The 56,535-nt window shown below is 54.1% G+C and carries 60 protein-coding genes (1 of these 60 only partly in view); 12 read left to right on the top strand and 48 right to left on the bottom strand.

Going from position 1 to position 56,535, the window contains the following annotated elements:
• The first annotated feature begins 224 nt into the window (after positions 1-224).
• The 5 genes from ACR3ZL_RS07925 to ACR3ZL_RS07905 all read left to right on the top strand — a co-directional run bounded on the left by ACR3ZL_RS07925 (position 225) and on the right by ACR3ZL_RS07905 (position 4,939).
• Positions 225-1,157 carry a tetratricopeptide repeat protein gene (locus tag ACR3ZL_RS07925; RefSeq protein ID WP_473648420.1) on the top strand — a complete coding sequence of 311 codons (933 nt, stop codon included), beginning with the start codon at positions 225-227 and terminating at the stop codon, positions 1,155-1,157.
• A gap of 314 nt (positions 1,158-1,471) precedes the next feature.
• Positions 1,472-2,236 (top strand): tetratricopeptide repeat protein, encoded by a 765-nt coding sequence (locus ACR3ZL_RS07920; protein ID WP_473648421.1) that lies wholly within the window; start codon positions 1,472-1,474, stop codon positions 2,234-2,236.
• 263 nt (positions 2,237-2,499) lie between these two features.
• A complete protein-coding gene (modA, locus tag ACR3ZL_RS07915; protein WP_473648422.1) occupies positions 2,500-3,405 on the top strand; it encodes a molybdate ABC transporter substrate-binding protein in 906 nt (301 codons plus the stop codon).
• Complete coding sequence (locus ACR3ZL_RS07910) at positions 3,402-4,304, top strand: ABC transporter permease (protein ID WP_473648423.1); 903 nt, start codon at positions 3,402-3,404, stop codon at positions 4,302-4,304. Before modA ends, ACR3ZL_RS07910 begins: the two co-directional genes overlap by 4 nt.
• On the top strand, positions 4,301-4,939 hold the full coding sequence (locus ACR3ZL_RS07905) for an ATP-binding cassette domain-containing protein (protein WP_473648424.1): 639 nt from the start codon (positions 4,301-4,303) through the stop codon (positions 4,937-4,939). The genes ACR3ZL_RS07910 and ACR3ZL_RS07905 overlap by 4 nt, the downstream gene beginning before the upstream one ends.
• 116 nt (positions 4,940-5,055) lie before the next feature.
• Here ACR3ZL_RS07905 and clpB read toward each other — a convergent pair whose 3' ends face one another.
• Both clpB and dnaK read right to left on the bottom strand, forming a co-directional pair.
• The gene (gene clpB / locus ACR3ZL_RS07900; protein WP_473648425.1) at positions 5,056-7,710 is read right to left on the bottom strand and encodes an ATP-dependent chaperone ClpB; all 2,655 of its coding nucleotides are present in this window, start codon (positions 7,708-7,710) and stop codon (positions 5,056-5,058) included.
• A 114-nt stretch (positions 7,711-7,824) separates the two neighbouring features.
• Positions 7,825-9,756 carry a molecular chaperone DnaK gene (gene dnaK, locus ACR3ZL_RS07895; protein WP_473648426.1) on the bottom strand — a complete coding sequence of 644 codons (1,932 nt, stop codon included), beginning with the start codon at positions 9,754-9,756 and terminating at the stop codon, positions 7,825-7,827.
• Positions 9,757-10,477: 721 nt separating this feature from the next.
• Here dnaK and ACR3ZL_RS07890 point away from each other — a divergent pair.
• Positions 10,478-11,791, top strand: coding sequence for a PQQ-binding-like beta-propeller repeat protein (locus tag ACR3ZL_RS07890; RefSeq protein WP_473648427.1), 1,314 nt, complete (start codon positions 10,478-10,480; stop codon positions 11,789-11,791).
• Between the two features lie 94 nt (positions 11,792-11,885).
• On the opposite strand, the gene ACR3ZL_RS07885 is transcribed toward ACR3ZL_RS07890, so the two are convergent.
• The 11 genes from ACR3ZL_RS07885 to ACR3ZL_RS07835 form a co-directional block, all read right to left on the bottom strand.
• On the bottom strand, positions 11,886-12,653 hold the full coding sequence (locus tag ACR3ZL_RS07885; protein WP_473648428.1) for a class I SAM-dependent methyltransferase: 768 nt from the start codon (positions 12,651-12,653) through the stop codon (positions 11,886-11,888).
• Between the two features lie 445 nt (positions 12,654-13,098).
• Complete coding sequence (locus ACR3ZL_RS07880) at positions 13,099-13,452, bottom strand: hypothetical protein (protein ID WP_473648429.1); 354 nt, start codon at positions 13,450-13,452, stop codon at positions 13,099-13,101.
• Between the two features lie 146 nt (positions 13,453-13,598).
• Positions 13,599-14,096 (bottom strand): hypothetical protein, encoded by a 498-nt coding sequence (locus ACR3ZL_RS07875; RefSeq protein WP_486173350.1) that lies wholly within the window; start codon positions 14,094-14,096, stop codon positions 13,599-13,601.
• 155 nt (positions 14,097-14,251) lie between these two features.
• Positions 14,252-14,494 carry a hypothetical protein gene (locus ACR3ZL_RS07870; RefSeq protein WP_473648431.1) on the bottom strand — a complete coding sequence of 81 codons (243 nt, stop codon included), beginning with the start codon at positions 14,492-14,494 and terminating at the stop codon, positions 14,252-14,254.
• Between the two features lie 130 nt (positions 14,495-14,624).
• A complete protein-coding gene (locus tag ACR3ZL_RS07865) occupies positions 14,625-15,035 on the bottom strand; it encodes a hypothetical protein (RefSeq protein ID WP_473648432.1) in 411 nt (136 codons plus the stop codon).
• A gap of 1,155 nt (positions 15,036-16,190) precedes the next feature.
• Positions 16,191-16,568, bottom strand: coding sequence for a hypothetical protein (locus tag ACR3ZL_RS07860; protein WP_486173349.1), 378 nt, complete (start codon positions 16,566-16,568; stop codon positions 16,191-16,193).
• A gap of 434 nt (positions 16,569-17,002) precedes the next feature.
• Entirely contained in the window at positions 17,003-17,392 is a 390-nt protein-coding gene (locus ACR3ZL_RS07855) for a hypothetical protein (RefSeq protein WP_473648434.1), read from the bottom strand.
• Positions 17,393-18,409: 1,017 nt separating this feature from the next.
• Positions 18,410-18,868 carry an ankyrin repeat domain-containing protein gene (locus ACR3ZL_RS07850; RefSeq protein ID WP_473648435.1) on the bottom strand — a complete coding sequence of 153 codons (459 nt, stop codon included), beginning with the start codon at positions 18,866-18,868 and terminating at the stop codon, positions 18,410-18,412.
• A 127-nt stretch (positions 18,869-18,995) separates the two neighbouring features.
• Positions 18,996-19,628: a rhodanese-like domain-containing protein gene (locus ACR3ZL_RS07845; RefSeq protein WP_473648436.1), complete on the bottom strand. Its 633-nt coding sequence runs from the start codon at positions 19,626-19,628 to the stop codon at positions 18,996-18,998.
• A gap of 482 nt (positions 19,629-20,110) precedes the next feature.
• A complete protein-coding gene (locus ACR3ZL_RS07840; protein ID WP_473648437.1) occupies positions 20,111-20,239 on the bottom strand; it encodes a hypothetical protein in 129 nt (42 codons plus the stop codon).
• Between the two features lie 136 nt (positions 20,240-20,375).
• Positions 20,376-20,741 (bottom strand): hypothetical protein, encoded by a 366-nt coding sequence (locus ACR3ZL_RS07835; protein WP_486173348.1) that lies wholly within the window; start codon positions 20,739-20,741, stop codon positions 20,376-20,378.
• 190 nt (positions 20,742-20,931) lie between these two features.
• On the opposite strand from ACR3ZL_RS07835, the gene ACR3ZL_RS07830 reads away from it, so the two are divergent.
• On the top strand, positions 20,932-22,194 hold the full coding sequence (locus tag ACR3ZL_RS07830; protein ID WP_486173347.1) for an IS110 family RNA-guided transposase: 1,263 nt from the start codon (positions 20,932-20,934) through the stop codon (positions 22,192-22,194).
• 727 nt (positions 22,195-22,921) lie between these two features.
• Here ACR3ZL_RS07830 and ACR3ZL_RS07825 read toward each other — a convergent pair.
• The gene (locus tag ACR3ZL_RS07825) at positions 22,922-23,299 is read right to left on the bottom strand and encodes a hypothetical protein (protein WP_473648440.1); all 378 of its coding nucleotides are present in this window, start codon (positions 23,297-23,299) and stop codon (positions 22,922-22,924) included.
• Between the two features lie 288 nt (positions 23,300-23,587).
• Here ACR3ZL_RS07825 and ACR3ZL_RS07820 point away from each other — a divergent pair, with 288 nt between their 5' ends.
• On the top strand, positions 23,588-24,787 hold the full coding sequence (locus tag ACR3ZL_RS07820; RefSeq protein ID WP_473648441.1) for an IS110 family RNA-guided transposase: 1,200 nt from the start codon (positions 23,588-23,590) through the stop codon (positions 24,785-24,787).
• A gap of 999 nt (positions 24,788-25,786) precedes the next feature.
• On the opposite strand, the gene ACR3ZL_RS07815 is transcribed toward ACR3ZL_RS07820, so the two are convergent.
• Positions 25,787-26,197, bottom strand: a complete 411-nt coding sequence (locus ACR3ZL_RS07815) for a hypothetical protein (RefSeq protein ID WP_473648442.1) — start codon at positions 26,195-26,197, stop codon at positions 25,787-25,789.
• Positions 26,198-26,331: 134 nt separating this feature from the next.
• A complete protein-coding gene (locus ACR3ZL_RS07810) occupies positions 26,332-26,829 on the bottom strand; it encodes a hypothetical protein (protein WP_473648443.1) in 498 nt (165 codons plus the stop codon).
• Between the two features lie 415 nt (positions 26,830-27,244).
• On the opposite strand from ACR3ZL_RS07810, the gene ACR3ZL_RS07805 reads away from it, so the two are divergent.
• Positions 27,245-28,714: an IS110 family RNA-guided transposase gene (locus ACR3ZL_RS07805; RefSeq protein ID WP_486173346.1), complete on the top strand. Its 1,470-nt coding sequence runs from the start codon at positions 27,245-27,247 to the stop codon at positions 28,712-28,714.
• Between the two features lie 139 nt (positions 28,715-28,853).
• On the opposite strand, the gene ACR3ZL_RS07800 is transcribed toward ACR3ZL_RS07805, so the two are convergent.
• The gene (locus ACR3ZL_RS07800) at positions 28,854-29,333 is read right to left on the bottom strand and encodes a hypothetical protein (RefSeq protein ID WP_473648445.1); all 480 of its coding nucleotides are present in this window, start codon (positions 29,331-29,333) and stop codon (positions 28,854-28,856) included.
• Between the two features lie 492 nt (positions 29,334-29,825).
• On the opposite strand from ACR3ZL_RS07800, the gene ACR3ZL_RS07795 reads away from it, so the two are divergent.
• Positions 29,826-29,957, top strand: a complete 132-nt coding sequence (locus ACR3ZL_RS07795) for a hypothetical protein (RefSeq protein ID WP_473648446.1) — start codon at positions 29,826-29,828, stop codon at positions 29,955-29,957.
• Complete coding sequence (locus ACR3ZL_RS07790) at positions 29,958-31,073, top strand: IS110 family transposase (RefSeq protein ID WP_473653372.1); 1,116 nt, start codon at positions 29,958-29,960, stop codon at positions 31,071-31,073.
• 154 nt (positions 31,074-31,227) lie between these two features.
• Here the strand turns inward: ACR3ZL_RS07790 and ACR3ZL_RS07785 are convergent, their stop codons facing one another.
• The 18 genes from ACR3ZL_RS07785 to ACR3ZL_RS07700 form a co-directional block, all read right to left on the bottom strand.
• Complete coding sequence (locus tag ACR3ZL_RS07785) at positions 31,228-31,590, bottom strand: hypothetical protein (protein ID WP_473648447.1); 363 nt, start codon at positions 31,588-31,590, stop codon at positions 31,228-31,230.
• A gap of 149 nt (positions 31,591-31,739) precedes the next feature.
• Positions 31,740-32,141 carry a hypothetical protein gene (locus ACR3ZL_RS07780; RefSeq protein ID WP_473648448.1) on the bottom strand — a complete coding sequence of 134 codons (402 nt, stop codon included), beginning with the start codon at positions 32,139-32,141 and terminating at the stop codon, positions 31,740-31,742.
• A gap of 695 nt (positions 32,142-32,836) precedes the next feature.
• A complete protein-coding gene (locus tag ACR3ZL_RS07775; protein ID WP_473648449.1) occupies positions 32,837-33,583 on the bottom strand; it encodes a DUF1559 family PulG-like putative transporter in 747 nt (248 codons plus the stop codon).
• Positions 33,584-33,806: 223 nt separating this feature from the next.
• On the bottom strand, positions 33,807-34,133 hold the full coding sequence (locus ACR3ZL_RS07770) for a hypothetical protein (protein ID WP_473648450.1): 327 nt from the start codon (positions 34,131-34,133) through the stop codon (positions 33,807-33,809).
• A 651-nt stretch (positions 34,134-34,784) separates the two neighbouring features.
• Positions 34,785-35,132: a hypothetical protein gene (locus tag ACR3ZL_RS07765; protein ID WP_473648451.1), complete on the bottom strand. Its 348-nt coding sequence runs from the start codon at positions 35,130-35,132 to the stop codon at positions 34,785-34,787.
• A gap of 31 nt (positions 35,133-35,163) precedes the next feature.
• Positions 35,164-35,322 carry a hypothetical protein gene (locus ACR3ZL_RS07760; RefSeq protein WP_473648452.1) on the bottom strand — a complete coding sequence of 53 codons (159 nt, stop codon included), beginning with the start codon at positions 35,320-35,322 and terminating at the stop codon, positions 35,164-35,166.
• Positions 35,322-35,642, bottom strand: a complete 321-nt coding sequence (locus ACR3ZL_RS07755; RefSeq protein ID WP_473648453.1) for a hypothetical protein — start codon at positions 35,640-35,642, stop codon at positions 35,322-35,324. The genes ACR3ZL_RS07760 and ACR3ZL_RS07755 overlap by 1 nt, the downstream gene beginning before the upstream one ends.
• A 126-nt stretch (positions 35,643-35,768) precedes the next feature.
• On the bottom strand, positions 35,769-36,269 hold the full coding sequence (locus ACR3ZL_RS07750; protein WP_473648454.1) for an SMI1/KNR4 family protein: 501 nt from the start codon (positions 36,267-36,269) through the stop codon (positions 35,769-35,771).
• A 109-nt stretch (positions 36,270-36,378) separates the two neighbouring features.
• A complete protein-coding gene (locus ACR3ZL_RS07745; protein WP_473648455.1) occupies positions 36,379-36,939 on the bottom strand; it encodes a hypothetical protein in 561 nt (186 codons plus the stop codon).
• Between the two features lie 551 nt (positions 36,940-37,490).
• The gene (locus tag ACR3ZL_RS07740; protein ID WP_473648456.1) at positions 37,491-37,634 is read right to left on the bottom strand and encodes a hypothetical protein; all 144 of its coding nucleotides are present in this window, start codon (positions 37,632-37,634) and stop codon (positions 37,491-37,493) included.
• A gap of 461 nt (positions 37,635-38,095) precedes the next feature.
• Positions 38,096-38,686, bottom strand: coding sequence for a hypothetical protein (locus tag ACR3ZL_RS07735; protein WP_473648457.1), 591 nt, complete (start codon positions 38,684-38,686; stop codon positions 38,096-38,098).
• A 139-nt stretch (positions 38,687-38,825) separates the two neighbouring features.
• On the bottom strand, positions 38,826-39,257 hold the full coding sequence (locus tag ACR3ZL_RS07730) for a hypothetical protein (protein ID WP_486173345.1): 432 nt from the start codon (positions 39,255-39,257) through the stop codon (positions 38,826-38,828).
• Between the two features lie 181 nt (positions 39,258-39,438).
• Complete coding sequence (locus ACR3ZL_RS07725) at positions 39,439-40,845, bottom strand: hypothetical protein (protein ID WP_473648459.1); 1,407 nt, start codon at positions 40,843-40,845, stop codon at positions 39,439-39,441.
• Positions 40,846-40,899: 54 nt separating this feature from the next.
• Positions 40,900-41,385, bottom strand: a complete 486-nt coding sequence (locus ACR3ZL_RS07720) for a hypothetical protein (RefSeq protein WP_473648460.1) — start codon at positions 41,383-41,385, stop codon at positions 40,900-40,902.
• Positions 41,386-41,445: 60 nt separating this feature from the next.
• Complete coding sequence (locus ACR3ZL_RS07715) at positions 41,446-42,015, bottom strand: carboxypeptidase-like regulatory domain-containing protein (RefSeq protein WP_473648461.1); 570 nt, start codon at positions 42,013-42,015, stop codon at positions 41,446-41,448.
• Between the two features lie 59 nt (positions 42,016-42,074).
• Complete coding sequence (locus ACR3ZL_RS07710; RefSeq protein ID WP_473648462.1) at positions 42,075-42,551, bottom strand: hypothetical protein; 477 nt, start codon at positions 42,549-42,551, stop codon at positions 42,075-42,077.
• A gap of 1,010 nt (positions 42,552-43,561) precedes the next feature.
• A complete protein-coding gene (locus ACR3ZL_RS07705) occupies positions 43,562-44,080 on the bottom strand; it encodes a hypothetical protein (protein WP_473648463.1) in 519 nt (172 codons plus the stop codon).
• Positions 44,081-44,188: 108 nt separating this feature from the next.
• Positions 44,189-45,187 carry a formylglycine-generating enzyme family protein gene (locus ACR3ZL_RS07700; RefSeq protein ID WP_473648464.1) on the bottom strand — a complete coding sequence of 333 codons (999 nt, stop codon included), beginning with the start codon at positions 45,185-45,187 and terminating at the stop codon, positions 44,189-44,191.
• 228 nt (positions 45,188-45,415) lie between these two features.
• Here ACR3ZL_RS07700 and ACR3ZL_RS07695 point away from each other — a divergent pair, with 228 nt between their 5' ends.
• A complete protein-coding gene (locus ACR3ZL_RS07695; protein ID WP_473648465.1) occupies positions 45,416-45,712 on the top strand; it encodes a hypothetical protein in 297 nt (98 codons plus the stop codon).
• 724 nt (positions 45,713-46,436) lie between these two features.
• Here ACR3ZL_RS07695 and ACR3ZL_RS07690 read toward each other — a convergent pair.
• The 13 genes from ACR3ZL_RS07690 to ACR3ZL_RS07630 all read right to left on the bottom strand — a co-directional run.
• On the bottom strand, positions 46,437-46,946 hold the full coding sequence (locus ACR3ZL_RS07690) for a hypothetical protein (protein ID WP_473648466.1): 510 nt from the start codon (positions 46,944-46,946) through the stop codon (positions 46,437-46,439).
• Between the two features lie 115 nt (positions 46,947-47,061).
• Positions 47,062-47,709, bottom strand: coding sequence for a hypothetical protein (locus tag ACR3ZL_RS07685; RefSeq protein WP_473648467.1), 648 nt, complete (start codon positions 47,707-47,709; stop codon positions 47,062-47,064).
• A gap of 108 nt (positions 47,710-47,817) precedes the next feature.
• Positions 47,818-48,390 (bottom strand): hypothetical protein, encoded by a 573-nt coding sequence (locus ACR3ZL_RS07680; RefSeq protein WP_473648468.1) that lies wholly within the window; start codon positions 48,388-48,390, stop codon positions 47,818-47,820.
• A 119-nt stretch (positions 48,391-48,509) separates the two neighbouring features.
• Positions 48,510-49,259 (bottom strand): DUF1559 family PulG-like putative transporter, encoded by a 750-nt coding sequence (locus tag ACR3ZL_RS07675; protein WP_473648469.1) that lies wholly within the window; start codon positions 49,257-49,259, stop codon positions 48,510-48,512.
• Between the two features lie 108 nt (positions 49,260-49,367).
• A complete protein-coding gene (locus ACR3ZL_RS07670) occupies positions 49,368-50,180 on the bottom strand; it encodes a tetratricopeptide repeat protein (protein WP_473648470.1) in 813 nt (270 codons plus the stop codon).
• Positions 50,181-50,295: 115 nt separating this feature from the next.
• Positions 50,296-50,925, bottom strand: a complete 630-nt coding sequence (locus ACR3ZL_RS07665) for a DUF6985 domain-containing protein (RefSeq protein ID WP_486173344.1) — start codon at positions 50,923-50,925, stop codon at positions 50,296-50,298.
• Between the two features lie 617 nt (positions 50,926-51,542).
• Positions 51,543-52,070 carry a DUF5662 family protein gene (locus ACR3ZL_RS07660; RefSeq protein ID WP_486173343.1) on the bottom strand — a complete coding sequence of 176 codons (528 nt, stop codon included), beginning with the start codon at positions 52,068-52,070 and terminating at the stop codon, positions 51,543-51,545.
• Positions 52,071-52,175: 105 nt separating this feature from the next.
• Positions 52,176-52,700 carry a hypothetical protein gene (locus ACR3ZL_RS07655; protein WP_473648473.1) on the bottom strand — a complete coding sequence of 175 codons (525 nt, stop codon included), beginning with the start codon at positions 52,698-52,700 and terminating at the stop codon, positions 52,176-52,178.
• A 125-nt stretch (positions 52,701-52,825) separates the two neighbouring features.
• Positions 52,826-53,170, bottom strand: a complete 345-nt coding sequence (locus tag ACR3ZL_RS07650) for a hypothetical protein (protein ID WP_473648474.1) — start codon at positions 53,168-53,170, stop codon at positions 52,826-52,828.
• A 267-nt stretch (positions 53,171-53,437) separates the two neighbouring features.
• Complete coding sequence (locus ACR3ZL_RS07645) at positions 53,438-53,884, bottom strand: UPF0158 family protein (RefSeq protein ID WP_473648475.1); 447 nt, start codon at positions 53,882-53,884, stop codon at positions 53,438-53,440.
• A 91-nt stretch (positions 53,885-53,975) separates the two neighbouring features.
• A complete protein-coding gene (locus tag ACR3ZL_RS07640) occupies positions 53,976-54,479 on the bottom strand; it encodes a hypothetical protein (protein ID WP_486173342.1) in 504 nt (167 codons plus the stop codon).
• Positions 54,480-54,582: 103 nt separating this feature from the next.
• Complete coding sequence (locus ACR3ZL_RS07635; protein WP_473648476.1) at positions 54,583-55,386, bottom strand: hypothetical protein; 804 nt, start codon at positions 55,384-55,386, stop codon at positions 54,583-54,585.
• A 760-nt stretch (positions 55,387-56,146) separates the two neighbouring features.
• Positions 56,147-56,535 carry the 3' portion of a DUF3592 domain-containing protein gene (locus ACR3ZL_RS07630; protein WP_473648477.1) on the bottom strand. 28 nt of this gene lie beyond the right edge of the window, so only the last 389 of its 417 coding nucleotides appear in the window; its start codon lies off the right edge, out of view; its stop codon occupies positions 56,147-56,149.

Here is a 56,535-nt window from a genome sequence, read left to right as displayed (position 1 = left end):
ACAACGTCGCTCTTCAGCCGCTATGCTAATGCGACTGATTCTCAACAGCAACTGCTTTCGACGCAGCTAGCCAGCGCCGGCCAACGATTTCTTCGGAGCGTTTGCCACGGATGCCAGCCCGCCACGCACAGGTTGCATCGCTTTCGCTGATTCCCAGCTAAAGCGGTCCCTAGCAATCCTGACGCCTGCGGTCGGATTCGCGTAACGCTATACGAGGCATCCAGATGGAGTTTTCTCCCAAACGACAACCTTCCGCCCAGCCGGTTCGGAAATCGAACCCCGGCAAGCCCGGCGTCCAATCTTCCAGCGACGGCCACTCCGAGCGGCCCCTGGCAAAAACCCAGCCCGAAGCTTGGGGGATGTATCAAGACGGGCAGCTAGCCGACGTGGTGAAGTTCCTCGACGGCATCGATTCCGCTGACGCTCTGCAGTTACTTGGACTGGCACTGCATGATCTCGGTCGTCCGCTCGAAGCAGCCGATGCGTTTGAACAAGCCAGCTTGCAGCGGCCCGTCGAAGACGAAGTTCGGATCGCGTTGGCATCATGCTACGCCCAACTTCGACGGATCGCCCTCGCTCGTGAGTTGTATTTGCAACTCGCGTTAAGCCGCCGACTTTCGCCCACGTTAATGTTGCAGGTCGCCGCCGGACTCGAAGCGATTGATGCACCACAACTGGCGATGCAGGTTTGCGAATGGATCACGGAACAAGACGAAAACGTCGCGCAAGCCTATTACGACATGGGCTACTACTCTGCTCGCTCGGGTCAACCGCTCTACATGACCGAAGCGTTGACTCACCGAGCATTACAACTCGATCCGGCCAATGTCCATTACCGGATCGGGTTAGTATCGCTGCTAATTCAGCTTGACCGTGAAGACGAAGCCGTCCGAGCAATTCAAAGCCTGTCAGTTCCAGACATCGGCCGCGTCAGTTGCGTTTCCTGCTTAACTCGCATCGCTGAAACGCTCGCCCGAAAAGACATGAGCGCAATGGCCGAAGCGTGTGTCGCACAAGTCGACCGCTTACGGCAACTCAAGGCATCCGATTCACGCCACGAATCGATGCCGACCAACGGGATAACACTCAACCGTCAAGTTAACCCGAACGGTCAGCGAACGCCGAACGAGCGAATGGATACGGAGGACAAATCGTGAACGCGACTGACCTGCTGCTTTTCCACATGACCCTCGTAGGCGGCTTCGTTGTCATGAGCCTCTTTGCTGCAACGATGGTGACATGGTTACGCAACCGCCCCAAGCTCACCCCGGTTAGTTCAACTCCGCAAATAAACGTTGCGGCCCTAGAACGTCCCACCGCGGCAAGATCCCAGCTACCGGATTTACCGGGACGCACCCAGTTGCATTCCATTGACTGGAATTGCGCACCTCTATTCACCACATAAACCCGAACGACACCCTTTCATTCGAATTCTCCAATCCACTTTCCGCTTAGGTAACAACCAAACGCTATGACGAGATTTACCCAAAGCTCGCAAGTCGAGTACGAGGCCGGACGCTTTCATACCGCGATTCAGTTTGCACAATACGCGGTCTCTCAAAACGACGAAGACGCCCAGGGCTGGCTTGTCCTGGGAATGTCACTAATCCAAATCAGCGACTGGCACGACGCGATCGATGCGCTGGAAAACGCCAGCTTGCTACAGCCTTTGGATAACATGCAACGAATTTCATTGGCGATCGCCTACGGAGCCACCGGACATCGATCACTTTCACGGGATCTGTTGATGTCCGTTGCCACCGGCGGAACGGCCGATGCAGATGAACTACTCAAGATCGCCGCCGGCCTGGAGGCGATCGACCAACCTCGTTTGGCGATGGAGGCATGCCGCCAAGCGGGCAAGCAAACACCCGACGCTTCCGAAGTCCATTACAAGATGGGCTACTACGCCCAAAAGTGCGGCCATCCCGCCAGCGTCAGCGAAGCATTGATTCGGCATGCCATCAACCTGGATCCGCAAAACATCCACTATCGAATTGGCTTTGCGTCCATGCTGATTCGGCTCGGTCGCCAATACGAAGCCATCGCTTTGATCGACCATTTCATCCCCGGCAAACTCGACGAAGTGACCTGCGAGTGCTGTTTAAAACGAATTGCGAATCTGTTTTTTGACAGCGACGATATCGAGCGAGCTCGGATGTGTGCCGAACGAATCGCCCAGTTAAACGAGGCTTCGAAGACGAAAGTCAGCCAATCGCACTCCAGCACACACTGAGCAAAACGCCTGGGAAATGACGAGTCGTTGACAGTCGGCAAACCATCCACGAAAGTGTTTGCTTGGTCGCGACATGCGTTGAGACTTAGATTGACTTCGCGTGGCGGGGTCGACCGAGCCTCCCTTGCCGAAACCTCCTATGCAGACTTCGTCCACTTGGCACCCGCTACCAATGACGAATTCTTGGGAGGCTGTTGCTGGACATTCCCTGTTTGTTCCACGTCAGGTCGCAGGCTAATCTCCATGCGTTGACCGACGAACCGATGCCAAGCAACCCTCTGCTGACAACCGCTACCGGATCACTGGTCCTGCTTGCCGGTATCTTCGCGGTCCTGGCAATGGAAACGCCTCCCCTTTCGTCGAACGCGAACGCCGGTTCCCGACCGTTGATCCTGTACTGTGCCGCCAGCAACCGTGCGGTAATGGAAGAGATCCGGCAGGATTACCATCGCGAGTTCGGCCGCGATGTAGAAATCCAGTACGGCCCATCGCAAACGCTGCTGTCGTCAATCGAAGTCTCCCAGTCAGGCGACCTATACCTGCCTGCCGACGACAGCTATTTGGAAGTGGCTCGTCAAAAACACTTGGTCGGTGAAATCTTTCCCATCGCCATGATGCGTGCCGTTGTGGCGGTTCCGATCAGGAATCCCAAATCGATCCGGCACTTTAACGACCTGTTACGAACCGACGTCAAACTGGTCCTAGCCAACCCTGAAACCGCGGCCATCGGCAAACTGGCGTGTCGCGTTTTGACCGCGCAGGCCAAGTGGAACGAAGCCAGCACAGCTGCAATTGCTTTCAGACTGACCGTCAGCGAGGTGGCCAATGATGTATCCGTCGGCGCGGCCGACGCTGGGATCGTCTACGACGTGGTACTGCATACCTTTGACGACCTTACGTGGGTTGAACTTCCAGAACTCGCCGATGCGGAATCACAAGTATCTATCGGCGTCCTGGCATCCAGCCAGCAACCCCAAGCCGCACTCCATTTTGTCAATTACGTCACCTCCATCGATCACGGGCTACAGCATTACCAACGCCACGGATTTCACTTAACGCGTCAAACTGTAAAGCACGACTCCGCTAACACAAAGCAACACGACACGGATCACCTAGAAACCGGCCATTCCTTTCGAGAGCGTTCAATCGGAAAGAGCGGTGAGTCTTGAGTGCAACCGAATCAACCAACAGGACTCAGCACATCGGTGACAGGGAGCGTCTAAGTAACAACGCTTTGCTGGCGGAAACCAATCCGCTGGGCCGTCAACGAAGCGATACCGCCTTCTTCTTGGTGATGAGCGGAATCTCGAGTCTATTCATCGCATTGATCGTGCTCTTGATAGCAGCCGACTTGATGTTCACATCGCTTTCGGACTTCACCGAAGCACTTAGTAAGCCAGAGATTCGGGCCTCCTTTCGTCTAACGATGCTGACCTGCACCGCGTCGGCAATCCTGTCCTTGTGGGTAGCGACGCCACTTGGATACCTACTGTCCCGCTTCCAGTTTCCAGGACGCTGGCTCGTCGACACACTCGTCGACATTCCGATCGTGCTGCCACCACTGGTTGTAGGCCTGAGCCTTCTGATTCTCTTTCACCTTTCTATTGCAGACTGGGAATTAGAAGCATGGCTTCGAGATCGGGCCGGCTTTCCCGTAACGTACCGATGGCCCGCAATCATTTTGGCACAATTCACCGTCGCTTGCGCCTTCGCGGTCCGCACCATGCGAGTCGCGTTTGATCAGGTGGACCCTCGACCTGAAAACATCGCTCGCACGTTAGGATGCACACGAAGCCAAGCATTCCTACAGATCGCCGTGCCGCAAGCTTCCCGAGGTATGGTTGCGGCGTTCACAATCGCCTGGGCCAGATCGCTCGGCGAGTTTGGCCCCATCCTGGTCTTCGCTGGGGCAACCCGCATGCGAACCGAAGTGCTTTCAACATCGGTCTTTTTAGAACTTAGCGTCGGGCAACTCAACGCTGCCGTCGCGGTATCGCTGTTGATGGTAGCGATCGCAGTCGCGGCGTTGCTCGTACTACGGTTCCTGGGCATGGGGCTAAAGTCATGATTGAATTGCAATCGGTGACGATCCAGATCGGCGACTTCCGCCTTGCGGATATTTCCCTAAGCGTCCCCAGCGGTGGCTACGGCGTTTTGATGGGCCCCACCGGCCAAGGCAAGACCACACTCATCGAAGTCATTTGTGGGCTGCGAGAAGTGCAGTCCGGAAAAGTCCTTTTAGGCGGCGTCGATGTAACGGACTGGCTACCCGGCGATCGGCAAATTGGCTACGTGCCGCAAGACCTAGTTTTGTTTCCGAACCTGTCGGTCCAACAGCACTTCGAGTTCGCGATGAAACTGCGAAAACAACCGCGATTAGCGATCCGAGATCGCTGCAACGAACTGGCCGAAATGCTGGGCGTCACCCACCTGATGGACCGGAGAATCACCGGACTAAGCGGCGGCGAATCCCAGCGTGTGGCACTTGGCCGCGCTCTTTCATTCGCTCCGTCAGTGCTGCTGCTGGACGAACCGTTCAGTGCTCTCGATGAAGACACACGCAGCGAAATGCAGGCCGTATTGACTGGGATCAAACGTGCCACCGGCACCACGACACTGCACGTAACGCACAACCACGACGAAGCAACCACCCTCGCTGATCACCGATTCGAATTGTCCGCAGGCGTCTTATCGGCAAGTTAGCAAAATACGACAAAGCCACATCAGTGACACGCTACTGACTCAACGACGCCACAAAAAAAGCCGGGGTTCCAACAATGTTGAAACCCCAGCTTGCAGCTTTTTAAAGAACGCCAAAATCAGCTACCAAACTGAAACGCTTCGTCTTGGTAGTCGACACGGATCGTCGTCCCCGGCGGATAGCTGTTCTTCAACAGCGAACTCGCCAGCGGATTCTGAACCTCTCGCTGGATCACTCGCTTCAGTGGGCGAGCACCGTAAGCGGGATCGTATCCAACCTTCGCAATCTCATCGATCGCCGCGTCGGTAATTTCCAAACCGAGATCGTTTTCGGACAATCGTTTCGACAGGTCAGCCAGCTGCAGTTCGACAATGCGACGAATCTGCGATGCTGCTAACGGATGGAAAATGACAATGTCATCAATCCTGTTCAGGAATTCAGGAAGGAACCTAGCCTTCAAAGCGTCCTGAACGGAGGTTCGCATTTCATCCTCGTCGCCGCCTTCTTCGGTCACCCGCTGAATAACTTGGCTACCGACATTACTGGTCATCACGACGACGGAGTTTGTAAAATCCACCGTCCGGCCTTGACCATCAGTTAAGCGTCCATCATCGAGAACCTGCAAGAGAATGTTAAAAACATCAGGGTGCGCCTTTTCCATTTCATCCAGCAAGATCACCGAGTAAGGTCGCCGGCGAACCGCTTCGGTCAGTTTGCCACCTTCTTCATAACCAACGTATCCCGGAGGCGCCCCGATCAAACGGCTGACGCTATGACGCTCCATAAATTCACTCATGTCAATTCGAACCATCGCGGATTCATCGTCAAACATGACCTCAGCAAGTGCTTTGCAGAGTTCCGTCTTACCGACGCCGGTAGGTCCCAGGAACAAGAACGAACCGATCGGTCGATTCGGATCCTGCAGCCCACTACGTGAACGACGAACTGCATTGGAGACTGCCGTGACGGCTTCGTCTTGTCCAATCACGCGGGTGTGAAGACGCTCTTCCATGACCAACAATTTGGCACGTTCGGTTTCAAGCATTCGCGAAACTGGCACGCCGGTCCACGCGCTAACGACCTCCGCGATCTCATCCTCGGTAACTTCCTTACGCAGCAACCGCCGAGCATCGCCACCCTCGTCCGCCTTGGCTTGATTCTTATCTGCATCCGCGTCCGACGCCTCTAACTGATCAATACGAGCCTGCAGCTCGCGCTGCCGCGTTTGAACCTGCAACATTTCGCGGTAAAGATCTTCCGGGCTTTCGCCACGAAGTTGCTTCTCTTTCGCTTCGGCGTCCAGTTGTGCAAAACGGTGCTGGAGCGTATCCGCTTCCTGGCGAACGGACTGAACATCGTCGAGCCCGATCTTCTCGGCTTCCCATTGCTCTTTCAGACTGGCCAATTCTGCCTTCGTTTCTTCCATCTCCGTTTCGACGTCCGTCCGCTTTTCCACCGCCGAGACTTCTGACTCGTCGACGAGTTGACGGTGAGCCAATTCAAGCTGGCGCAAACGACGCTGCAATCGGTCAATGGGCTCTGGAACAGATTCCTTTTCCATCGCCAAACGCGAAGCGGCTTCATCGATCAAATCGATCGCCTTGTCCGGCAAAAATCGGTCGGCAATGTACCGAGTTGATAACTTCGCGGCCGCCACCAACGCACTGTCTGTAATCCGCACACCGTGGTGGGACTCGTATCGAGGCTTTAACCCTCGCAAGATAGCAATGGTGTCTTCCAGATTAGGCTCACCCACAAAGACGGGCTGGAACCGTCGTTCCAACGCAGCGTCTTTTTCGATGTGCTGACGGTACTCGTCCAATGTCGTGGCACCGATACAGCGCAGCGCACCGCGAGCCAACTCAGGCTTAAGCAAGTTCGCCGCATCCGCGGAACCTTCCGCGTTGCCGGCCCCGACGACAAGGTGTAGTTCGTCGATAAACAGAACCACTCCGCCATCGGCATCCTTCACCTCACGCAAAACCGCTTTCAAACGCTCTTCGAAATCACCACGGAACTTGGCTCCAGCGACCAGCGATCCCATATCGAGCGACACGACGCGTTTCCCTTTCAGGCTTTGTGGAACATCGCCTTCAAAGATTCGCAGCGCCAAGCCTTCCGCGATCGCGGTCTTGCCGACACCGGGCTGGCCAATCAAAACCGGGTTGTTCTTGGTACGTCGCGACAGAACTTGGATCACTCGACGGATCTCGTTGTCGCGTCCAATGACAGGATCCAGCTTGCCTGATTGAGCAAGCTGTGTCAGGTCGATGCCGTACTTCTCAAGAGCTTGATACGTGGATTCAGCATTCGGATCGGTCACTCGGGCACTGCCTCTGATTTCACTAGTCGCCTTCAAAAGATCGTCGGCCGTAATGCCGGACAACTTCAAAAGGTTATTGGCTTTACTGTCGACCTGAGCGATCCCTAACAAGAGATGCTCGGTACTGATGTACTCGTCCTTAAGAGACGTGGCTGCCTGATCGGCCGCATTGAAGACCTGCTGCAGCTTGCTGCTGACACGCGGTTGACCACCGGCGCCGCTAGAACGCGGTAGCTTATCCAGCTCACTCTTCAATAGAGATTCAAGGGCATCCGTATCGACCTTTAGTTTTTGCAACAGCGGCTTCGTGATGCCTTCGGATTGCCCAACGGCAGCCGCGAGCAAATGCAAAGGACTGATTTCGGCGTTCCCCGTCGATGCAGCTTGCGCCTGCGCTTCGGCAACCGCGGACTGGGCCTGGGTAGTAAGTTTATCAATGCGAAACGACATAATAATGGCTCCTAAGAGCGAGTGATAAGTCCATAAAAAAGGCGAGTACTCACAGTACCCAAAGGCACTGCAAGACTCGCCGAGATTTGTCTTAGCTATTTGCTAACAGCTAAATCATTCCTTCACTTCGAACTCAGCATCGATGGCGTCATCGTCATCGCTACCAGCGGAGGCTCCAGCGGCTTGCCCTTCGGCGTCGGCGCCACCAGCGGCTTCCGTCTTTTCGTACAAGACCTTGCTAAAGGCTTGCGAAGCAGCGTCGAGTTCGTCGGAAGCCGCCTTCAGTGCGACAAGGTCGTCACCTTCGGATGCCGTCTTGACCTTGTCGATCGCAGCATTCATCGGTGCCTTGTCGTCATCGGTCAACTTGTCGGCGTTCTCGGTCATCAGCTTCTCAAGTTGATAGACCTGTTGGTTCGCCTTGTTGCGAGCTTCGACCAATTCGAACTGCTTCTTGTCTTCCTCAGCATTCGCCTCGGCGTCCTTCCGCATTTGTTCGATATCGTCATCCGACAACGCACCGCTGTCTTTGATCTCGACATGCGCTTCCTTGCCCGTCTTCAGTTCTTTCGCTGACACGCTCAGGATACCGTTTTGGTCGATGTCAAACTTGACCTCGATCTGTGGCACACCACGTGGCGATGCAGGAATGTCTTCAAGATTGAACTCGGCCAGCAAACGGTTTGCGTTTGCCATCTTGCGTTCACCTTGGAAAACACGCACAGTCACAGCCGTTTGGTTATCAGCGGCGGTCGAGAAGACGTTCTTCTTTTCAGCCGGTACGGTTGTGTTTCGCTCAACCAACGGGGTCATCACACCGCCTTCGGTTTCGATACCAAGGGTCAGTGGAGTCACGTCGAGCAACAACACGTCCGTTCGGTCACCCGCCAAAACACTTCCCTGAATCGCCGCACCGATGGCAACGACTTCGTCAGGGTTCACGCCTTGGTGAGGCTCTTTACCGAAAATCTCTTTAACCGTCTGGCGAACCTTAGGAACTCGAGTCGAACCACCAACCAAAACGATTTCATCAATGTCGCTTGGTGACATGCCCGCATCCTTCAATGCTTGCAGCACTGGACCACGGCAACGTTCCACCAACGCGTCGATCAACTCTTCGAATTTCGAACGAGTGATCTTCATCGTCAAGTGTTTTGGTCCCGACGCGTCCATCGTGATGAACGGCAGGTTGATGTCGGTTTCAGGAAGTGTACTGAGCTCTTTCTTGGCCTTTTCACAAGCCTCTTGAAGTCGCTGCAACGCCATCGCATCGTTGCGAAGGTCGATGCCGTTGTCCTTCTTGAACTCGTCAGCAACGTAGTGGATCAATGCTTCGTCGAAGTCATCACCACCCAGGTGCGTGTCACCCGAAGTCGAGATCACTTGGAAGACGCGGCTTTCTTGATCATCGTCACCACTGTCGGCAACTTCAAGAATCGACACGTCGAACGTACCACCACCAAGGTCGAACACGATGATGCTTTCATCCTTGGTCTTATCCAAACCGTAGGCGAGAGCAGCAGCGGTGGGCTCGTTGATGATCCGAGCGACTTCCAAGCCAGCGATTTGGCCAGCATCCTTCGTCGCTTGACGCTGAGCGTCGTTGAAGTACGCCGGCACCGTGATCACAGCCTTGTTGACCTTGTGACCCAAGTACGACTCAGCGGATTCCTTCAGCTTACGAAGCACCTTCGCCGAAATTTCTTGAGGCGTGTACTCCGAATCGCCAACTTGAATCTTGACGTAATCGCCAGGTCCACCGGTGACGCCGTACGGCACCATCTTTTCTTCGGACTCAACTTCGTTGTGCCGCCGGCCCATGAAACGCTTCGCCGAGTACACGGTGCGTTTGGGGTTGGTAACGGCTTGTCGTCGAGCAGGTTCGCCGACGATCGTTTCTTCTTTGTCGGTGAACGCGACGACGCTAGGCGTCAGTCGGTTGCCTTCTGCATTAGGAATAACCTTGGGCTCGCTACCTTCCATGATCGCAACCACGCTGTTGGTAGTCCCGAGGTCGATACCGATAATTTTTTCGCCTTGCGCCATGGAAGTGTCTCCGTAAAAGGTGCGATGAGTGTCCTTGCGTAATCGACAGGCTGCCGACTCGAGTGGCCGGCGAGATTACGTTTCGTCAGGGTTTTGTTGTTGACGGGAGTGAAAGGCAAGAACCGTGCCAGACGTCTACACATGGGACCTCGACAGAAGTGGCAGACCACGAAAACGCCCAGTATTACGCCGCAAAACGAAAGATTTCTCGTTCAAAAAAATCTCTTGGTCAAATTTGGCAGAGTGGTCATAGACGACCCACAAGCCATAACGGCGGTGTGTCAAATCGGCAGTGCGGTGCATTCACCAGCTCTCTCTCGACTGACGATAGGCAGACGAACATGCCCCGGCGATTCGGACCGGAACCCCGGACATCAGACCGTTCCCCTTACGAACTCCCTACAATGCTCTCGTTTTCCGAGTGCGATCGCAGTCGGTTCCCTATGGATGTCGCCGATCCTCTCCAATCGTGTTGCGATCGCCCTATTTCGCTCCTACGAGACGATAAAATCACACCGTACCGTCGATACGCAAAACACTAAGCGAGTAACGAAATCGGAAAGCAAATGTCGAGCGTTTCTTGGACTTCAATACGCCACCTTCGCTTTTATTCCACAGGTGTCGCATCGTTTCCCAAACGGCTAATGTTTGCAGATCCGCCGGGATGCTAAAAACAAGATCTCCCACCTACCATTCCCCCACCTTTCGAGCAGTAACGCTGATGTTCCTGATGTCAAAAAAGATCGCTGCACACACGCTAGCAACCCTCTCGCTGGCGTTCCTACTGGGTGCCAGCGCGACGCCCGTCCAGGCCGACCCGACCGATTGGCCGCAATGGCGAGGCCCGCAACGCGATGGTCATGCGGCCTCACAAGAGCTTGCTCAAAAATGGTCTGAAGGAGGCCCCGCTCTGAAATGGCAAAGCGGCAAACTTGGGCGTGGATACAGCAGTTTCTCGATCGTCGATGGCCAACTTTTTTCAATGGGCGCCGACGATCAAAACAGCTTCGCGATCTGCCTGGATTCCAATTCTGGCAAAGTGATCTGGAAAACGACGGTTTCTCGCACCGGCGTCGGTGGCGACTACAACACCGGTTGGGGCGGCGGGCCTCGCAGCACTCCAACCGTAGACGGTGACCAGGTCTTTGTCCTGACCGACGTTGGGACCGTTGCGGCACTGAAGAAAGACTCGGGGGATTTGATCTGGTCGGCCGATCTGGTCAAAGACTTTGGTGGTCAGATTCCCAAGTGGGGATTCAGTGAATCCGTGCTGGTCGATGGAGACCGTGTTTTGGTCACGCCCGGTGGCGAACAATTCATCGTCGGACTGGACCGCCAAACCGGCGAACAAGTCTGGAAATCCAAAGATTACGATTCCCGAGCACACTATGTTTCGATCCTGAAAGGCAGCGTGGCCGACACTGAGTTCTACGTCACCGCGTCAGGCGACGGTGTGGTTGGCTTTGCTCGTGACAACGGCGAAAAGCTGTTCGAAAACACTTCCACCGGAAACCCAACCGCGGTAATCCCGACTCCAATCCTGACCGACAACTTGGTTTACCACACCAGTGCCTACGGAGCCGGCAACGCCCTTTTGAAACTGACCGGCGAAGGCGACGCCATCGATTGCGAACAAGTCTATCACCTCGACGGCAAGTCCATGTCCAATCATCACGGCGGAGTCGTATTGGTGGACAAAGTGATCTATGGCTTCACCAAGGCCAACGGTGGCACCTGGATGGCACAAGACCTGGAAACGGGTGACACTCTTTGGGAAGAAAAGATCCGCGGCAACAAAAGTGGTTCAATTGCTTACGCGGACGGTCGCCTATACTGCTACAACGACGGCGATGGCACCCTGATGCTGCTAACGCCTGATCGTGAAAAGTTCAACATGGTCGGCAAGCTCACGCTTCCTCAACAAACCACGATCCCGCGTGACCGAGGTGCGATCTGGGCACACCCCGTGATTGCAAACCAGACCCTCTTCATTCGTGACCAAGACCTGGTGTTCGCCTTCGACATCAAGCGATAATCAAATATCGCCCTCCATCATCGGACAGGCGTGGTTAAGCGAAGGTGTCAACAGCTCTCTCGCGACACCCCGCCTTTTCCGGTGCATTCGGTGGTCAACCCTCCTTGGTGGCCGCTCCAACGACAATCGGGATCGAATAGCGCAGCGAGTCGCCATCAAAATAGGCCTCGACCCCATAGCGATCCACGCCGACGTCCTCGCGAATCATTTGGCGAATTTGCTCCGCACCACCCTCAACGGGAAACGAAGCCGCGATTTGATCCTCCAACGCAAGATCAACTTTGTACTCCGCAAATTTCACGGATGACAAAGCCGAATGAGCGAATAGCCGTGAAAACTCGTCACGACTGAGGGCATGCACGTGGGACGGGTCGCGCAGCAATTCGAGCTGGTCATAGCTGGCCGTCTTGGATCCAGGAAGTGAGACGTCTGCGACGACGACACGTCCACCCGGCTTACAGACACGAATCAGCTCCTCCATCACGGCGGTGGGTTCGCGGAAGTGATGGAACGAGTAGCGAGTTAATACGAGCGAAAATTCACCGTCGCTAAATGGCAAGGGTAAAGCACTACCTTCTATCCACCTCGCGTTCTCAATACTACGCTCCGCCTGAAGTCGCCGGGCTTGTCGGATCATTTCAGGGGTAAGGTCAAGACCTGTGACTTGTCGCACCATTGGCGCAAAGTGGCAGGCCACCAAACCGGGACCACAAGCGACATCAAGCATCTCCGTATTGTCATCAGGAGACGCCAAGTCGACAAGAATTTCCATCGACGACGAATGACCAGGCAGCTCTGCAAACGGAACGGCTTGTCGGGTGAATTGCTCAATCGTTAATGTTTGGTGCTGTTTCGTATCCATTGGTTTCCAAGCCTAATATGCCAAAGCAGTCAAGTTTGCCGAACAATGTAGAGCCCAACTTGCGAGGGCTGGTTCACGCAACTTTGCTATTCCCCAAGTTTCGGCTGACCAATCAGAGCCACAAAGGTGTTGGTCAGCACGTAAAAGATAGCCTTCGCTAGGGTCGAATGCATTCTTCGCGGTTTGCAGGGAGCACATGCCGCTTCCGAACAAAACCGTTGCAACCGCATACGCGGCAAGAACATTCTCTCGGCTGGGCAGCAACTCTTTCTTGTCGCTGCCAAGCCAATTGGGCTTTGCTGCCTAAAAGTTCATAAGTCAAAGCAACCCAGTGCGGTAATGGTAAGCAAATGAAAGATGTCATCGATGCCGAAACGGTTGCTGCACCATTGGAAGACCGCTGCAAACCTGACTTGAGTGCCAGCCCTTCTCTAAACCGAGACGGTCAAAAAATGAAAATCCCGACCGCTAGCGACACAAAGAAAAACGCCAAAGCCAGGGAAGCGACCGTTCCCAGGACCGCGTAGATTGGTCTCCGTTGACGCCAATACTTTGAGCAGTGAAAGAAGGTCAGCGACGCGAGTGCATCCATTGCCAGCATCGAAGCGACTATCCCCGAAAACGGGCCGCCGTCCCGATGAAGCACGGAAAGATGAGACGCGAATGTTGTCGAAGACCAGACAAGAATCAGAATTGCAATCGCTATCCAAACCTTGCTCATGACACGCCACCCCCAGTGCAACACAGCTCCCTCGGACTCGGCTTCGAAGCTCGGTGCGGAATAAGGGTTTACAGACATTCGATTTGCAGCAACGTCCTTATCCAGGGTATGGAGCACAAAGATGCTTCAGTCCAACAAAGACATGAACCACCGGAGTGCCTCCCTTTCTTGAATCTATCGAGCATGATGCCACATTCGACGAAAGTGCACTGAAAGGCTATCCGCTAAATCGAAGCCAGACCGGCCGGGCGTTTCGCATCCGCGGCTGAATCCAACGAACCAAACGCGTCAGCAATAGGTGTGAGGTAGGACATTGCCAGAACAGCCCCCGCCGTAAGCAAGGCAAAGTTGGCAAACAACCCAGCGATCCCCGATGTCATCGAAAGGTTAAAAACCCCAAACGCAATCGCTTGCGCCAACCAAGCGAGCATCAATGTCGTGAACAATCGTCGCGCCCACAGCTTGGTCTTTAGAAGGCCGATCGACGCGGCGACGAAGGCAGGCAAACCAACGAAAAACGAAACCCTGGTTGCGAACAAGTAGGACGAAACCAGAAGCCCAGGATCGGCAACAGGGACACCGATCGGCGACGGTCCGAACCGCCTAAACATGATGCCCATGAACACCGCAGAGACAAACATAGATACAACACAGAAAACGTTCGCAAGTACGCAATAGCGATATCTTGCTCGCATCGAGCCGGACAAGTAACTGGAAGCCATCGAAATCCTCGCGATAGGACAGTGGATGCAAAAACAGTTAGAGACAAACGAAATATTCAGACCGGGCAACGCTACCCGAACCGGACGTAGAAGCGGCAGTAATCAAAACTCGTGAGTTTGAAATTGTATCAGCTCTCCTACATTGCTCGCCGATGTCAGCGTTTGGGATTCACACGATCGTTACGTTCAAATTCGTCGGCCATCAATCCCGTATCAATTGCGCGATCAATATCCGCACCCGGATCAATGTTCAGGCCACGAACGCCGTTATCCAATTTTACTGCAAGCGACGATCCGCTGGCCACTGTTGGCAAGCTGGGCTCTGTACCATTCCGAAAGCATCCACAAAGGACCGCGATTAACAGGAACACCGCCACAGATAAAAGACGTCGGGACATTTCAATCGCCAGTGAGTAAGCTTCCAGCTAGATGACATTCGCCCTCAGCGGACCGCTTCTACCACCTCGACCAACCCAGCCACCACCCAAACGCACAACACGCGACTCCGCAGCATAGCACTGCATCGTCTCACCAATAGCTTCCGCGTTGGTAAGCGATTTGTTCCGATGGACTGTACCAAATCGAGAAGCCAGCTCCGTTTCCAGCTGTTGGTCCATAGACCTCTGTAGCGTCTATAAGGTACGGCCACCCCAAGTCACCGTAGTAAAGATCATGAGCCTTCTTGTCCACTAGCTCCCTTGCAAACATCTCACCGCGTTTGACAACTGACCGGTCACCGTACTTACTCCAAACTTCATCCATGTAGGCGTCAAGCTGTTCTTGCGAGATTGTGAACCTCGCCCTAAAGCCTTGAGCATACTTGTTAACGGAAATATCTAGCGCCACAGGCGGCAAGTATCGCTCAACGCGAAAGTCATCAACATCGTCAAACGTTTCGTAATCGAAGACGCCAAAGCGTTTGGCATCCAATATGTTCATAACACCAGTGCATGAGGGCACAAAGGCGAAAAAAGAAAGCACAGTCACGCCGAAAAACGTTGGGACACGTCGCCATTTCGCAAGCGGTGCCATCAAGGTTGCTATCACGATCACCGCAAGCAAAACGCATGCTGTAATCTGAAAGGGCAAGACAATAGGCCAAAGCATCTAACCGCGAAAGCATTTGGAGCCAAAGGGTCGGGCAGTGAGAAGTTTGTCCCGCCAAAACGGGCGACGCCCTTCTCCCATGAAATCCACGGTACGGTGCATTGTTTGGTCCCCTGAACACATGCCGTTCATGAATACTGAACGAGTGAATTTCATGACCTGCTGAAAAGGCATTTTACGCGCCACCGAAAGGTGAGGTAGGAGACGGGAAGCCCAGCAACAAAACCCGCAATGCCACTAGCGATCTGAATCGTTTTGATTGGAAAGCCAGAGGCACCTAACACGCCCCCAATAATCATTCCTGCGAGCATCCCAGCTAACGCACCGCCGAATGTCGCAACGAAGATAAAAACAAGCCAGCTCTTTACGATAGCAGCTTCAGATATAGCCCCTGGCATCTCTCCAGACTGGTTTGGTTCCCTTACGTCCCGAGTCTCTGGACTAGCGTATGGTGAGTTTTCAGTGGGCAAACGACTGTACCTCGGTAGCCAAATATTGGGTTTAGTGATTCGCAGAATGACCATTAGACATCAACCGCACACTCCAGAGTAGTCTCAGTCAGAAAATACGCCAAAATCAAATTGGCTTTGCGAAGAAACACCAGTTCAATAAGCTGCACTCGGCGATTCGTGTCGAGACAACGGCTAGGAAACGCTGGTCTCCCAAGACACCAGTGGTGCATCGGGCACGACAATTTCAGACTGCCCCGGTCAGGCGAGTCAGTAGCGGCAACAACGATCTTCGCTCTGCAATCGGGCAAGCGACAGTTCAACATTCGCATGCGGGAAGGCGAAGCCTAAGCGAGCATTTCGGACACTCGATGGTTCGCGGCGACGTGCTAGTCGTTCTCCAGCGTTGGCGACGTTTTCCGGATAGCCAAGCATCAATCGGATAGCACCAGCAACAACCGGGAAAGAGCCACGAGAGCTCAGCCGGTACGATGCCGAAGGCAACCGCCAAATCCCAAAAGACACATTCTTCCCGCCGTCAAAACCGCTTGCCACCGCTATCCGCAGAAGGATATCGCTCAACACGAATGCCAGGAACGGACTCTTGGAACGCAACGATACCCTCGTCTGTAACCGGAGAGTCATACAAGTAAAGGCATGTTACTGTCCAACCGAGTTCAAGATAACACGGTTTTGCACCGGTTAGCCCAGGCACGAAATCAAGCAGATGCTTGTCCGTCAAATTGTTCTTGGCAAAATGAAATGCGACGTGGATTTCTCGCCCGTGTTCGCTGTAGTCGTAGTCGCTACTTAAAGAGAAGAGCCTGTCTTGAGATAAATCCCTGGCACGTACGTAAGAGAGCCGTTCGCTTGAAGCTCGAATTACCCAGAAGCCCATCGCGCAAGCGATGGCCATCAGAAGCAGTGCTCGAATCGAGAACCGAAAAGAGTTTTTGGAGGTGGTGTTCATGGGCTGACGTGCTGCAAGATCGCACCTGGAGAACACTCCAGACAACGGACTGGCAGTGATTGATCTCGACCAACTAGTTCGATTCCAGGTCTCTTCATTGTGCCGGTGAGTTACGCGTGCGGGTTTCGGTCGAGCGTAGGGAATGCAAACGTTGCTAAACACGCGGCGACGCCGGCTCGAGCTTTGGATCGAAGCGGAAATCCGGCCAACGTATCAGGCACTAACCACACCAACCCAACTTCGGCCCCATCCATGGTTTGCCGCTTCGATAGCGAGGAACTTCTACCAAGGGGACCTCAACCAACTCGGGCGATGCTTGGCAAAATACCACCGAACGTACTCGCCGCCAGCGCCTCGATCAATCCCGACTCAGGTATCGGCTAGCCAACTGCTGCGGACTGCTTCTGAGCAATATCAGCAATGCAGTTCGTCACATACGGAGCATGTTCAGGCCAGCGGTCGGCAACGGAACGATAAAGCGTCAATGCAGCATCCCAGTCGCCAAGGGAATCAAGACGCGACGCAGCCGCCATCGCTTCATCAGCATCGTCGTAATCATCTGGTGATCGTTCCACAAGAGTCTGCACCGGACGGATGCCGAGCCAGACGAGTGCAGCAAGTGGACCAAACAGCCAGAAAAGCAGGACAATCAGTCCGCCGCCCTGACCACGACGCTGAGCATCACCAATCGCCCAAGCGACGCACCACAGGTAACCAACGATTGCGGACAAGAATAGAACGGAAACGATAACGACAGAGATGATTTCCATTTGCAATCAGGACCAAAACGAGTACCGAAAAACTGGCTAATGAAAGACCGACATTAACAGGCCGAGAGAGCAAAGCAATCTAACTAAAAGCCCCCTTAAACTTGCATCCAGTGCATGCAATAGCTCCCCGCCGTCTTGACTCAGCATTGAAGAGGCATCAAGACGTGATCAATTGCGTCTACGTTCTGGACACTCTTCGCAATCTAAGCGTTCGTTGCAGTATGCCAGTTTATCAATAGCCGCAAACCTAGCAACGAAGTGACATAGCGGGACGCGACAAATCAAGGTCGGCGGGCTGCCACTGCGAGCATATCAAAACGATTTGTTACGGGGCGGGCAGGCGAAGAGCACAGCAAATTACGTTCAACAAATTGCAATGATGCGTGCAAGGCTCGAGTCAGCACATCGCAGCTCGTCAAAAAAAAACGTCCGCTCGTACTCAGGGCAACAAATTCCGTCAATCTTCCAGTAGCAAGCTTCCTTCCTCCGTCTAAACGATCTGCCCAGTCGCCAAGCCGATTGGTACCGCCGAACTGCATTCGGTTGTAAGCGAACAATAAACTCGGTCACTTCAAGAACAACCGCGCCGCCCAGATGGCCCAAATGAGCAACATTGGAATCTGAACGCCAAACAACAGCCATCGCCATCGTCGATCGAATCGAGTTGCTACCGCCGTGCTAAGTGCCGATAGGCCAAATCCAGCCCCCGCTACCACGCAAAGAAAAACCGATGCGGCCACACCATGCATGTCCCCTGCAAATTCATTCTTCCTTGCCAAGAAGACCAGAGAGAAGAATAGAGCTGCGACGAGCAAACTAACGGAAATGAATGGCAGCACATGCACCCAGGCGGGCGGCCTATGCGATCTGCTGCGATACCTTGACATTGCTGGCGTACAACTCGCTTGAGTCAGTAAGTAAACCCAAATCCAACGAACCTCACCGATCACAGGACGGCGAAGAGGATTTTTTCAATTACAAAAAACCCGACTTCGCCGCTTCCGTGCAGCAAAATGGTTACTCGCCGTCTTCGATCGCAAGCAATTCCATGCAAGCGGTGTCGTTTCGTTCTGCAGCATGATCGAATGCCGTCTTTCCCTCATCGTCCACGATCGTTTTGTCCGCGTCATATTTTAGTAGCAACTTGACCCGTGCCAACGTCTCAGCTTTGCGAAAAAGGCTGAGAAACATCCACATGAGTGCCGTGTGGCCATGAGCATCAGTCACGTCGGGGTCAGCACCGAGTTCAAGCAAGCGTTTTGCCGAAGCTTTTTTGCCAGCCATCATCAGCGGTGTCACGCGGCGATCACCGATACGGCTATCAACTGGCACTCCATCCTTGACAAGCCGGTCAATATGATGCACTTGCGTCCAACGCGAAGCTTCCCCAAGCGCGGCTTCTCGGCCGTGAGAGACCTCGAACTTTGGTATCAGCGAATCCATCACGCTGTCGTTGTGCTCTCGCATTGAATTCATAACGTCACACTCAGTCGAATAAAGCTACGCTTCAGCGGAGACGGGAAGATCAATGTCCCATTCGCCAAAAACTCGCAAGCCATTCTCCAGCGCATTCGAGGGTTATCCGCTACCGGGCTTAGTTGATCTATTGACCGCCGCGATCAACGGATGAGCCCACCAGCGTGATACGAGAGTCGGTTACGTCCAAACGATCAGCCAGTTCGTAGACATTTTCGTATCCATAGCCGTGAAGATTGATAAACGTCGGTATGTTCAAAGCAAGCGCAGGACGTTTGTCGGCAAACCCCTGGATTAGGCCAGGACGATTTCCGTCATTCGGTGCATCAGCCCTTGCCGCTTTGTTTGGAGTGTCGTCAAAGTTGTTGTTGCAGTAGATCAACACCCGGGTCGCTTTCGTCGGAATTGTTAGCCGAAGTTTCGAGTCGGTAAAGTCCGAGAAATTCAGGTGAATTGCACCGTCGATATGAATCTTATCAAATGCTTCTTTCGATCTTGTGTCAAGAATGACGGTATCAGGCTCTTTGGACATCTCAACAAACGTTTCGACCGGGACACGCCGCGTCTCGCGGAGAGCACGGAGCTTCAGTGTCAATTCGACAAAGCCAAAATATTGTATCTCGGTATTTTCTGGCGCGACGGCGTCAAGCATCTTCTGTTGCACTTGCGGCGTAGGGACGTCAGCAAGCGTCATGCATGGATAAGATGCGCCCAGCAAGTGAATCGCAAAAGCGGTGAGCAACGTGGTGTTTGTTTTCACGGTTTTTACCTACGAGCGGTGAATAAGCGATTCGATGTTTTCAGCGGATAACGTCGGACGTCACGGGATACGGAGAGTGGACTGTTCATTACGAAGAACGCTGCAAGCCGTGCTCCCGTGTATGCCATTCTTCGTCTCATGCCTTCTTTAGGGCGACACAAGAAACCCCCTGGCGATCATGTCATCTCGCGAGACTGCTTCGCCGCCGTCAATCGTAGTCATCGCGTGAATTAGATCACGCAGTATTGTGGAGTGTAAGCGATAAACGGCCCCGTCGCAAAACAATACTGCAGGTCCGTGAGAGTGCGGACTGGAAATCGAGCTTGGACCATCGTTCAACGAAAACGACGCGTGATGAGCTTCGCTGTCGTCGATGCATTGGTAGGCGTAAGGCACGCCGTGCGGTTCGCCAGGTGGCAAGTGCTGTTTGGCGAGCCTCCGTTTTGCGTATTACACAGTTCGATGCACGAAGATGGGAGTTTTTACCCAAGTATCGCCACAACCTCTGCAATCGTGTCGTCGGTTGGTGCGATTTCCAAGTAGTTCTCCGCAGCGTATTCGCAGTCCTTCCAGAAATCCGTTGCATCGAAGTCGCCGAAAAGTGTTGTCACGTTCATTCTTCAGTCGGGCAACGTCCGGCGTCACCGGGAGAAGAGAATAAAGTTTTCCATTTCAAACAAGGCCGCAAGCCCCGCACCGTGTGCACGCCATAGTTATCCGATGGTGTGAATTCGCACACGATTCCGTTCAATTGGATTGGCTTTCGTCTCGTTCGTATGCCCGCAATCGCGATTCAAGTACTTCAATACGTCTTTTAAGTTTTTGGTTTTCGCGGGAGACCTCATTGAAAGCGTTAACGATCTCTTTGATCTGTAGTTGAGGGTCACGTTTCGCCAGTGTTGCGCACAATCTATAAACGTCCCGGGAACTGCCTTCGAGCAAAATGCGAACGTCGGCAGGGATCACGCATGGGGAAGACTCCCCAAGTGCATCAGACATCTGGTCACGCTGTATCTGCAATAGGCGATTCCCCATTTGCGGAGGTGTCGCGTTTGCAGAGCAGCAACAGGCAAGCACGACAAAGAAACCGATAAGCGGAATGTGGTTGTGCATGTTCGAAGCCTTGGGTAATCAGCGTAGAATGAGGGCAATAGTCGGTTCAGTCGGATAAAGAATCCATGAAGTCCGTGGTTTGAGGCGAGTCGGCTGGATACACCTGCTGACCAGGCCGTGATCTCGATCTTTCGATCGGTCACAATCAACACTTCTAACACGTTGACACCTCAAACCACGGAACCATTCCATGATGATCTGTTCGCTCGACCTCGGCAAGTTCAAGTCGGTCGCCTGTTTCTTTGACACCGGAAATCAGCGGTATCGATTCGAAACCATCCTCACCAAGGTTTCTCACGTCAATCACCTGTTCGAGTCCAACGACATCGACCTCGTCGTCATGGAAGCCTGCGGTCCGTCGGGCTGGATTAGCGATGTCTGCCACCAGCAAAAACTCAAGACAATAGTCTGCAGCACCAACGACGAAGCATGGTCGTGGAACAACATCAAGCGAAAGACCGATCGCGACGACGCACTAAGACTGGCCAAGATGGCCATGATGAAGGATCTCACGTCCGTGCACGTCCCCAGTCCCGAGATCCGGGAACAGCGAGCGATCATCAAGTACCGGAAGAATCTCGACTACCGCATCACTCGAATCAAGAATGGCATTCGGGCCTCCTTCGCCAACCGCGGCATCGAGATCGACACCGGAGCACGTGCCTGGAACACAGGTCGAGCCCATATCTACTCCCACCGCAAACCAATCCATGAGTGTGGCACCGACGATCTCTGGAAAGGACAACTCGACAGCGAACTGAAACAACTTGATGAGCTCACCACTGAAATGGAAGCGATCGAACAACGTCTGGAACTGTTCGCTGCCGACAACGCCCACATCCAACGCGTGATGACCATCCCCGGCGTGGGACGCAAGACCGCCGAGATGCTCGTCGCGGCAATCGATGACCCACATCGCTTCAAGAGCGCTCGACACATCTCCAGCTACCTTGGCATGACGCCACGGCAGTACCAATCCGGCGAGATGGATCGCTCTGGACGAATCAGCAAACGAGGCCCACGGATGCTGCGAAGCATGTTACTGGAATGCGCTTGGGCAAGCTTGCGTTACAACGAATGGAGCAAACTGACGTTCAAACGTATCCACGGAGGCTCGACCACACGCCGCAAGAAAGCGGGCATCGCACTGGCTCGCAAAATCGCCGTCGTTGCCTGGGCAATGATGCGAGATGAAACGACCTGGAATGCATCGAAACTGATTACTGACGTGGAGCAAGAGACAGTCCCTGACCCGAACGAAGAAGACGCCACGGCAACAGCCAAGACAGGCAGCAAGGAAGAGGCACCTCGCAACGGAGCAACCGCCCGTCCACTTAAGCGAGCCAAGCCGAAACCGCCCGGGCCGGTTCACAGCGAAGAGCCCAAGCTCGCCGCGAGCCAACCGAAGAAATCGCCGCGGCGTGCCAGTCGACGCTCACCCATGAAGACCTAGCCACACAACGGTCTCCGTTCCGAGACCACGCTTCCCTCGAGGGACCACGAATGCCTGGCCGAGGCAATCTGGCCGCCGGATCGACCTCGAGATAACGAATGTGACAATCGAGGGAAGCCTTTTCAATCCACCTTTCGCCGCCCAACCCCGCGTCGCTTCCGGAATCGCGACTGACCGACCAAGACGTCCAAGAGAAGAAAGCTTGAGCCCGATCAGGACTTTGCCTTCGCCAAGATCACTACGCCGCGTGACCCCAGGATGCTGTTCATTCTGGCCAGGTCGTGACAAAGACTGTGACTGGCGATGACCCGAACGTGCATCGCATGTTCGGATCATACAGCAGTAGCCAATAAATCAAGCCGACTCGTTAGTACTGCAAGGAATGATGAGACGACGCTGTCACTGACAGACTTGGCTGACCAAGTCCAAGCGTCGACACCTCGAATAGTCGTATAGTACCGAATCGGATCTCGCCGAAACTCGCAAGCGTCAACGTTCAAAGTCAGCCGAATCCACCCCCAAGCCATAAGACGAAAAGTGAAGAATCACCGATGTAGAAAAGTCACCAAAAGCGGCCAGACGCCTCTGGTCAAACCACGGACTTCATAGTCGGCCAGACGCCTCTGGTCAAACCACGGACTTCATAGTCGCTCGGGATCACCGGGTCGGGAGAGTTAAGCATCCATTTGTGAAACCTTGCAAGCCCGACTCCGTGTGCATGCCATGGTTATCCGTCGGCATTTGCAAGTGTCGCCGGGTCAATGCCGTTGATCTTACAGTGAATTGAAACGAATTGGGCGAGTTCTTTCCGAATACCGTCCGGAGCATCCACAAAGTCATCGTCGGTCAAGATGCCATCAATGTAGGCATTGCAGACGGAGTGCCAAGGCTTGTTCGTTGAGAACTCGTTATGGAGTTGGCGAGATGGACCGGCGTGGTATTTGTGGATGGCATCGTCGACATCAAACGCAGTCGCCGTGCCAGCGTCCATTTGCCCGAGCGCCGAGGCGATACGCACAAGTGATTTTCGGAGCAGCCGATCCCAGGCAAGGTTAGCGACCTGCCGAACAAATCGTTTTTCGGATTTGGTGAAATCAGGGACCATGGAAAGTGAGAGATCGGAGGAAAGTGAGCAAGCGTGTCTACGTTGCGAGTTTCAGTCGGATAACACCAGCGATAACCGGGGCAGTGGGATCGTAGCGGAGGCGGGTAAAATGCCGAAGGCAACCCGCCGTAGCGGAGAGCACACTGCCTCCGGTTCATCGATGTCGATGAAAGAGTTAGTTGCCCGAAAACACGGTCCTCCGAGATACTGGGCGACGAGCGATCGTTGGCTTCGCTGGGAAGACATCGGGCTCAAAACAAACTCTGTCCCACTCGGAGAACCGCTCCAATGTTATACCTCGGTATCAATCAACACGCAAAGCAACTGACCGTCTCGCTCCGCAATCAAGCCGGCGACGTGATCCTGCGAAGACAGGTCTCCACCGAACCGCAACGCTGCCTTGAGTTCTTCTCCAAGCTCAAGGAAAAGACCGATAGCGAAGGCTACATCACGATCATCGAAGTGTGCGGCTTCAATGATTGGCTACTTGAAATGCTTCCCCAATACGGCTGCGTTGAAACCCTGCTCATCCAGCCCACCAAGAAACCGATTGTCAAAACTGATCGACGTGACGCCCATGCTCTTTCGGAATTGCTTTGGGTGAACCAACACCGTCTGCGAAACGGCGACTGCGTCCAAGGGGTTCGCCTCGTCGTCCTTCCCTCCCAAACTGATGCCGAAAGCCAGCGACTGACGCTCCTTCGAAAAGACGCCGGCAAGAGTCGAACCCGGGCAACCAACCGCATCAAGAACATTCTTCGAAGATACAACCTGCAATGGCAGCTTCCCACGAAAACCTTCCCCACCGTGCGAGCGATCGCCTGGCTGAAAGGAGTCAACTTGCCGGCTGCGGCCCGGTCCGAGATGGACTGGCACCTTGAGGAACTTGAACGATTCACCAAGCGAATGAAATCCCTTGAGGAGCAGATCATCGAACGTGGTACGGGTGACCGTCGTGTCGAGATTCTGAAGACCATCCAAGGCGTCGGCCATTTCAATGCCCTGGCCCTTGCCTGTCGCATCGGCGATGCCAACCGATTCAACAAAGGCAAAAGCCTTGCCAACTATTTCGGTCTGACACCAAAGGTCAACGACAGCGGTGAGGGCACCGGACGACGCGGCCGGATCACCAAGGCTGGAAGCACGATGGCACGTTGGGTGCTGGCTCAAGTCACCGTTCACGTACTCCGAAGCGACCCCGTGATGCGAGCTTGGTACAAACCGATCAAGAACCGACGAGGTAGCAAGATCGCCCGAGTCGCGGTGATGCGAAAAATGGCAGTGATCATCCGAACATGCTCGTGCATGAGCAAAGCTACCGTGAATGTCGCGATGCGATGCTGTCTCGTCGCAAGGCACAGCAGAACCAGCAACGGGCTGCCTGATCTTTCAGCACCCTTTCTCCTTGAGAACAATGCAAGCTCCCCACAAACGATTCAAACAAGAGACACGCCTATAAGAAGCGTTCGATGTGATGGTATTCGCTGAAGAACTGGTTCGTCCTCGTTTTTGATGACGCTTACCCTCTTCGGCGGTCCGCCCAATTCAATTCGCCCGGAACGATTGCTAGATACGGCCTCGTGATCACGTTGGTCACCTGACAGCCCGTACGATTCATTGATTAGGTGCCCTGACTTGCAGGCGGACGAAATCGAATCCGATAGATAGTGCTTCACCGATCGAGTGAAGGCATCACGGCAAGACTGTGATGTGCCCCCACGAAGGAATGTATCGAGGTGCGATCGCATACGACAAGAACGATCCGCAATTAGCCCGCACGAACTGTCCATCCAGCACAGACGAGCGACCAGCCATCGCAACTCAACGGTAACCAAATCCTGCACCTGAGAACGGTGCACAGCTACCGCTCCAGATTCACTCGGAACAAACGACCAAAAAACAGCCAATTGCGCTAAACTCTTTCAGGAACGCAATCGTTATCCGTCGGCTTGCGTTGACCCGAAATCGCGGCGTCAACTCAGCCCAGTCAGAGCCCGCGCAAGACCAATTCCGATCAGCCCCAGGGCAAACAGTATAAGCCCGACCCATACAATGCCACCACCAAAGATTACGAAGCTAAGACCAAGCAGCATACCCCCGGATACGAGCTGGAAAACACCCGACTTGCGATTCTCCGATCGCACGGACTGAAATTCATCGACAATAAATCCTTCTGCGTCGACTCGATGAAGCCCTTGGCCTTCGAGATAGTCCAGCACCTCCTCGCGACTACGGTTCTTGTCGGCCAACTCACGAGTTTTTGAGCGAAGGTAATTGTTGCGATCAACACGGGGCGTGTCGAAAGCCTTGCATCGAGGGCACGACTGATAGCCTGGGCTGAAGGCAATATTGCAGTTGGGGCAGTCAATCATTGCGTCGGGATTTGCGTTTCATTCAGTCGGATAACGCCCGGCGTCACCGGGCGGGGAGAGTAAAGTTGTCCATTTCAAATTCGGTCGCAAGCCCCGCTCCGTGTGCACGCCATGGTTATCCGTCTGATTCCTCTCTTCGCCAAGGAAGATTCAGCGGCCAAATGACAACGGCGAAAATCTGTAGCAACGCGTTCCCCAGTCGAGACCAAATCGTAACAGATGCAGGATCGAATGGCCATAAAGACCGGAACCACAGTCGGTTAGTCTTGCCTTCGCAAAATTCATCAAATTCGCCCGAGAAGCAATTCTCGTACTTCTTGCCGGTTTCCGCATGTCGGATCGTAAAACCGACGTGATTCCATAGTTCGGGTGTGCGAAGTACGCGCTCCGCACGTTCGTCAACGGCCCGCACGGTGTATTCGCACCAGAACATGTCGCCCCATGAAGGCTCCAGCAGTTCGGCCTTGATTTGATCGTCAACCAGCAGGTGAAAACAAACACGCTCGGGCGGCCATTCATCCATCATCTGTTCGCGTCGATTTCAGCCGGATAATGGCGGCGATCAACGGGACGGGACAGTTGACGTTCCATATGTGAAACCTTGCAAGCCCGTCTCCGTTGCATCGCATGGTTCCGTCTTCACTTGGGGCTGGCCAACAATCACGGCGTGGGGAGGTCGATGCCCATCGCTGACAGGATGATCCCAACCAACATGAAGAGGATGATAGCAGCCGACAATAGCAAAAAGTATTGAAAAACGATTGCAGCCAGGCCGACAGCGACCGACGATCCAGTAATCCGCACGTCTTCGTGTCGGCAAAACCCTCCAACCCCTAGGCAGATTCCACACAATCCTAAAGCGATAGTTCCCGCAGGATACCATTTTGCAACGTTGAATCCGGTATCCGCCTTTACAGGCGAGACATATTCTTGACGTTTCACCTTCGCAACGAGTCGGTCCTTGATCTTTGTGGCGAGTTCAACCGCCACCTCGTCGATTGGCTTCCGTTTAGGTTCAATCGCGTCGATGACCCAAGGCGACATGATCGCGGCGACCAACCCCAGCAAGGCAAACGCAAGTCCAACTCCGCCAACGAGCGATCGTCTTGACGGAGAACTCGTGCCCTGCGGTTCGGCTTGATCTTCGATTTCAGTCATGGTTTATTGACGGAACGACCGGCGTCACCGGGCGGGGAGAGTAAAGTTGTCCATTTCAAATTCGGTCGCAAGCCCCGCTCCGTGTGCACGCCATGGTTATCAAACTTACAACGCTGCGCTTTGGGGTGGCTGTGGAGGAACGGGGGTCTAGGATTTTCTTGCAAGTCCGTCTGGGCGACGCGAAAATGAAAGGGCACGGATCGGGTCGCGGAGGCCGTCTGCGGATTGGTGCACTGTGTCGTTAAAAACACGAGCCCGCTGGTTATCTTGGCCCTGTTCGACTCTTGACGTTGGCATTGATGGCACGTTGAGTTGCTTCGGCAGCTCAACACGACCTCGTTGGAGAACCTAAACAGCAATATGTCGAGTACGCCCGATCCGTGCTTTTCTTCCCGTTCACACAGGAGACTTCATTGTGGCACGCGAAAAACGAAAAAACAAGCAAGGTGTCAGCGGTAACAAAAAGCCGCTCCAAGTTCGCAATGCGACTGCGAAGCGGCGAACACCTCAGCGTAGCGGCATTCCCGTCGACAACGCGCCGCCTCCGATCGAATCGCTCAAGCAAGTCAACACCAACGCGGCGGGAATCGACATCGCTGCGAACGTGCACTTCGTGGCGGTGCCCAAAGACCGAGACCCAGAGAATGCGGTCCGCAGTTTCGGAGCCTTCACTGCCGACCTCGAGGCGATCGCCGATTGGCTTGACCAATGCCGCATCGAAACCATCGCCATGGAGTCCACCGGCGTCTACTGGATTCCACTCTTTGAAGTGCTCGAGCGGCGAGGTTTCAAAGTCATCTTGGTCGAACCGAGTCAAATCAAGAAGTTTTGTCGCAAGACCGATGTCCTGGACTGCCAATGGATTCAAACCTTGCATACCTTCGGACTGCTCACCGGATCGTTTCGGCCCGAAGATCAGATCATCGTCCTGCGCAGCTACATGCGACAACGCGAGATGCTCATCAAGTGTGCGGCGCAGCATATCCAGCACATGCAGAAGGCCATGGAGCAAATGAATCTCAAGCTCACTGAAGTGGTCAGTGACATTCTAGGGGCGACCGGCACGGCAATCATCGATGCGATCCTAGCAGGCGAACGCAATCCGCATCGACTTGCAAAGCTACGCAACGACAAGTGCAAGAACGATGAAGCGACGATTGCCCTGGCTCTGCAAGGCAACTGGCGCGACGAGCATCTGTTCTCGCTGCAACAAGCGATGGACCTGTACCGCTACTATCACGAAAAGGTAAAGGAAGTGGACGGGCAGATTGAAGCGTACCTGCGGCAATTCGAGGACAAGTCAGGTGGAGAACCGCTGGCCAAGCCACCTCGCGCCAAGCAGCGGAGCAAGACGACCAATGAACCGAAGTTTGACACTCGCACATTGATGTACGAGATCCTGGGGGTCGATCTGACGAGCGTTGATGGAATCGGTGCCCACTCGGCATTGCAAATCGTCTCGGAGATCGGAACGAACGTAGATGCGTTTCCAACGGACAAACATTTCGTGAGTTGGCTGAGTCTTTGCCCGGAGGCGAACAAGTCAGGCGGGAAGAAGCAGAAGAAGGGCAAGAGCCCGACGCATCGCAGCAGCAATCGTGTGGCACAGGTGTTCCGCGTATGTGCACAAACCTTGATTCAGTCGAAGTGTGCGTTAGGTGCATTCGGCCGGCGCCTGCGAGGTCGCGATGGCGCGGCCAGTGCGATCACAGCGATCGCCCGCAAGCTTGCGATCATCGTCTACGCCATGATCAAAACGGGCCGACCGTACAAGGACATCGGATCGGAGGCCTACAACAGTCGGTTTCAGGACAAGTTGATCAAGAGCTTGCGCCGTCGCGCGATTGAACTGGGCTACGACCTGCAGCCAACGCTGTCGGTCTAGAACTTAGCAGACAAAGCGAGCACCGCACTCAACTGCGATACCGTTGCGCGCCGACTCTAAAAAAGCAGTGCAAACCCCTGCACCAGAGTCACTAAGGCCAAGGCAAGATGGTCACTCCGCACCCGCAAACTCTTGATATTCACCCGCCCAAAGTGGGGTTAGTAGGTGTAGTTCCTGGAGATCCGCCGCCTTGTCCCGGTTTTGGATCAGCTGGGAATCGACGCTCGATCACGAAAACACCAGCCAGCAGCAGGGCAATCATCAGAACGAACACAACAATTTGCGTCATGGATATTGGAGCATTGATGGGATTACCAAGCACCTGAGTATCGATAGCGACCCATCCGACGGTCAACAACACGAAGAAACTCAGCCATTTGAGCAAGGCTTTGACTTTGGGGTTACCGTTGATCGAAACAGCAACCATTCCATCGATAGATGTGGTGTAACGTAGATAGGCCCAGAGAATCAAAGTGAGGCCTGGAACCTGCAGTCCCCGCCAATATCCGGCGAACACTCCAAGTAAAACGGCAGCGATACCAGAGAAGGCAGCGATGGGGAGAAGCAGGATGTCCCAGCGCCGCTTCGTGATACGTGTGGTGTTTGAGTTTGCGTTCAATTCAGTAGAGCAAAGTCGGATAACGCCCAGCATCACCGGGCAGGGGTGGCGCAGTGGAGGTGGTAAAATGGCGAAGCCAACCACCGGAACGGAGACACACCTGCTTATGGTCACCCGCATCCATCGTAATGACTTGAGCGTGCCGGAGCCAGTTCGCAGCTCAAGGCTACGATCAAGTCGAATGAAAACAGATGCGGACGCGAAATTTTCGACGCAGCAACTAGCCTGTTTTATCTCGGGAGACGCTCCCGAGCGACGAATCCGACCGCCCGATCACTGACGAATTCACCCCGCCGACGACTCACATCACAGCTAGCTCTGATGCAAACGTCTGACCGGAGACCTTCGCAGTGATCGGGTGCGGATCGACTCAAACGACTTCTCAGATGATGTCTCGGCAAAGACCTTCCATAAGCACGTCGCAGTGGTCGATTCCTCGGTTCGGAAAATCGCTTCAGCCTTCCAGCCTCACGACGGACAACAGTGTAATCCATGATCCTAAAACAACCCATCCTGATCGGAATTGACTGGGCCGATGCCAAGCACGACTTCCATCTCCTCGGCCCGGACGGTGATCCGCAAACGGGCGTCTTCGCACAATCCCCCCAAGCGATCACTGACTAGCTGAAGAACTGGAGAACCAACCACCCCGGTGCCCAGTTTGCCATCGCCATCGAAGCGTCCAAAGGAGCGTTGATCAACGCCCTGCTGCAATTCGACGACGTCGTGATCTACCCGGTAAATCCGGCCGCCCTGGCCTACCTGCGAAAAAGCCATCGACACGGCGGTGGAAAGAGCGACCCCGTCGATGCCAAAAGGATCGCCGAGTTTCTGCGCGAACGTATCGATGAACTTCGCACCCTACACCAAGACAGCCCGTTGACCCGGGAACTGGCACGCCTCAGCGAAGACCGACGCTTCGCCGTCGACGCCAGAGCCGACCTGGCCAATGAACTCACCGCACTGATCAAGCAGTATTTTCCCGTGATTTCCGGTTTCGCAGCCGCCAAGCCCTACGCCTCATTCTTGCTATCGTTCCTGATCGAGTACCCCACCCTGGACCAAGCACAGGTCGCAGGCGAGGCAAAGCTCCGCAGCTACTTTCACGGCCTGAACATGAAACGCAAAGCCGACCACTTGGCCAAGTTGATCATGGAAGCCAAGCCGCTCACCACCGACGCAGTCACGCTGCGGTGTAGCAGCAAGCGAGCTGTGATGATTGCTGAACAGCTGAAAGTCCTCAACAAACACATTCGCTCTTACGAAGCAAACATCAAAGAGCTCTTGCCCCAGCATCCTCAGTACGCGGTGGCCGCGTCGCTGCCCGGAGTGGCCGCCAACACGCAGGCCAGAATCATCGCAGCCATGGGCGACGGCGAAGGTCGCTACGAGACTGCACAGAGCCTTCAGTGCGCCAGCGGCATCGCGCCGATCACCGAGCAAAGCGGCAAGCGAAAGTTCGTCTCGGCACGCTGGGCATGCACGAAGTTTCTCCGGCAGACGTTCCACGAGATGGCAGGGCTATCGGTAACGAAGAGTCGGTGGGCCAAGGCGTTCTACGAAGACCAGAAAGCAAAGGGCAAGCCAGCCAACACCGCCAAGCGTGCACTGGCCTATAAGTGGCAGAGGATCCTGTTTCGCTGCTGGCAAACCGGAACACCGTACAACGAAGACCAGTACATCGAGAGCCTCAAGCGGACCGGATCACCGCTGTACGCCAAGATCCAGCAACTCGCCTAACCGCCGGTGGAAAACTTGTTCGTTACCCCAGCCATTCGCGTGGACAAAATGTCTCCAAATCAGAAACAAAAACCAAATCCACCCTAGACAAGATGCCTCAGATGTCTCCGGTGCATGCCATCGTTATCCGCTAGGGTGAGATACACAATAGGCTCTACGGCCCGTCCTCGGGCATGAGCTCACCGCATATGTCATCGTCAGAAGAGCGGAACCAGACTACAAGTTCGTAGATACCGCTGCAAGAGAACAGGAATTTGCCAAGCAGTGAGACCGAAAAGCCGTTTGCCGAAAACGACATTGCAATACCGGTCAAGGCAAACAGGAAATAGATTACGAGTGGGATTGCGGCCCATCGCTGTCGAAACCACGTCAACGCCGCAAACAGTCCTACAGAGAGCCAGAAAACGCCGAATCCCGGTGTTCCATCGGAAAACGAGAAGTACGCGACGACTGGCGCAAAAGTCGCGAGCAGCGCGGTGAACCAGCCAATGCCCCATCCAGGGAAGCGAAATTTCATAGCGGCGTGTCAGTGTCGCAGGGAAGCGTGGACTTGAACCGGATAACGGTTGCGATCAGCGGGTCGGGACGTTTGATTTTCCATTCGTGAAACCGTGCAAGCCCGACTCCGTTGCATCGCATGGTTCCCCGCCGCATTGGTGATCGAGGTTACGTGCCCCATCGCCACAACGCGTACGCGACGTAGCCGATGAGTATAGCCCTCGCCGCGATTGAAATCCACGACATGCGAAGTCGAGTATTGGTTCGGGTTACAGGAAATGGCAATTCACCCTTCCAGTACCGCCATCCGTTTAGGCCGAAGTGGTATGTGTGAGTATCAGTTCGCGCAGAAAGGACGTAGCCAGGAATCCGAAGGATCGGCGAACGAAAAGATGCAAGCACCGCTTCGCGAATGTCGTCGTAGTGGACATTCCAGTCGCCGCAAATTAAGTGGTCGTCGAAAAGGCGAAGTCGAGCGCGTCGTGAGGTGATCCATTGCGGCCCTGTCTCCAGCTGGTCACCATCAGCGATTATCGCTTTCGTCATGCAGCTGTGGACAGGTTGTGTCATGAATCTTCAGTCGGGGAACGGTGGCCGTCACCGGGCGGCGAGAGTAAAACTAACCATCAGGACACGCGCTGACGCCGCTCCGGTGCACGGCATGGTTCCCCGCCTTCGTTTGATGTTGGTAAGACGGGTTGGATACGGAGTTTCGTAATCATCGCAATTGCCAGTATAGCGAATGATATGAGCGAGAGAGTCAAGCCTACCAGCGGGCAAATTAACACCGTCGCGTGTGCGTAGTGCAAGTCGGAGGGTTTGGGAAACGAACCCGATGAGGCGAGGACTTGGAAAATGCTCACGTACCCGTGAAAGAGCCCAATGATTCCGATGAAGCCCGGCAAGAGCGAGAACGGAATCAAAGCAGCAAGTTGAGACGCCGTTGATGCACGCCAAGAGGATCGCAATGAAATGTAGAATGCCGCCAATCCGGAAACGTACAGAAGCGTTCCGTAGAGCAAGCCGAGCGAGTTCACCAGCCACGATGCGAATGATGAATCGTTCCGGCTTGCCACTGCGACAAACGCAAAGAATGCTGCGAATCCGGCAACACAGTAGCCAATCAGAATGAGCGAGAATCGCGGCAATCTACTTCTTCAGTCGGGGAACGTTAGACATCACGGGGCACGGAGAATTGACTATCTAATTCTAAAAACGCCGCAAGCCGTGCTCCCGTGAATGTCATGGTTCGTCCATTTATTTCGCTACGGCTCAAGCAGCAGTCCACGCTCAATAAGGTGGTCGCGTGAAAGTTCCTCGCCACCGCTAATCGTAACCATTGCCTTCAACGTATCCTCATGGATCGCTGGATTCAATCGATAAACAGCCCAGTCGCAAAAAAGCACGACTGGACCTCGTGGATGCCGACTCGAAATTGAATTTGGGCCGTCGTTGACGGTGAAAGACATAGTCGCAACGTCAAGATCACGCGGGGAGAGCCAGTGGTTCGTCGTGTTAATCGTCTCGGCAACTGCTATCGTTGATTCTGGATCGTCTAGTAGCTCGGAATCACTTCGCCACCCGCTGTGTTTTCCGAATGCGTTGTCACCAACGAGCATTAAGTACGACGCAAAGTGTGCATCGTCGGAATACAGGCAAGGATACGGGTAAGGGATACCGAGAACCTCCATCGGCACCTCGGCATTCTCGTCAACGATCTTCTTGCTATGAAACGACCGCGTGTCAATTGTGATGTTGTTAGGTGAATCCCATCGCTCGTCAAACCGATACTCTGAATACATCGGGGACGCCATCACGAATGGGAGGCACCGAATACGCCAACTGTGCCCACCGAAATTTGGTGATGGGTAACGCTTGTATGCGGCGTGGTAGTTCATGATCGCAAGGCCAACCGAACGCATGTTGTTCGTGCAATTCATTTCCGCTGTGCGAGTCGACGCGTGGTTGAAGAGCAACGGCAACACAATCGCCGAAGTAGCGATACCGATCACGATGGCCGCAAGTTTGAGCTTCGAATTCAGAAAAGTCGCTCCTGGTTGGACGAACGTTAGAAATCACGGGGAACGGACGTAACACTTGCAAGCATACGAGAAAACGGACCACCCGTTCTCCCGTACATTTCATGGTTCGCTGCATTGCAGTGGATTCACGTCAACCACGACCGTTGAGGTTGAAAATATCATATCAAACGCACCGATCGCCATCAAATTAGGGCTACGGCTGGTACACCGCCAACGACCCCGTCGCGATCAACGCGATGCCGTAGACAACCATCGTGATCGACACGAGTAGCGGTCCGCCAAGCAACGGAACGGCAGCAGAGAAAGCGAGCAAGGCAACACCAACCAGACGAACGTTGCGTTTCATTCGGTAGCACGCAAGCAGATGGCCACGCCGTTGGTTTGATTCGGTGTAGAAGTCCGCAATTTCGGAGTCAGAAAATCCGCGTTCAGTAAGATACGCATCAATTGCGTCGGGGTGGCTGCGGTCCGAGATCATCCGGCGGATTGAGGACTGTTGGCTGACGGACAGTTTTGGCATATGGGTTCGTGCTCAGCTCACGGAATGCGTCGCGACAGTTGTTGGCAAAAGTTTCAGTCGGCGAACGCTGGCCATCACGTGGCAGTGGCGGGGGAATTGCGAGGATGGCGAGTGCGGCGTCCACCACCGCTCACGTGCACGGCATGGTTACTCGCACGAGCTTGGGGACAGGCGACGGATGTGGAAATCGACAGTCAGCTTCCCATCGAGAAGACGGCTTGTCAATCAAATCGGCAGCCCCGCAGGGAAAACGCAGGCGAGAATCGCATTGCCCCGCAGGGAAAACGCAGGCGAGAATCGCATTGCCCCGCAGGAAACAACCGGCAGCATGGACGAACCGGGGCAATCCAGGCTCGGGCGATCGAGACGAACGCAAGACGCGTATGCGAACGATGTGGCCCAGCACCTCGATCACGCATCCGGAATAGCATCACGCAGCAGTGCCAAAGTCCGCGCGGCGATCCGCCCCGTCGGTCACAGCGAATGCCAGTCACGAGCAAGCAGCGCGAGTACGGCAGCTACAACTCAGTCGAATAACGGTAGCGATATGCGGGCGGCGGCGAGCGACTTTCCACTGCGAGAACGGCGACCACCGCCGCTCCGTATCATCGCATTGTTCGCCGCTTTTTTGGAAAGGCGTGTGGAGTTCATCTACAGCAGTCTGTCACCAACGGCATTGATCCCGAACAGCACTACGAATCCAGACAGAAAAACAGCAAAGCCAAAATGCAACCGGCCACGCCGGGAAACAATCGCGGAATACGCAAATACAGCACCACCGGCAAGGTATGCCAGCGAATAAACCAGCATCGGAACGACTAAACTGTTGAAATCAGGAGCTAGCACAACGCCGAAAAACACGGTGAAACAAAAGGCAATACAGCACAGTACGACCATAATGCACGCGAGCCAATACACCGCGGTCGCCGCAGTTGATTTCGATGGGCCTGGTTCAATGCCAGTCGGAGTCTTGTAGGGATTCGTGTTTCTGACAGACATTTGGTCGAAATTTGGCTGGAAGCCGAGTTGGCTACACACACTGCATGGTGTCAACTTCAGTCGGCGAACGTTGCCAATCACCCGGCGGCGACGAGAGATTGTCCATTTGAAAACGCCCGACTTCGCCGCTCGGGTGCATTGGATGGTTCCCCGCATCGTTGGCGACGAACACACGAATCACATTGGTCATCAATCTGGATCGGGACCGGAAAGGAATTTGTGCCAGTCTAACACCGAATCCACCATTGCCTGCCGGTCGACAAACCGCCGACGAACTTGTTCCATGGAAGTGAGATTGATGGCATCAAGTTTTGTTCCGCCACTTTGCTTCCAACGTTGGAAATCGTCGAACTTAGCGAATCGGTAGAAATGAAACGGAACATCGCAATCGGTGCTGCTGCGTTCCGTCTTGAAGAATCCCAAATACACCCAAGTTGCGATTTCCAAGTAATCGCGGTCCCCAACCACCGTGCAATTGCATTCGTAGCAGACCTCATTTTCAGAAAACATTGAGTAGTCTTGAATCGTTGCCAGTCAGTCGGGGAACGTCGGCGGTAACGGGGCCGCCGCCAAAAAACTACGATTTCAAAACCCGCGTCACCGGCGGCTCCCGTTCACCGCATGGTTATTTTGCTTCTATGCGCCGCCGATGAAATCCCCATCTTCGTCGAACAGCTCTTCGTGTGGGACCAGCGATGCGAATAGTTCGGCAAACGAATTAGCGATCAGTAGTGTATCACCCGAATCGGAATCGACGAATACAATTGGCGGTGTGGCTGTTGTTTTTCGGTAGTCGAAGGCAATCCACGTATGTCCGTCGCCGTTGAGGAGCACCAATCCGTTCGGCAGTTGCCATTCGTTCGTCAGGTACGACGTTCGCGTAATGCTTTGATGGCTGGCTCCAATGCCATTCAGCCCGCCGATGCTGACATAGCCATGGTCCACGAACCCTTCAAGGTGTTGAGGGATGTTTTGCGCCGGTAGCCGGATGTATTCGCCGATGGTCGAACCACCGTTTTTCTGACGCAAGGCGTCAACGTACGAAGCTGGAAGCCGGACGTTCAACGAAGATTCAGCCTCAGCAACCATCTGGTCTGTGAGTGGAGCGTTCGGGCAGTCGACTTCGAGATCCCACATGTCTTTACAAAATAACGGTGGGCGTAACCGAGTCGCGGCGGTGGACGATCCACTTCAATAAACTCAAGGCCGCGACTTCGGTTCACGCCATGGTTATCCCTGCATAGTGTCAGACAAGACAGCCGCAGTCAACGATTCGCCACTGGTCGACCTGGACATCCACACCATGTTCGGGATCAAGGTCAGTGGAAAAAGACACGATGAATCGATTCTTGAACCCGGGCTCGTCGTCAAGATCGTCGATTAGACAGGAGGGAGAGTGGACTACTTTGGCAACCGAATCGCGTGACCAACGGTCGACGACAGCAGAGAAATCGACGCCATGGTCATTGCGCAGCCCGGAGAAGAAGTTGAAAACGGCATCCATCGCATCACCCTTCAGCGAGCGTTCGTATGCAACGATTCGACGAATCAAATCAAGGTCCCGTTCGCGCGGCGCGTTGGATTCGACGAGAAGCTGGAAGTCGAGCAGACCGGCAAAGATGCGGCATTCGATGGAACCAGTCCACATCGTGTACGGACAGGTGACGCGTTTGCCATCCACTTTCGTTGTACTGGTGGCAGAGGTGTCGTCGCACGCAAGGACGAGTTGCGTTGGCTCTACGACGATAGACGCAGGCGTTGGCTCGTGTAGTTCACCGAAGATCGCGTTGCGTAATCGATTCAGCATTAGATCAGTTCAGTGGGATAACGCCCAGCATCACCGGGCAGGGGTGGCGTAGTGGAGGTGGTAGAATGGCGAAGCCAACCACCGGAGCGGAGACACACCTGCTCCGGTGCATGCAATCGTTATCCGCCAGCAGGAGCGGAGAGCAAACTCGCAGGGGCGTGGCTATGATCCATGTACGTCAAGCACGACAAATACAAAATGCAGCACATAAACCGCCGAGGCCAAAGGCGGACCAAAGACAACAGGAAAAGCAAACAGCCCGTTTCGTCCTGCTGTCAGCGAACACATCGCAGCACAGCAAACACCGACCATAGCGTTCGCGGCCGGGGCCAAACATATCGCCACGAACAATGCCATGTACCCCGGGTCGGACCGCGCAAGACCGACAGCCTCGACGGCAACAAAGAACGACAGGCCGGCCGACACGGCAAACGCAAACAAAGCACCGGTCGTCGCCCACGCACCAGTCGACGCAATGGACGGTGAGGCTTCCGGGCCGGCGAATCGTCAATTGGTATCGTGTATGGATTGCGGTCAGTCACGTCAAAATTTCAGTCGGATAACACCAGCGATAACCGAGGCAGTGGGATCGTAGCGGAGGCGGGTAAAATGCCGAAGGCAACCCGCCGTAGCGGAGAGCACACTGCCTCCGGTTCATCGCAATCGTTATCCGCGGCTGCTGAGTACGTTTTCATCTCAACGGATCCTGGATCAGCCAGGAAGGCTTAGGAAAAGCAAACGAAGAGACACCAGGAATATGAAGCAATTCCAGGCAATCAAGCCGGTGTACTGCCACGTGCCACGCGGGTATTTCGCAACCCATCTACCATTTAGAGCAACACCTGAACGTACTTGTAGGAGAAGCAGGCCTCCAATTACCACTGAAAATAACATCGGTGGGACCGCCATCGCGTAGGCAGGCTCGATAAATAGCCCAAAAGCCATCCAACCTATAATTAGAATAAAAACTATAACGAACGCAGAAATGTAGCTCTTGTTTTCTCGTAGACGCATATTAGCTGTCGAACTTTGAGTTTGCGAAAGACAAGCAGCCATTTGGCCGGATAACGTCCGCCGTAACCGGGGACGGCGGGTTGATTCTCCATTTGTAAACGCCCCATGCCGTCCTCCGGTTCACGGCATGGTTACCCGCATTCTACCAGTACCCGGCACTCAAGTATGTATCGCCGGTTTCGGGTAGATGCCAAATCGAATAACCACCACCGCGTCGCGATCGCGACACTTGAAATTCGATCATGCTCGGATCGTAGGTCCAGCCAGAATCACGGAACCGGCTTGCGAAAATTTCGGACTTGAGCTGGAGCATTTCCGCACGCATTTCTTTGGGCCAGTTTGGCGTTGAGCGGTCTTCCTCAGAATCCGAGTTCAGCTCGGGCCGCTGCGCTCGCATTTGCGTGACCCATGAGTCGAGCGAATCGGTCGGATTGGTGAATCGAGCGAAATGGCCGGCACCGTTGCGAAACAAGACAATGTTGGTCGCCGTCGGCGGAAGTTCGATGTATCCGTCATCTGGGATGTCGGATTCAGACGCGTAGTCGAAACGCCCATAGCGAAATTGGTCGACGATCATCATCACTCCGGTACACGATGGGATGAAAAGTATGATCGACGCACCAATAGCGATTGCAATCGTCTTTCCGCGTCGCGAGAACAGACAGGTAGCGATCAAGGCAACAACGAAGATCGCAGCTGTAATCTGAAACGGAAGTACGGCGGGAGCGAACATCTATTGCCGAATAACGTCGGCCGTCACTGGGCGGCGAAGAGAGATCAATTCTTGCCAAAACGCCTGACACGCCGCTCCAGTGCACGGCATTGTTATTTGCCGGTGTGAATTCACACGCGACCGCGTTGCAAACACGTTCTTAAACACAAAGTGTTTTAAGTAAGCTCAACAGACTATCGCATGAATCGCAGCAGATAACAATCGTTCCGTCGCGAACAAAGAACTCGTCTTGCAGTGCGTCCGTTTGGCATTGGACCGAAATAGTCCAGTCGACACCAACCGGCGGCATACTACCAACATCGTGCAATACGCGAAGGAATTGACCGTCAATAAAGTCCGTCTTAAATATCACAATCGCGAGGCTCGAGGAATAACCGTGCCCGAAGCCAACGTCGAAGTCAATCTCTTTCTGTCCAAGTTTCGAAAGCCCATCGAGTAACGCCAACTGGGCGGTCTCGATCAGCTTCTCCGAAGCGATCCGAGCTTTCTTCGATCCGTCGGGTAAAAGCTCGACCCCCTTGAGTGTTTCAGCGGAGAAATCGCATCGGTAGACTTGCTTAAGCTTCATCATGTGACTCTTGTCAGCGAATGTTCTTGAGTCAAATAACGTTGCAGTTCAGCGGGTGGCGGCGAGCGATTTAACCATTGCAAAACCGGTCACCACCGCCACTCCGTTGCAACCGATGGTTCGTCGTTTTACCGGCCATGGACCGCCTGTGATCGCCGAGGCCCTGTCCAGTGCAGCTATTTCACTACCTGACATTGCCTAGCGACATCGCATGGATCTCGCGACGCCTCTCACCCCTTCGTGATTCCTCCAGCACAATAGTGTAGGTGCAGTACCCTGGGACTTGCGAGTCCACCTTCACGGGGAACGCAACCCCTGTGACTGGGTCAATTGGAAGCTTCCGCTTGAGGGGCCCGTCAACACCACCGATCCACTGACCACTCTCGGAAGAACTCCCGCGAATGATCTCAAGACACTGGATTGCTGCAAGCTGACGAGTTGTTTCCTGGAGGTTGTCCCGCGAATTCCTTAGGCTCACGATGAATAGTTCGTCAATATACTTCTGGAAAATCGTTACCCATGCTCCCATCTTAACATTGACTCCTGCCCGAAATCGAGGCTTTTCCCGAGGGAGCTTCAAGTGGGACCAACGCTGAGATTCCAGCTCTTCCTTCTCAAAATCTGCAGCGACGATCAACTGGAGCGTCTCACACACTTGTTCAATATCGTCATGAGCCATCGCTTGATCGAAGTTCGCTTTTGGGATCTGGAGACTTGTCAATGTGGCCTTAAGATCTTCCTGCCAAATCGCCTGGGATCGCTCTTTCGCTTGTAGGACGGGGAGTTCTTCGCTGACCTGTTTCCAGAGCGCCATTTCGGACGCTCGATTTGCACCCAACTCGACCGCAAGTGTTTCCATCTGCTCCAGCATCAGGGGACTTCCCACTCCTTGCAAACTCACAAAACAGCCAAGCAGGCTCCGCCTTATTGCGTTCGCCATCAAGCATCCCCGATAGGTTTCCGACGTTTCTACAAAATCCGCGAAATCGAATGCACTGGAAAGCAGCACAGAAGATTCTGCGAAGTTGCCACGCGATGCCGATGCGATCGCCTTGAGACTCACCAATTGCACGATTGCTCTAAAACGCGAACTTTCAATTTTGGAAAACAGAATGCTAACCTCTGTTGGCACCTTAACGTCAAACGAACAGTCCTTGAATGCAGAAAGAACATCGTCAAGATCTCGCAAGAGGGACTCGACAGGTTGCTTTGAGATGCCGTCGATGAACATGAACCGGTTGAAGTATGCGCTGTTGGCACGGTCCATGTGTTGGGAGTCAAGCTTGTTAATCTCATTGAAGAGACGTTCAATCCTGGCTTGCCACTCGGCATTTTGGATCGGTGGATTATTCCCTTCCCACGGAGCGATCGGAAATTCACCCGGACGAATGGCGTGCAGCTTTGTGAAAAATAATTCTCCATCAACAAGAGGTTCTTGGCAAAAACCTGTTGAGAACAGAAACGAAACGAAAGACACAGCAATAATGAAACGTCTAAACATGGCAGGGTGAACGCGGGTTGAAGGCAAAATCCAGTTGGTTCGACGAACGTTTACGATCAGCCGGCGGCGACGGAAGATTAACCACTTCAAAACGCCCGACTTCGCCGCTCGGTTGCATCGGTTGGTTCCCCGTTCATCTGTCCGTTAATACGTGAAGATCGTTGCATCGTCGAAACCGCCATCCAGTGTTGCAGAAGCCTCTACATGGTAGTCCGAAAGTCGGCAATCGGTGCCACCCCAGTCATGTCCGCCACCGCTGAAATCGATACGAACGCAATGAGAATCGTCAACCGGACGAATTGTAATCATGTAGGGGCAAGTCAGCGAATCACGTATCTGTTTTGCAGTTATCGTTAGCGGCGGATCTTCCTGACTCAGCAGCGTCCTAAATTGCGAAAGACGATCAGCGGCGACAAAATCGCGAAATTTCTTGAACCATGAATTGTGCGTCATCCAAATGCGATTGGCTGTCGGCGTGAGACTTGCCAGCAATTCGTCGGATCGTATCTGGTTCGTGTCGAAAGTGAAGCCAACCGTTTGACCGTTGAAATTGCGGTCCGCGACAAACGTCTGGAAATGTTGGTCCCAGCGAATGCCGTCAAACTTCGTGTTGCCTTTTGAACCGCCCATGTATTCTTCAGTCGGGGAACGTCGCCCGTCACCGGGCCGGGAGGAAATAGTCAACCATTGTCAAAACGCTTGCAAGCCCGGCTCCGGTGCACGGGATGGTTCCCCGGTATTGTCGCGTTCGACTTCCCATTCATTGTATTGCTTGGTCTCGCCGGCCGCATCCGATCGCAGGATGAAATCGATATAGCGATCAGCAGCCGGTTTGCCAGCATATAGCTCGTAAGTGTCGTGTACAGCAGCTGCGTCTGTTGTGACGTAGCCATCAGCCGAGACCGATACAGTGCAGTGTTCTACGCGGTCACCTGGAAGCGTGAACCATTCGTGAGTCAGGGCGGGTTTCGTCGTGTATCGCCCGTTTTGATCAGTCAGTGTGGTAGCGACGATGCCAGGCTCAGCATCATTTGAGACGGTAACCAACGCGGACTCGATGGGAATGCCGGTTGCCGCATCCGAGACCACACCGTGAACGGCGGGTATCGCCCACAGAGGTATTTTGCCTCGAATGAGCGTGCACGAGGCAATTAGCAGTGGAACGCCCGCGGTGATTACAAGGCATCCACGCATTTGTCGCTGGAGCATTTTAAACGGGGAACGACCGCGATCAGCGGGCCGGGAGAGTTGACTTTCCATTCGTGAAACCTTGCAAGCCCGGCTCCGTTGCATCGCATGGTTCTGCACCTCACACGGCACTAGGATCGGGGTGGGGAGTACGGATTCGTGGAATCGACGACGGGGGTGGCCGCGCCCGATGAGCGATCGTTAAGTTCCATTGTAGCGGTCGGCCATAGCACCGGAAACAACCGTTTTCGATCAAACGCAAGGCAGAGATAGATGAGCAGGCCGGGCAGCACGAACATGAACGCATTCATCGCAACAATAAAAATGGTTGCGGGAGAATCTTGGTAGAGCTCATGACCCGTAAAAAACATCCAAAAGTTGACGACGACCATCGGAGTCCAGCGCATCAACGGCAGAATTGGAATCACTAGTGCAACGATCCATCCAATGCGAGAGTTCGCCAAACAGGCGACCGAAGCAGCCAGATATGCGACGGAGACCACGCCTAAGAACACACCAGCGGCGCTCCCGGAAGCGAATGCCCGCAATCCAATCACGAGTACGAAAAACAGCGCCCAAAGTAGCTGGATGACTTTTGCGACGCCCAATGGGTTTGAGCCTCAGTAGCAGAACGCTAGCGGTCACCGGGTAGGGGTGATCGTAGCGGAGGCGGTAAAATGGCGAAGCCAACCGCCGTAGCGGAGAGCACACCTACTCCGGTGCACCGCATTGTTCGCCGATTCGGGCTGGAGACCACGCACCGTATTGGCAACATTGACTCCAGGCGTTGAATTATAGCAGCACAGTGTCAGGCGTTGGACAATCAACAGCCTGGGATCGAGTGTGAGTTACCGGCCGTCGGGCTCGTTCGGGAATTGGATCGAGTATGGCCAATCCCAGCCTGGAGGCCGCGCACCAATCGCAGTCGGCAGACCGACGGCGGATATCAGCGGTCGGGATCGAGCATCGAATTTCAGTCGGCGAACGGCACGCGTCACCCGGTACGCGCGAAAGATTTTCCATTTCAAAACCGCCCAGCTCGCGTACTCGGGTGCACGCGATGGTTCCCCGCTCGGAAGCGGAGAGAATGTCAACCAACACAATCGACATTAACCAATCATATCGAGCGCAACTGAGCACGGCAAATACGGCCACAAGAATGCAGAATGTTCGCGGCACTGCGTATCTGGAGTGAATCCGAAACGTCATGTTTGTCGCGGGGAATCACCCTCCATCGCATTCGGCGATGCAGTGCCAGTAACCGCTCCAATCGACCGCGCAGCTGCGCGAAAAATGATTGCAGCGAAAAGTGAGACGATTCCACCGAGTCCGAAGGCGATCCCATGCCCCGTTGGGTCTCCCGGTCCGCGTGTGAGTGGGGCCAACGCGATTGAACCGATGACAGCGCCAACGAACGTCGGAATCAAGAGCGACCGAAGGTTCGTTCTCCATTTCGGAGTACCTTCAATTCTGTCGGGCGATGATTCGGTAGTGGGTGGATCGTATGGATTCACGATCATCGCATTTCAGTCGGGGAACGACAGCGGTAACGGGGCCGCCGCCAAAAAACTATGATTTCCAGAACCCGCGTCATCGGCGGCTCCCGTTCACCGCATGGTTACGCCTCTTCTGTGTTCATGCTTCCGACCTCGGTAAAGACACGTTCAAGTTCCTTGGCAAACTTGGTGTGCTTTGGGATTCGGCGATTCTTGAGGAACGCTCGAAAGTTCGCAGCGGGGCGATTGGAGAGGAAGTTGTGATAGATGGCATATTTGACGCCAAATCCGACTCCCAACCCCATTGTCTCCGATTCACCATCGGCGTCTTGCTCTTCGCCGTCAGGGTATTCCTGCTCCTCCCTGGTTGCATCGTTGTCGCCAAGGAATCGGATGCCGAAAGCGACCAATTGGCTTCGGTGAAGTGTCAAGTACTGCGTGATCTCAGCGACAGTCATTCCTGACACGCTGACCTCGGCTTGCAAGTGACTTGTCGTCGTTGACGCCAGATCTCGAATGACCCTCAGTCGGCACTGCTCGGCAATCGGACATTCAACAGCCGCCAGTTCGTGAGACGTCAATAGCGCGACGATTTCCTGGTAACTCGTTGGAGTGATCGTGATGCTTTCCGGTGTCTTCATGTGGCTATGACATTAAGGTTGATCTTGAGGCGTAACGGCAGACATCACCGAGGACGCGCGAAAGATTCACCATTGCCAAACCGCTCGGCTCGCGTCCTTCGGTGCATGTCATTGTTCTGCTTTTGGCGGCGGGGTCAAATCTAGATCAGAGTTGCCAACCATCCACGCACGATTGTTCTGCTTGAAGATTCGCGGACGCGTGCGAAGTCTATCGTTGTTCGACGGGTCAATCACAAGCCTGAATCCAAGATCATCTTCGCGTGGCGTTGCGTGATGGCTGTAGCCCCAATAGTCCGTCCTGGGCGCGAGTCGATCATTATCATCATCTAGGAAAACGCGACCATCAGTGAACCCGCCTCCCATAGAACGTGACCCCAGATTAAAGTACGCATTGTTAGTCGGATCATCGTTGAGTATGTATTCCGACACATTGCCGATAAGCCCAAAGATGCCTTCCGGCGAGCGGCCGTTCGGTCGCGCCTTGACAGGCTCTGTTCGTTTTGGACGCTCGTCAGGATCATTTCGCATTCGAGCAGCGAAATCGTATTTGATGCCGTGCGACGTATGCGCACGGTCCGGTTTCCATTCGTTGCCCCAGGGATAGTGTCGCGTCTTACCGTATGCGGCGATCATCCATTCGTTCCACGTTGGCAGTCGGATCAGACCCGCGTTGGGATGCGACGTGTCGGTCCAATCGGCAAACGCAGTGGCGTCTGACAGCGTGACAAGGGCAACGGGATGGTCGTCCAGTCCAGCCGGGAACTTTCCATCTCGCCAGATTGTTGAAGCGTCTTCGATCGAGTACGGAATGTCTCCGGTGGAAAATACACGCCGCTTCTTTCGCTCCGCGATGATTCGGAGTATTTCGGTATCATCCTTTGTTTTGTTCGCTGCATCCAAATACGCCTTAAACTGCGCATTTGTCACCTCGGTTTCAAGAATGTAGAAATCGGGATAGTCGATTTTGTGTGACCGAGGTGAGACCCGCCGAAAAACGAGTGTTTGGGCGACACCAAGTTTAAGCTCGATGGTGGCGGTCTCAGTCGGTTCGTCGGCGTGCGACATCGTCGCAATCAACACGGCGAATAACGCGAGTAGCCGAGTCATTGTTGCACCGGGGGTTTTTTCATAGCAGAACGCCCAGCATCACCGGGCAGGGGTGGCGTAGTGGAGGTGGTAAAATGGCGAAGCCAACCGCCGGAACGGAGACACACCTGCTCCGGTGCATGCAATCGTTATCCGCCGGACGGGATGTACAGACGCTGCCTCAGCGTCACGGTGAGTACGCCAGATTGTAGCAGATCGCAATAAAACAGGCGGTGAACGAAACGAGGAATGTGGTTACGCAAATACGCCAGCAAGCCACAGTCCAAGCACGGCATTAGAAGCGGCGACGAAGGCGATGAATCCGCCGAGCAATATCGCCCACTGTCGATCGGCGTGGTCAAAGTCAGCAGCGGAGTTCGGTCGATCGGCATGAGGCTCCGGCCTCTCGTATGCAGTTGGCCCTCCGAAGAACGCAAGCGAAATCAAGGCGAAGCCAAATGCGGTGCAGAAAAGAACGGTTCCGTAACTGCCTGCATTGACCTGCGGAAAACGGAACCACACAAGGCAAGCGATCCCATGCAGTAATCCGTTTGCGAGAACGGAGTACACAATAAATTGCTTCAGCATGGATCAAACAGTCAAGTATTCGAGCCGGATAACGATTGCGATAACCGGGTGGCCGCGGTTGATCTTCCATTTGTAAACGCGCTACCGGCCACTCCGCGTTCATCGCTTAGTTACCCGCGATTTGCCGCAAGCCGAGAAATCACCCGTCGCCGGCACAAGAGCCCAATGTACAGGAACGAGGAAAGCGAGAAAACAACCCCCATGATAACGCCTGGATTCTCGACCGCCCACGACTGTGTCAGGATCGGCACGAACGAGGTGACAAAGCGAACAATGACAACCGAAGCCACAACGGCAAGAACCCACAGTGCATACACTGCGAGTCGAACGATGCGTGTTCCGGGAACACCATTCGGCGTATGCGGCAAGTCCCGTCGTGACGATGATCGCGATGCCCATTACGTTGCCGATCGGATTGTCGAGTGGATGAAACGCATTCGACCACAATTCCGGCAGTGTCAGGAGAGCACCAAAAACACACAGCCCAAGCGACACCATCCCGTAGCGCGACACCTCTCGATGCTCATCAAGTCGAGAATTCGGCGGCGAGTAGGGATTCGTCATTCTTAGGTCGGGTAACACCAGCGATAACCGGGGCAGTGTGGTCGTAGCGGAGGCGGGTACAATGCCGAAGGCAACCCGCCGTAGCGGAGAGCACACTGCCTCCGGTTCATCGCAATCGTTATCCGCAATTAGTTTCTTCGTAGCTCGTATGGTACCTAAGCATAGCAAGCAACTCCGCTAGCCGATCCGGGTGATCTTCGCGGTCCATCAGACCGTAGATAAGCAATAGTTCGCTGAGCGGAGAATTTGCGTAGTAATTTTCATGTGTCACGGGGTCGTCTCCTAAGCAGTTGGCGTGACGCTTCAGAACAGCCCTAGCCCTTCGCCGATTGACGGCTAGAAAACTATGCGTCAAAGGATGAAGAAAGTGATTTCCCCACCGCCAAGCGAGCATCGTCAAAGCCGCGGTCAAAAAAAGTCCAATGCCATTTCCGACCAGCACTACAAACGGATTGCCAGCGTCCTCACGCTGCAATGCAATCAAGACGACGTCAACAAGTGTCGCTATAGCCAGGACTGCGAATGCAGTGCCGAGAACGATAGCAATCGCTCGGCAACTATAGCCTGCGACCGGACTAGGAGCGACCGCAATCGATTGCGGTCTTGGTGGAGAGTATGCGTTAGACATATTCAGACTCATGTAATAGATACGTCAATCCCAGTCGGATAACGTCAGACATCACGGGGGACGGAGATTTGACTGTCCATTGCAAAAAACGCCGCAAGCCGTCCTCCCGTGCATGTCATTGTTCTGCGTTCTTTTGATTGCGTGCGGCCTGTTGTCTGAGTCGCTCTGCAATTGGATCAACCAAATCCCAAGCCTGCGATTGTTTGTCGAATATCAGGTAGAGGGAACCGCCACGCAAGTATTCAGGCGATGTATCGGAAAGTAAATCGTTGTCGGCTTCACGGTAGTGAGCCTCGAGTGTAGCAAAAATCTGATCGACCGCGATCTCGTACTCCAGCTCGGACAAGCTGTCGTCGTGAAAAACGAATTTTGCTCGGTGACGCCCAGTCGTTTGGGCAGTTACAGAGAAGATTGTAGATGCAGCGTTTGTGACCTTCTTCTCGCCACTTGATACCACGCCGAAACGCGTGCGATCAGTGACGAGGAGTTTCTTGGCGAGCTCGGCGACGCCGTTCTTAAGCTTTGGGTAAACCGTGTCCGCAAAATCATCGGTCGCCTTCTTGAGTAATGCATCCGCGAACTTCTTGCCCACGTACAGCGCGACAACGGTTGGAATCATCCATTCAAGTGCAGCATACGGTTCGTTCTCGCGTTGCTCCTCGCGAAAGTCGATCGCATCAAAGTCGATTGAGTCGCGAAAGTCATCGAAGTACTCCGGTGGGAGTCCTTCGAGGTAGAGCAATCCGATGCCAAATTCTTTCAAAGCTTAATTCTCCGTTTTTCGGCTAGCATCATTCGCAGAACGTCGGCGGTAACCGGGCCGCCGCCAGGAAACTATGATTTAAGAAAACGCGTGATCGGCGGCTCCGGTTCACCGCTTTGTTCTGCCAGTTTTGGATTCGATACCGCGTTCGTTCAACACGGTCAAAGAAGTTGAGAAGTGAAACCCAAAGTCGGCCCATACTGGTACATCTTTTGGTAACTGATCCGGGATGCCATGGAAGCGCCCGACTTCGTAAACGACAAGTCGCACCTGTCTTCCAACATACCCTTTCTCAAGTTCCGCAATCTGGGCTGAGTTGAGGCTTTTTGCCTTTGTGCCATGCTTCAATTCATAGAGTGCAAAAGTATGATTCGCCAAATCGACGCCAGCAAATCCGGGCGAGGAGAATCGCATGAGTGGCGACGCATTCAAATCCTCGCCATCGACATTCAGTACCTTTAGCAGGTACAGCGAGTCATATCCTTTCCGCCTCAGACTGCGCCCGGACACAACCTCAGCTTCGATTTCCACCGCCGTCCCGAGTGGCAACCCCAAGTTGCCAACGACATTCCTGCGATTCAATTCGTCTAACGTGACCGGAGCTTCGGGCGGTTGGTCTTGTCCGTACGAGATGCTCGCAATCGCCACGGCTACATAAGCGAGGATTGGTGATAGCTTCATTGGGGTGCAAATTCTGTGGCAGAACGGTGGCGATCAGCGGGCCGGGAGAGCTGATTTTCCATTCGTGAAACCTTGCAAGCCCGGCTCCGTTGCATCGCATGGTTCGTCCATTCTTCGCGTTACGGTTCGGATAGCATCCCCGAAGCGAGCAATTCATCACGAGAAACATCTTCGTCACCGTTGATCGTAATTAATGCTTTGAGCGTACCGGCATCAATCGTTGGATTCAATCGATAAACGGCACCGTCCGCAAAAAGCACCAACGGACCGCGTGGATCATCGCTAGATATTGAATTGTTGCCATCGCTGACGGTTGGTTCCAATTCACTGCCGTCAAAGTCTAGAGGCTGCAGCCAGTGAATGTCACGCCGTGACGTTTCGGCAACGGCAATTGTGCATTCCAGCGAGTCGGAGATATGAGTGATGCTGCGACCCTGTGCTGCACCAAAAGCATCGTTGCCAACTAGCATGAGGAACGCAGTCTCGTCGTCCATCTGTTCGTTGACGTGGAATGCGTAGGGAACACCGCAAATCACGTGTGCGTCAGGGTCTGGCCCCTTGCCAGTACGCAGAGGACGAGAGTGAATCGTCCGATTGTCGACCGAATCCCAGGTTGCATTGAAGTCGTAGTGCATGAAGAGAGGCGAGGAAATCATGAACGGATTGCAGCGGATTCGCCAACTATGGCCATCGAGATTTGGCGGAGGGAAAGTTCCGTACGCGGCGTGGTAATTGTGTAACGCCATTCCGATCGCACGCAGGTTTTGGTCGGGGGACAAGCGTTCCTGGTACGAATTCCAATTTGACCACAGGGCGTAGCCCAGAGCGGGCATCAGAAAGACACAAAGTACAAGGGCGAGTTTACGCATCAATCACGATTGCCACTCAGTTGGACGAACGACCGCCGTAACCGAGCGGCGACGAAAGATTCTCAATTTGAAAACCGCCCGACTTCGCCGCTTCGGTTCACGGCATGGTTACCCGCCTTCTTGTGATGCGCTGCAGGATTGCAAAAACGCAGTGTAATCAGAATCATCAGGATCAATCTCGCACGCACGCTTGGCATCGGAAAAAGCAAGATCCTGTTGCCCTAAGGCGAGGTGACATCGTCCACGATACCAATAGAACACTGCCGTGTCGGGCATGCTTTCCATAAGGTGGCCCAAGTCTTGGATTGCTTGGTTAAATTTCCCAATCTCCATGCACGAAAGTGCGCGGCCTTTGAAGAGCAGTAAGGACGAGCAACGTTCGATGCCAGATGAAAAAGTTGCAGCGGCATCAGCATGCTTTCGCAGTTCGTACTGCATGATGCCGAGGTTATTGTATGCCAAATCACGATCCGGATACATTGCGATAGCATTCAGCCAAGTTGTCTCGGCGTTTTGATAGTCGCCGTTGTCGTTGTAGGCGTTTCCCAGTTCGATCATTATGTCGTAGTCGTCAGGCGCAAGGTCGTGAGCGGTTGAGAGATGTTCTAGCGCGCCGAGTACGTCCCCAACATCAAGGCGCAGTTTTCCGCTTAGATAGAATGCGTCCCATCGTGTCGGGTCATTGCCGGCACCCTTATCGAACAGTTCTATTGCTCGGTCCAAGTTCGATTTCTCGTATTCAGCGTGACCGGCGTGAATATGGCGTTGTGCGAGATGTTCATCGTGGACCGCCATTCCCTGATCCTGCGCTGCGGTAGTTACGTTTACAGCGGGTAGAACATCAATCAGCGATCCGTCGTCCTTGCAGCCGGACGAGAAAATGGCGAGGATTGCCAGCGAAACGAAGAGCAGTTGGTACATTGGCCGCTTCAGTCGGGTAACGTCCGCCGTCACCGGGCGGCGAGAGTAAAACGAACCATCAGAAAACGCGCTGACGCCGCTCCGGTGCACGGCATGGTTACCCGCTGCTGTGAGTTCAAAGACGCAAATCGCCTTCAGTGTAGCTATAGTCTTGGATGCATTTCGCGTGACCGAGGAGCGAGTCTCCGCGACACGTAAAGTCAGCGCAACTACTGGTCGCAATTACTTTGTTGCGGCACATCAGTACGCTGACGCCGTGCTCTTCGTCCCAACCAACCGCGAAGTCGAGCGTGAAAAGCCCATGCCCGTCGAGTTCAGTATCGAAGAGCGAAATATCAGTCAGTGCTATCTGTTTCTGCAGCACCGATATGTCATCCCAGTTCTCTCGATTGCGTATCGATTCCCAGGTCGTGTTCGCATCTGACATGTACTGCAAGAAACTGTTGAAGTTCTCGTGGCAAGTCGGCCAGAGTTTGTTCGTTACGGCCCGCTCAATTGAGTTCACTCGTGAGGTTAGGTATTTCCAAGCGAGTTCCTGATGTCGTTGGTACCCGTTCTCCATCTGGTTGTGTGCGTAAACTTCGACGCGATTAACGCGGCGCGACCTAGGGTTCTTAGTCACAACTCCTCGTAGCGAGTCAAATTCGTAGATCAGCTGAGCATCGACAAACAGGGGTGCTTTCGTCTCCCAGGCGATGCGATCATCCCAGCCATCAGCTTTGAAGTTGTCAAAGAAGGAGGTCAACGCAATCTCTCATTCGGGTAACGTTAGCGATATGCGGGCGGCGGCGAGAGACTTTCCACTGCGAAAACGGCGACCACCGCCGCTCCGTATCATCGCATGGTTATCGCACATTTGTCGGAACCAAGTGTAAAGTCAGTCGATGAGAATGACATGATACCCAACGGTAACGAGTGAGACCACAAACGAAGTAATCGCAAACACACGGTGTATGGTGGTGCGAGTGACAATCGCGCAGGTTACCCCGAGAAATCCGGACAAAGTACCAGCGAGACAGATGTAATCAACGAAGCTGGTCATGATTGAGTTGTGGTTCCACGGTCCGCCGGTGGAGAGCGTTGCGTCCAAGGATGGAATTTGACCGGTAGACCAAGCGTAGCACCAGGTGCATGCAACGAGAGTCAGAAGCCCGGCCAGCGAACCGAGCGCAAGTACGAATGGCAGGCGTGACGATTTAGGGCCATGCGATTCGGACTTTGCTTCAGTATGGATTTGATCGCTCGTCAGCACGGAGTGTCTTATTGTGATAACGTCACCAATCACCCGGCGGCGACGAGAGATTGGCCATTTTCGAAACGCCCGACTTCGCCGCTCGGGTGCATTGGATTGTTCTGTCTCTACTACGCATCCGAGTTGAGGTTGTAGTCCAGTAGTTCGATCATCTCAAAAACGAATCGACGTTTGGATTCGTTCAGGTGTAAACGGTTACCGATTGTCCTGTCCGCCCAACCACGAGCGCTGCCTCCGTCTTGCTCGAATTCCTGCGACATTGCCGTCCAATCGCAGACCATTTCAATCAGGTCGACATCCGTCATGTCGTTCGGGTCACTGTGGAAGTCAGGATGATGGCGATTCGTCGTCATATGGTGATCGATTGCCGAACGGACGCGTTCTTCCATTCCGTCAGGGTATGCGAACGGTTCGCTAGAGCGGCGGCACCGATGGAACTCAGTAAGCCAGATATAAGGTATCCGTTCTTCGGGTCCGTATTTGGACGCGTCATGAACCCGTGCACGATCATTCAGTTCGTCGGCGTATTCGGTTACGGATGCCATCACAGCCAAGCATCGACGGACGCGATCGATGTGCTCCGCGGTTCGACGCTCGTAAAACGCGACCATCTCTGGAGTTGGTTCAGATGTTGTCATTCCGTGATTCGTCTGATGGCAGAACGTCCGGCGTCACCGGGCGGGGAGAGTAAAGTTGTCCATTTCAAATTCGGCCGCAAGCCCCGCTCCGTGTGCACACCATGGTTATCCGCCGTTGATCACGGTAGTTTTCCCAGGACCGGTAAAGGAAGCGAAACCGGGAAACTTGTCGGCCAGTGCATCACCGATCACATTCGGTTTCACATCTACATGAACGGGGAAATGATCAGACATTGGCCCACCCAGAAGACTTTCAAAGCGTGCGATAGAGTAATCCAAGTGATCCGTTCCGAATTGATAAGTTGCACCGTGCCAGAATGAGATCCGTTGGCCATCAGCGTCGAAGATGGTCGGCTTGAGATCCAGAACGGAGTTCCCGGAAGAGTCGCCCCACGTTTCGATAAAGCCCTGAAGCTGGGTCCCAGTGTTTGTACGAAAGGATGCGGCGACGATCGCCACAGTATCCTTGCCGATGGGCGAAGTGTCCGTCCAGGCACGGTATGCTTCGTCGTCAACGTCTTCGTACCACGGTTCGTCGTAGTCGGTTAGATGACAGTAAACCCACACCGGAAACGATGCAAGCTCGGAAGGCCCAATGTCGTCGTAGTTGCGAAAGATGGGCTTGGTCATGTCTAAGTCGGATAACGGTTGCCATCACCGGGCACGGAGGGTGATGTATCCATTTGTGAAATCGCGCAAGCCGTGCTCCGTGTGAATGGCTTGGTTATCCGCCATTGTGAATTCACACGTCGTGTTTAGTAGCCGGGATGATACGCGCTCGGCCCCGGTTTCGCGGTCGGATCACCCATGAACCGAAGACCGGGCAGCAGTGGTTCAAGTTCGTTGCGAAGTGCGCGCGTCATGATCGGAGAGTTATTGATATCAAGTGCAATGAACGACTCACCAGCGATGTTTTGCCCGTGAAGCGGGATCAATGCATTCAAGTGGGGAATCATCGCACGAACGTCGTCGTCGGTCAAATTTGGATTTTGGAAACCAACCAGTGGGACGTAAACAGCAGGATCGGCAAACAATCGGTGCCGCCAATCGCCGATCGAGTCATCCATCGAGTCGATGTTGCGGCTTTCAGGCGTCGTCATGGTTACACGTGCTCCTAAACGCTGCAATTCCGCAATTGCCGTGCAATGCTTATGTAGGGCACGGTGTTTGAATGCAAGAATCGAGAAGATGATTGCGAACACCACAACCGTTGCAATCATTGTGCGGATTGAAAATCGTCGAAGGCTCTGAAGCTTCATGCGCGTAGCGATTTCAGTCGGATAACGTTGCGGATCACCGGGCGACGGGAAACCGCGTTCTTGTAAAACGAAAAACCGAACCACCGTCGCTCCGTGTGCATCCGATGGTTATCCGCCGCTTGATGTGTCCATCGTGTATCGAATGTCGTGGTCAGTGCACCATTTTAGGATGGCGGCCCGTTCGTGTTCAGCCTGATACTCGTACCAAGATTCGAGCAAGCCGTTTCGGTCAAGCAAGTCCTTGAAGCGTCGAAAACCACCGCGTCCACCAAATGCGTCACGAACATCATTAAGCAACGCCGGTGCAGTATCGGATGCAAATTGAATCGCAGCTTGAGCGCCAAGTCCAAAATCGCGAGTGTCCGGTATAGCTATGTAGCGCGTGGTGTCGTCAAAATCGTCCGGTTCGTCATCAGAGTCACCAAGCATCGAAAAGTAAAGTGAGCGTCCTGTGTGACGGTCGAGGTAAGCATCGTTCGAGCGATCATCGAAGTTTGCATATTCGAATGCCATTTCGATAGTGTCGAAGGCGAATACGGCGTTCGGTCTTGTCATCGAGTGCAGGTTACGTGACGGATTCGAGGTCAGCGAATTTTAGTCGGATAACGCCACCGATCACGGGGCGGCGACGAGAGATGTTCTATTTTTAAAAACCGTGACTTCGCCGCTCCCGTGCATCGGATTGTTCCCCGCAGCTCTGGATCGACCATGACCGTAACCCGGTTGGCCCAAGCCCGACGCTGTCGTCCAAGACGAATCCAAGCGTGAATCCGGAACTGAGTCGCACCGTGCAGTCCACCGCGTGCGGATCTTCGCATTCAGTGTACCCAATATCGTTGCCAATGAGAATAGATTTGAGTTCTGCGAGTGGCATGTGCAAACGAAGCTTCCATGGATCAATTTTTATTGACGGTCCCCCGTCGAACAAATCGTCGCTGTCGCAGTGAATCAACGTCAGAATGTCATTCGCAAAGTGGAATTCTGTTGTGCCGAAAAACCAGATGCAGCTAGCGTTTCTTCGGTCGACTAGAGTCGCTTTGGTAACATTGCCCAGCGTGCGGCCTATCACGTGTCGTGATGTCCCAACGGCGAATGGACCGAGCGATCCGGTTCGCATCGCACTGGAAAGCGAGACGTTCAATGCGGCCATAGATTTCAGTCGGGGAACGTCAGCCGTCACCGGGCACGGGGAGACGACTTTCCATTTGTAAAACCGCGCAAGCCGTGCTCCGTGTGCACGGCATTGTTATGCATCAGTCACGGATGGTTGAGACGTCGACCCCTCTCTTTTTCGCGAAGAAAGAAATTGGCCTCGGTTTGCCATCAGCGTACGTCAGCCGTATTTCAACGCTGTTTCCTGACTGCGATAGAGTCTCTACTTCACCGAACTTAGCCAAGAAACCTATGAACTCTTGCACCTTGGCCTTTGAGCCGGTCAGTTCATAACGACGGGCCACTGGGTCTCGGCTGACCTCTGTCGGTCTCGTTTGTTTATTCGCAAGGCTTTGAATTGCCGCTTCGATCGAATCCATACGCGCCGCAATATATTTGTCTTTGTCCAAGGTGTCGGGCGATTGTTGAATGAGCAAAGACTGCGCAGCGCGGTAGATCGGATTGTCCGGCAGCTCGTCGCCTAATGCCGCTTCAACCGCATCTCGTAATTGTGAAGTAACTGATTGAACCCCAAGCATATCGTTGCGGTAAAAAACCGTGCGTTCGTCTGAAATGTCGAATGGCAAAGTAGTTCCCTCTTCGGCCAGAGACACCACCGGAAGCCTTTTGGCATGTCGTACAGCAAGTTCGTACATCACGTTGGGATTGAGTCCGGTCAGATTCGCCACGACCATTTCATCGACTAGCAGGTGCTCGATTACCTGTTTCGTGATCGAGCCAGGGGATGCAATTTCGTGTGCAACGAAGACGTTGAAGTCTAAGTCAGACAATACCGGTTTAATTACAGTATCAAGAAGCCCTTGAGCTGCACGTCGCGTTGTAGAGTCGGCTGCACCTATCGGCGTTACAACGAAGCACGACTTTTGAGGAATCTTCTTGGCCATAGATGTGTCTCATGATGCATAACGTTCAGCGTCACCGGGCGGCGGAAACCAGGCAACCACTTGTGCAAACTATCCACCGCCGCTCCGTGTGCACGCGATGGTTATCGGTCGTCCGGGACGAGCATTGGACGGGTAAGTAAGTACGCGTGACTTCGAGGTCAGCATATCGGGCTCTGTGTCGCCCAGCAAGTAAATCCAACGCGGTCCCGCAGCAGTAATCCGATGCGGTCCCGATATCGTCATGAGCAATGTTCGGTTGCGCAGGGAGTCGTGCGGTCAAAGTGCCGGCGTCGGATTTGACAGCCAACAACGGGATTGAGACGCGAGTTTTGATTCACGATCGACGCAACACAGATCGACGTCACAACTCCAACGTGTAGTACCGATAACGATAGAGGTCACCGGGCCGGCCGGGTTGGTTTTCGACCAGCGTTTCCGGTTGCCTGCCGGCTCCGGTGCACCGCGTGGTTATTCGCCACGTTCAGACCAGAAGAGGCCGATGGCAGGCGATTGAATCGCGTCGAACGCAGTCGCGTCTTCCGTCGGGCCTTGAATCGAGCGTGGGTGTGGGGATTTCTGTCTGCGAGCGATACCGCAATGGCTATATCGAAGCAGTGCTGACGATGACGTTGTGGAGCAGGCAAATTACCGAGAAGCAATTTACGACTCAGTCGAATAACGCCAGGCATCACCGGGCGGGGAGAGTAAAGTTTTCGATTTCAACTTCGGCCGCAAGCCCCGCTCCGTGTGAATGCCATAGTTATCCCTCCGAACCAGTCGAAGAGCTCCAAAACGCAAGATGGCGATCAGGTCGGTTCGGGTCATACAGAACGGTAAGATGTCGCCCGTCGAGAAACAACTCGCGCTGCCCAACAACCCGCTGATCGCCTGCAAGAAAACGATAGTGCACAATCCCAGTCCCCCGTGCGCAATTGGTGATTTCAATCACGTCGGCGTCTGCAGAATGGGCAGTTCGGTAGAGCGAATAGACGCTGACTGACTTAAACGCAAGCAGCGAGAATCCGCAAACTCCGCCAATTGACCAGATCCAACGCATAGGTGAGCTCACCCAATTACCTGCTACATTCGCGACTATTGCCCCTGTCAATGCAACGGTAGCGGCCAGAATCCAAGGATCGTCTTTGGCGC

It is taken from the genome of Rhodopirellula sp. J20-39, from assembly GCF_057365095.1.
The sequence above is the reverse complement of the archived record's forward strand: the minus strand, read 5'-3'. Positions and strand labels throughout refer to the sequence as shown.

What these genes read in the sequence shown, in the direction of transcription:
- ACR3ZL_RS07720 (WP_473648460.1), bottom strand. Translation starts at nt 41,385, where the DNA reads ATGGGCGGTTCAAAAGGCAACACGAAGTTTGACGGCATTCGCTGGGAC.
- ACR3ZL_RS07795 (WP_473648446.1), top strand. Translation starts at nt 29,826, where the DNA reads ATGATCCTAAAACAACCCATCCTGATCGGAATTGACTGGGCCGATGCC.
- ACR3ZL_RS07660 (WP_486173343.1), bottom strand. Translation starts at nt 52,070, where the DNA reads ATGACAACATCTGAACCAACTCCAGAGATGGTCGCGTTTTACGAGCGT.
- ACR3ZL_RS07655 (WP_473648473.1), bottom strand. Translation starts at nt 52,700, where the DNA reads ATGACCAAGCCCATCTTTCGCAACTACGACGACATTGGGCCTTCCGAG.
- ACR3ZL_RS07675 (WP_473648469.1), bottom strand. Translation starts at nt 49,259, where the DNA reads ATGCGTAAACTCGCCCTTGTACTTTGTGTCTTTCTGATGCCCGCTCTG.
- clpB (WP_473648425.1), bottom strand. Translation starts at nt 7,710, where the DNA reads ATGTCGTTTCGCATTGATAAACTTACTACCCAGGCCCAGTCCGCGGTT.
- ACR3ZL_RS07920 (WP_473648421.1), top strand. Translation starts at nt 1,472, where the DNA reads ATGACGAGATTTACCCAAAGCTCGCAAGTCGAGTACGAGGCCGGACGC.
- ACR3ZL_RS07785 (WP_473648447.1), bottom strand. Translation starts at nt 31,590, where the DNA reads ATGAAATTTCGCTTCCCTGGATGGGGCATTGGCTGGTTCACCGCGCTG.
- ACR3ZL_RS07650 (WP_473648474.1), bottom strand. Translation starts at nt 53,170, where the DNA reads ATGACGACGCCTGAAAGCCGCAACATCGACTCGATGGATGACTCGATC.
- ACR3ZL_RS07715 (WP_473648461.1), bottom strand. Translation starts at nt 42,015, where the DNA reads ATGGAAAGTCAACTCTCCCGGCCCGCTGATCGCGGTCGTTCCCCGTTT.
- dnaK (WP_473648426.1), bottom strand. Translation starts at nt 9,756, where the DNA reads ATGGCGCAAGGCGAAAAAATTATCGGTATCGACCTCGGGACTACCAAC.
- ACR3ZL_RS07670 (WP_473648470.1), bottom strand. Translation starts at nt 50,180, where the DNA reads ATGTACCAACTGCTCTTCGTTTCGCTGGCAATCCTCGCCATTTTCTCG.
- ACR3ZL_RS07835 (WP_486173348.1), bottom strand. Translation starts at nt 20,741, where the DNA reads ATGCACAACCACATTCCGCTTATCGGTTTCTTTGTCGTGCTTGCCTGT.
- ACR3ZL_RS07765 (WP_473648451.1), bottom strand. Translation starts at nt 35,132, where the DNA reads ATGTCTGTCAGAAACACGAATCCCTACAAGACTCCGACTGGCATTGAA.
- modA (WP_473648422.1), top strand. Translation starts at nt 2,500, where the DNA reads ATGCCAAGCAACCCTCTGCTGACAACCGCTACCGGATCACTGGTCCTG.
- ACR3ZL_RS07825 (WP_473648440.1), bottom strand. Translation starts at nt 23,299, where the DNA reads ATGGTCCCTGATTTCACCAAATCCGAAAAACGATTTGTTCGGCAGGTC.
- ACR3ZL_RS07635 (WP_473648476.1), bottom strand. Translation starts at nt 55,386, where the DNA reads ATGGCCAAGAAGATTCCTCAAAAGTCGTGCTTCGTTGTAACGCCGATA.
- ACR3ZL_RS07705 (WP_473648463.1), bottom strand. Translation starts at nt 44,080, where the DNA reads ATGAAGACACCGGAAAGCATCACGATCACTCCAACGAGTTACCAGGAA.
- ACR3ZL_RS07695 (WP_473648465.1), top strand. Translation starts at nt 45,416, where the DNA reads ATGTGGTTACGCAAATACGCCAGCAAGCCACAGTCCAAGCACGGCATT.
- ACR3ZL_RS07925 (WP_473648420.1), top strand. Translation starts at nt 225, where the DNA reads ATGGAGTTTTCTCCCAAACGACAACCTTCCGCCCAGCCGGTTCGGAAA.
- ACR3ZL_RS07865 (WP_473648432.1), bottom strand. Translation starts at nt 15,035, where the DNA reads ATGAACATATTGGATGCCAAACGCTTTGGCGTCTTCGATTACGAAACG.
- ACR3ZL_RS07770 (WP_473648450.1), bottom strand. Translation starts at nt 34,133, where the DNA reads ATGCCAAAACTGTCCGTCAGCCAACAGTCCTCAATCCGCCGGATGATC.
- ACR3ZL_RS07875 (WP_486173350.1), bottom strand. Translation starts at nt 14,096, where the DNA reads ATGGCTTCCAGTTACTTGTCCGGCTCGATGCGAGCAAGATATCGCTAT.
- ACR3ZL_RS07870 (WP_473648431.1), bottom strand. Translation starts at nt 14,494, where the DNA reads ATGTCCCGACGTCTTTTATCTGTGGCGGTGTTCCTGTTAATCGCGGTC.
- ACR3ZL_RS07690 (WP_473648466.1), bottom strand. Translation starts at nt 46,946, where the DNA reads ATGTCTAACGCATACTCTCCACCAAGACCGCAATCGATTGCGGTCGCT.
- ACR3ZL_RS07755 (WP_473648453.1), bottom strand. Translation starts at nt 35,642, where the DNA reads ATGTTTTCTGAAAATGAGGTCTGCTACGAATGCAATTGCACGGTGGTT.
- ACR3ZL_RS07885 (WP_473648428.1), bottom strand. Translation starts at nt 12,653, where the DNA reads ATGGATACGAAACAGCACCAAACATTAACGATTGAGCAATTCACCCGA.
- ACR3ZL_RS07820 (WP_473648441.1), top strand. Translation starts at nt 23,588, where the DNA reads ATGTTATACCTCGGTATCAATCAACACGCAAAGCAACTGACCGTCTCG.
- ACR3ZL_RS07855 (WP_473648434.1), bottom strand. Translation starts at nt 17,392, where the DNA reads ATGGAAATCATCTCTGTCGTTATCGTTTCCGTTCTATTCTTGTCCGCA.
- ACR3ZL_RS07750 (WP_473648454.1), bottom strand. Translation starts at nt 36,269, where the DNA reads ATGTGGGATCTCGAAGTCGACTGCCCGAACGCTCCACTCACAGACCAG.
- ACR3ZL_RS07880 (WP_473648429.1), bottom strand. Translation starts at nt 13,452, where the DNA reads ATGTCTGTAAACCCTTATTCCGCACCGAGCTTCGAAGCCGAGTCCGAG.
- ACR3ZL_RS07850 (WP_473648435.1), bottom strand. Translation starts at nt 18,868, where the DNA reads ATGAATTCAATGCGAGAGCACAACGACAGCGTGATGGATTCGCTGATA.
- ACR3ZL_RS07760 (WP_473648452.1), bottom strand. Translation starts at nt 35,322, where the DNA reads ATGACCAATGTGATTCGTGTGTTCGTCGCCAACGATGCGGGGAACCAT.
- ACR3ZL_RS07890 (WP_473648427.1), top strand. Translation starts at nt 10,478, where the DNA reads ATGTTCCTGATGTCAAAAAAGATCGCTGCACACACGCTAGCAACCCTC.
- ACR3ZL_RS07830 (WP_486173347.1), top strand. Translation starts at nt 20,932, where the DNA reads ATGATGATCTGTTCGCTCGACCTCGGCAAGTTCAAGTCGGTCGCCTGT.
- ACR3ZL_RS07645 (WP_473648475.1), bottom strand. Translation starts at nt 53,884, where the DNA reads ATGACAAGACCGAACGCCGTATTCGCCTTCGACACTATCGAAATGGCA.
- ACR3ZL_RS07730 (WP_486173345.1), bottom strand. Translation starts at nt 39,257, where the DNA reads ATGATGAAGCTTAAGCAAGTCTACCGATGCGATTTCTCCGCTGAAACA.
- ACR3ZL_RS07905 (WP_473648424.1), top strand. Translation starts at nt 4,301, where the DNA reads ATGATTGAATTGCAATCGGTGACGATCCAGATCGGCGACTTCCGCCTT.
- ACR3ZL_RS07680 (WP_473648468.1), bottom strand. Translation starts at nt 48,390, where the DNA reads ATGAAGCTATCACCAATCCTCGCTTATGTAGCCGTGGCGATTGCGAGC.
- ACR3ZL_RS07780 (WP_473648448.1), bottom strand. Translation starts at nt 32,141, where the DNA reads ATGACACAACCTGTCCACAGCTGCATGACGAAAGCGATAATCGCTGAT.
- ACR3ZL_RS07640 (WP_486173342.1), bottom strand. Translation starts at nt 54,479, where the DNA reads ATGGCCGCATTGAACGTCTCGCTTTCCAGTGCGATGCGAACCGGATCG.
- ACR3ZL_RS07860 (WP_486173349.1), bottom strand. Translation starts at nt 16,568, where the DNA reads ATGGCCATCGCTTGCGCGATGGGCTTCTGGGTAATTCGAGCTTCAAGC.
- ACR3ZL_RS07745 (WP_473648455.1), bottom strand. Translation starts at nt 36,939, where the DNA reads ATGCTGAATCGATTACGCAACGCGATCTTCGGTGAACTACACGAGCCA.
- ACR3ZL_RS07815 (WP_473648442.1), bottom strand. Translation starts at nt 26,197, where the DNA reads ATGATGGATGAATGGCCGCCCGAGCGTGTTTGTTTTCACCTGCTGGTT.
- ACR3ZL_RS07810 (WP_473648443.1), bottom strand. Translation starts at nt 26,829, where the DNA reads ATGACTGAAATCGAAGATCAAGCCGAACCGCAGGGCACGAGTTCTCCG.
- ACR3ZL_RS07740 (WP_473648456.1), bottom strand. Translation starts at nt 37,634, where the DNA reads ATGAAAACGTACTCAGCAGCCGCGGATAACGATTGCGATGAACCGGAG.
- ACR3ZL_RS07700 (WP_473648464.1), bottom strand. Translation starts at nt 45,187, where the DNA reads ATGACTCGGCTACTCGCGTTATTCGCCGTGTTGATTGCGACGATGTCG.
- ACR3ZL_RS07735 (WP_473648457.1), bottom strand. Translation starts at nt 38,686, where the DNA reads ATGTTCGCTCCCGCCGTACTTCCGTTTCAGATTACAGCTGCGATCTTC.